This is a genomic window from Janthinobacterium sp. SUN073 (genome assembly GCF_030397665.1).
In the GTDB taxonomy this organism is placed as follows: Bacteria; Pseudomonadota; Gammaproteobacteria; order Burkholderiales; family Burkholderiaceae_D; genus Janthinobacterium.
In genome coordinates, this window is sequence record NZ_JAPUBT010000013.1 from 57,672 (window position 1) to 115,342 (window position 57,671).

Annotated in this window: 48 protein-coding genes, 4 tRNA genes and 1 pseudogene (2 of these 53 cut by a window edge); 32 read left to right on the forward strand and 21 right to left on the reverse strand. The window is 61.6% G+C overall.

What is annotated here, in order from left to right:
• On the forward strand, positions 1-851 hold the 3' end of the coding sequence (locus O0882_RS25495; RefSeq protein ID WP_289952513.1) for a M3 family metallopeptidase. The gene continues 1,291 nt to the left of window position 1, outside the view; 851 of the gene's 2,142 nt are visible here — the last part of the coding sequence; its start codon lies off the left edge, out of view; its stop codon occupies positions 849-851.
• Positions 852-866: 15 nt separating this feature from the next.
• Here the strand turns inward: O0882_RS25495 and O0882_RS25500 are convergent, their stop codons facing one another.
• The 3 genes from O0882_RS25500 to O0882_RS25510 are packed head-to-tail and all read right to left on the reverse strand — an operon-like array spanning position 867 to position 3,545.
• Positions 867-1,745, reverse strand: a complete 879-nt coding sequence (locus O0882_RS25500) for a hypothetical protein (protein WP_289952514.1) — start codon at positions 1,743-1,745, stop codon at positions 867-869.
• Positions 1,742-3,013 (reverse strand): hypothetical protein, encoded by a 1,272-nt coding sequence (locus O0882_RS25505; protein ID WP_289952515.1) that lies wholly within the window; start codon positions 3,011-3,013, stop codon positions 1,742-1,744. Before O0882_RS25505 ends, O0882_RS25500 begins: the two co-directional genes overlap by 4 nt.
• Positions 3,006-3,545, reverse strand: a complete 540-nt coding sequence (locus tag O0882_RS25510) for a PAAR domain-containing protein (RefSeq protein WP_289952517.1) — start codon at positions 3,543-3,545, stop codon at positions 3,006-3,008. Before O0882_RS25510 ends, O0882_RS25505 begins: the two co-directional genes overlap by 8 nt.
• A gap of 150 nt (positions 3,546-3,695) precedes the next feature.
• On the opposite strand from O0882_RS25510, the gene O0882_RS25515 reads away from it, so the two are divergent.
• The 19 genes and pseudogenes from O0882_RS25515 to ahpF all read left to right on the forward strand — a co-directional run bounded on the left by O0882_RS25515 (position 3,696) and on the right by ahpF (position 24,205).
• Positions 3,696-3,905 carry a VF530 family protein gene (locus O0882_RS25515; protein ID WP_071075021.1) on the forward strand — a complete coding sequence of 70 codons (210 nt, stop codon included), beginning with the start codon at positions 3,696-3,698 and terminating at the stop codon, positions 3,903-3,905.
• A gap of 12 nt (positions 3,906-3,917) precedes the next feature.
• The gene (locus O0882_RS25520; protein WP_071075022.1) at positions 3,918-4,196 is read left to right on the forward strand and encodes a DUF4404 family protein; all 279 of its coding nucleotides are present in this window, start codon (positions 3,918-3,920) and stop codon (positions 4,194-4,196) included.
• Positions 4,197-4,433: 237 nt separating this feature from the next.
• Positions 4,434-6,695 carry a YgiQ family radical SAM protein gene (locus O0882_RS25525; RefSeq protein WP_289952678.1) on the forward strand — a complete coding sequence of 754 codons (2,262 nt, stop codon included), beginning with the start codon at positions 4,434-4,436 and terminating at the stop codon, positions 6,693-6,695.
• Positions 6,696-6,977: 282 nt separating this feature from the next.
• Positions 6,978-7,085: pseudogene (locus O0882_RS29140) on the forward strand (zinc-ribbon domain-containing protein); the annotation flags it as partial.
• Positions 7,086-7,160: 75 nt separating this feature from the next.
• Complete coding sequence (locus O0882_RS25535; RefSeq protein WP_289952526.1) at positions 7,161-7,964, forward strand: hypothetical protein; 804 nt, start codon at positions 7,161-7,163, stop codon at positions 7,962-7,964.
• 47 nt (positions 7,965-8,011) lie between these two features.
• Positions 8,012-8,734 carry a hypothetical protein gene (locus O0882_RS25540; RefSeq protein ID WP_289952528.1) on the forward strand — a complete coding sequence of 241 codons (723 nt, stop codon included), beginning with the start codon at positions 8,012-8,014 and terminating at the stop codon, positions 8,732-8,734.
• Between the two features lie 58 nt (positions 8,735-8,792).
• The gene (locus tag O0882_RS25545) at positions 8,793-9,905 is read left to right on the forward strand and encodes a zinc ribbon domain-containing protein (protein WP_289952530.1); all 1,113 of its coding nucleotides are present in this window, start codon (positions 8,793-8,795) and stop codon (positions 9,903-9,905) included.
• An 8-nt stretch (positions 9,906-9,913) separates the two neighbouring features.
• Entirely contained in the window at positions 9,914-11,014 is a 1,101-nt protein-coding gene (locus O0882_RS25550; protein ID WP_289952531.1) for a zinc ribbon domain-containing protein, read from the forward strand.
• A gap of 166 nt (positions 11,015-11,180) precedes the next feature.
• Positions 11,181-12,062 carry an EamA family transporter gene (locus O0882_RS25555; RefSeq protein ID WP_289952533.1) on the forward strand — a complete coding sequence of 294 codons (882 nt, stop codon included), beginning with the start codon at positions 11,181-11,183 and terminating at the stop codon, positions 12,060-12,062.
• 232 nt (positions 12,063-12,294) lie between these two features.
• Entirely contained in the window at positions 12,295-13,230 is a 936-nt protein-coding gene (locus tag O0882_RS25560; RefSeq protein ID WP_289952679.1) for a sugar ABC transporter substrate-binding protein, read from the forward strand.
• Between the two features lie 91 nt (positions 13,231-13,321).
• Positions 13,322-14,872: a sugar ABC transporter ATP-binding protein gene (locus tag O0882_RS25565; protein ID WP_289952534.1), complete on the forward strand. Its 1,551-nt coding sequence runs from the start codon at positions 13,322-13,324 to the stop codon at positions 14,870-14,872.
• Positions 14,873-14,890: 18 nt separating this feature from the next.
• Positions 14,891-15,862, forward strand: coding sequence for an ABC transporter permease (locus tag O0882_RS25570; RefSeq protein WP_071075031.1), 972 nt, complete (start codon positions 14,891-14,893; stop codon positions 15,860-15,862).
• Between the two features lie 21 nt (positions 15,863-15,883).
• Positions 15,884-16,942, forward strand: a complete 1,059-nt coding sequence (locus O0882_RS25575; protein ID WP_289952538.1) for a LacI family DNA-binding transcriptional regulator — start codon at positions 15,884-15,886, stop codon at positions 16,940-16,942.
• Positions 16,939-17,850 carry a ribokinase gene (gene rbsK / locus O0882_RS25580; protein WP_289952540.1) on the forward strand — a complete coding sequence of 304 codons (912 nt, stop codon included), beginning with the start codon at positions 16,939-16,941 and terminating at the stop codon, positions 17,848-17,850. Before O0882_RS25575 ends, rbsK begins: the two co-directional genes overlap by 4 nt.
• Entirely contained in the window at positions 17,850-18,242 is a 393-nt protein-coding gene (gene rbsD / locus O0882_RS25585; RefSeq protein ID WP_289952543.1) for a D-ribose pyranase, read from the forward strand. Before rbsK ends, rbsD begins: the two co-directional genes overlap by 1 nt.
• 134 nt (positions 18,243-18,376) lie before the next feature.
• A complete protein-coding gene (locus O0882_RS25590; protein WP_289952545.1) occupies positions 18,377-21,184 on the forward strand; it encodes an EAL domain-containing protein in 2,808 nt (935 codons plus the stop codon).
• A 176-nt stretch (positions 21,185-21,360) separates the two neighbouring features.
• Complete coding sequence (locus tag O0882_RS25595; RefSeq protein ID WP_289952546.1) at positions 21,361-21,759, forward strand: DUF3597 domain-containing protein; 399 nt, start codon at positions 21,361-21,363, stop codon at positions 21,757-21,759.
• Positions 21,760-21,947: 188 nt separating this feature from the next.
• Positions 21,948-22,511 (forward strand): alkyl hydroperoxide reductase subunit C, encoded by a 564-nt coding sequence (gene ahpC / locus O0882_RS25600; protein ID WP_289952548.1) that lies wholly within the window; start codon positions 21,948-21,950, stop codon positions 22,509-22,511.
• 98 nt (positions 22,512-22,609) lie between these two features.
• Positions 22,610-24,205, forward strand: a complete 1,596-nt coding sequence (gene ahpF / locus O0882_RS25605) for an alkyl hydroperoxide reductase subunit F (RefSeq protein WP_289952549.1) — start codon at positions 22,610-22,612, stop codon at positions 24,203-24,205.
• A 69-nt stretch (positions 24,206-24,274) separates the two neighbouring features.
• On the opposite strand, the gene O0882_RS25610 is transcribed toward ahpF, so the two are convergent.
• The 8 genes from O0882_RS25610 to O0882_RS25645 all read right to left on the reverse strand — a co-directional run bounded on the left by O0882_RS25610 (position 24,275) and on the right by O0882_RS25645 (position 29,542).
• On the reverse strand, positions 24,275-24,622 hold the full coding sequence (locus O0882_RS25610; RefSeq protein WP_289952551.1) for a CzcE family metal-binding protein: 348 nt from the start codon (positions 24,620-24,622) through the stop codon (positions 24,275-24,277).
• A 135-nt stretch (positions 24,623-24,757) separates the two neighbouring features.
• On the reverse strand, positions 24,758-25,384 hold the full coding sequence (locus O0882_RS25615) for an ATP-binding cassette domain-containing protein (protein WP_289952555.1): 627 nt from the start codon (positions 25,382-25,384) through the stop codon (positions 24,758-24,760).
• Positions 25,375-26,478 (reverse strand): hypothetical protein, encoded by a 1,104-nt coding sequence (locus O0882_RS25620; protein WP_289952558.1) that lies wholly within the window; start codon positions 26,476-26,478, stop codon positions 25,375-25,377. The genes O0882_RS25615 and O0882_RS25620 overlap by 10 nt, the downstream gene beginning before the upstream one ends.
• Positions 26,479-26,637: 159 nt before the next feature.
• Positions 26,638-26,714, reverse strand: a tRNA-Asp gene (locus O0882_RS25625).
• Between the two features lie 57 nt (positions 26,715-26,771).
• Positions 26,772-26,847 (reverse strand) — tRNA-Val (locus tag O0882_RS25630).
• A 217-nt stretch (positions 26,848-27,064) separates the two neighbouring features.
• Positions 27,065-27,141: transfer RNA gene (locus O0882_RS25635), tRNA-Asp, on the reverse strand.
• A 54-nt stretch (positions 27,142-27,195) separates the two neighbouring features.
• Positions 27,196-27,271 (reverse strand) — tRNA-Val (locus tag O0882_RS25640).
• Positions 27,272-27,370: 99 nt separating this feature from the next.
• Entirely contained in the window at positions 27,371-29,542 is a 2,172-nt protein-coding gene (locus tag O0882_RS25645; RefSeq protein WP_289952559.1) for a S9 family peptidase, read from the reverse strand.
• 151 nt (positions 29,543-29,693) lie between these two features.
• Here O0882_RS25645 and dinB point away from each other — a divergent pair, with 151 nt between their 5' ends.
• Together dinB and O0882_RS25655 are read left to right on the forward strand one after the other, a co-directional pair.
• Positions 29,694-30,875, forward strand: a complete 1,182-nt coding sequence (gene dinB, locus O0882_RS25650) for a DNA polymerase IV (RefSeq protein WP_289952562.1) — start codon at positions 29,694-29,696, stop codon at positions 30,873-30,875.
• Between the two features lie 116 nt (positions 30,876-30,991).
• Positions 30,992-31,888: a recombination-associated protein RdgC gene (locus O0882_RS25655; RefSeq protein ID WP_100874868.1), complete on the forward strand. Its 897-nt coding sequence runs from the start codon at positions 30,992-30,994 to the stop codon at positions 31,886-31,888.
• Between the two features lie 78 nt (positions 31,889-31,966).
• On the opposite strand, the gene O0882_RS25660 is transcribed toward O0882_RS25655, so the two are convergent.
• Positions 31,967-32,452, reverse strand: coding sequence for an asparaginase domain-containing protein (locus O0882_RS25660; RefSeq protein WP_034781194.1), 486 nt, complete (start codon positions 32,450-32,452; stop codon positions 31,967-31,969).
• A gap of 152 nt (positions 32,453-32,604) precedes the next feature.
• On the opposite strand from O0882_RS25660, the gene O0882_RS25665 reads away from it, so the two are divergent.
• Positions 32,605-33,378, forward strand: a complete 774-nt coding sequence (locus O0882_RS25665) for an L-asparaginase (protein WP_289952565.1) — start codon at positions 32,605-32,607, stop codon at positions 33,376-33,378.
• Here the strand turns inward: O0882_RS25665 and O0882_RS25670 are convergent.
• Positions 33,366-34,379, reverse strand: coding sequence for a D-2-hydroxyacid dehydrogenase family protein (locus tag O0882_RS25670; RefSeq protein ID WP_289952567.1), 1,014 nt, complete (start codon positions 34,377-34,379; stop codon positions 33,366-33,368). The genes O0882_RS25665 and O0882_RS25670 overlap by 13 nt on opposite strands.
• A gap of 328 nt (positions 34,380-34,707) precedes the next feature.
• On the opposite strand from O0882_RS25670, the gene O0882_RS25675 reads away from it, so the two are divergent.
• Both O0882_RS25675 and O0882_RS25680 read left to right on the forward strand, forming a co-directional pair.
• Entirely contained in the window at positions 34,708-36,579 is a 1,872-nt protein-coding gene (locus O0882_RS25675; protein WP_289952569.1) for a phosphoenolpyruvate carboxykinase (GTP), read from the forward strand.
• A 183-nt stretch (positions 36,580-36,762) separates the two neighbouring features.
• Positions 36,763-37,284 (forward strand): hypothetical protein, encoded by a 522-nt coding sequence (locus O0882_RS25680; protein ID WP_289952571.1) that lies wholly within the window; start codon positions 36,763-36,765, stop codon positions 37,282-37,284.
• Between the two features lie 70 nt (positions 37,285-37,354).
• Here O0882_RS25680 and uvrA read toward each other — a convergent pair whose 3' ends face one another.
• Positions 37,355-40,204, reverse strand: coding sequence for an excinuclease ABC subunit UvrA (gene uvrA, locus O0882_RS25685; protein WP_289952574.1), 2,850 nt, complete (start codon positions 40,202-40,204; stop codon positions 37,355-37,357).
• 381 nt (positions 40,205-40,585) lie between these two features.
• On the opposite strand from uvrA, the gene ssb reads away from it, so the two are divergent.
• The 5 genes from ssb (at position 40,586) to O0882_RS25710 (ending at position 45,299) form a co-directional block, all read left to right on the forward strand.
• Complete coding sequence (gene ssb, locus O0882_RS25690) at positions 40,586-41,098, forward strand: single-stranded DNA-binding protein (RefSeq protein ID WP_058050329.1); 513 nt, start codon at positions 40,586-40,588, stop codon at positions 41,096-41,098.
• A gap of 222 nt (positions 41,099-41,320) precedes the next feature.
• Positions 41,321-42,772, forward strand: coding sequence for a UbiA family prenyltransferase (locus tag O0882_RS25695; protein ID WP_289952579.1), 1,452 nt, complete (start codon positions 41,321-41,323; stop codon positions 42,770-42,772).
• On the forward strand, positions 42,769-43,134 hold the full coding sequence (locus O0882_RS25700) for an EamA family transporter (RefSeq protein WP_289952581.1): 366 nt from the start codon (positions 42,769-42,771) through the stop codon (positions 43,132-43,134). Before O0882_RS25695 ends, O0882_RS25700 begins: the two co-directional genes overlap by 4 nt.
• Complete coding sequence (locus O0882_RS25705; protein ID WP_289952583.1) at positions 43,134-44,375, forward strand: glycosyltransferase family 39 protein; 1,242 nt, start codon at positions 43,134-43,136, stop codon at positions 44,373-44,375. The genes O0882_RS25700 and O0882_RS25705 overlap by 1 nt, the downstream gene beginning before the upstream one ends.
• 453 nt (positions 44,376-44,828) lie before the next feature.
• Positions 44,829-45,299: a hypothetical protein gene (locus O0882_RS25710; RefSeq protein ID WP_289952584.1), complete on the forward strand. Its 471-nt coding sequence runs from the start codon at positions 44,829-44,831 to the stop codon at positions 45,297-45,299.
• Positions 45,300-45,385: 86 nt separating this feature from the next.
• On the opposite strand, the gene O0882_RS25715 is transcribed toward O0882_RS25710, so the two are convergent.
• Both O0882_RS25715 and O0882_RS25720 read right to left on the reverse strand, forming a co-directional pair.
• On the reverse strand, positions 45,386-48,967 hold the full coding sequence (locus tag O0882_RS25715) for a M1 family aminopeptidase (protein WP_289952585.1): 3,582 nt from the start codon (positions 48,965-48,967) through the stop codon (positions 45,386-45,388).
• A 9-nt stretch (positions 48,968-48,976) separates the two neighbouring features.
• Positions 48,977-49,903, reverse strand: coding sequence for an ABC transporter ATP-binding protein (locus tag O0882_RS25720; RefSeq protein WP_289952586.1), 927 nt, complete (start codon positions 49,901-49,903; stop codon positions 48,977-48,979).
• 256 nt (positions 49,904-50,159) lie between these two features.
• Between O0882_RS25720 and O0882_RS25725 the strand changes: the two genes are divergently transcribed.
• Positions 50,160-50,669, forward strand: coding sequence for a hypothetical protein (locus tag O0882_RS25725; protein ID WP_289952588.1), 510 nt, complete (start codon positions 50,160-50,162; stop codon positions 50,667-50,669).
• Positions 50,670-50,675: 6 nt separating this feature from the next.
• On the opposite strand, the gene O0882_RS25730 is transcribed toward O0882_RS25725, so the two are convergent.
• On the reverse strand, positions 50,676-51,524 hold the full coding sequence (locus tag O0882_RS25730) for a hypothetical protein (RefSeq protein WP_289952590.1): 849 nt from the start codon (positions 51,522-51,524) through the stop codon (positions 50,676-50,678).
• A 208-nt stretch (positions 51,525-51,732) separates the two neighbouring features.
• Here O0882_RS25730 and O0882_RS25735 point away from each other — a divergent pair, with 208 nt between their 5' ends.
• Positions 51,733-52,479 carry a metallophosphoesterase family protein gene (locus tag O0882_RS25735; protein WP_289952593.1) on the forward strand — a complete coding sequence of 249 codons (747 nt, stop codon included), beginning with the start codon at positions 51,733-51,735 and terminating at the stop codon, positions 52,477-52,479.
• Here O0882_RS25735 and O0882_RS25740 read toward each other — a convergent pair.
• The 4 genes from O0882_RS25740 to O0882_RS25755 form a co-directional block, all read right to left on the reverse strand.
• Entirely contained in the window at positions 52,472-53,815 is a 1,344-nt protein-coding gene (locus O0882_RS25740; RefSeq protein ID WP_219135818.1) for a sigma-54 dependent transcriptional regulator, read from the reverse strand. The two genes, O0882_RS25735 and O0882_RS25740, sit on opposite strands and share 8 nt — an antisense overlap.
• A complete protein-coding gene (locus tag O0882_RS25745) occupies positions 53,808-55,715 on the reverse strand; it encodes an ATP-binding protein (RefSeq protein WP_289952598.1) in 1,908 nt (635 codons plus the stop codon). The genes O0882_RS25740 and O0882_RS25745 overlap by 8 nt, the downstream gene beginning before the upstream one ends.
• Positions 55,716-55,836: 121 nt before the next feature.
• Positions 55,837-56,829 carry a porin gene (locus tag O0882_RS25750; RefSeq protein ID WP_289952600.1) on the reverse strand — a complete coding sequence of 331 codons (993 nt, stop codon included), beginning with the start codon at positions 56,827-56,829 and terminating at the stop codon, positions 55,837-55,839.
• Between the two features lie 108 nt (positions 56,830-56,937).
• Positions 56,938-57,671: the 3' portion of a dicarboxylate/amino acid:cation symporter gene (locus O0882_RS25755; protein WP_219135815.1), read on the reverse strand. The gene runs 580 nt beyond the window's last position; 734 of the gene's 1,314 nt are visible here — the last part of the coding sequence; its start codon lies beyond the right edge, outside the window; its stop codon occupies positions 56,938-56,940.

Sequence of the window (57,671 nt, forward strand, 5' to 3'; positions counted from 1 at the left end):
TGCTCGATGCCAACGGCAAGCCGCTGGCCCTGTTCATCGCCGACTTCTATGCGCGCGGCAACAAGCATGGCGGCGCGTGGATGAATGAATACGTGTCGCAGTCAATGTTGATGGGCACGCATCCCGTCGTCGCCAACCAGTTGAATATTCCGAAGCCACCGGCCGGCCAGCCGACGCTCTTGACCTTCGATGAAGTGACGACCATGTTCCACGAATTCGGCCATGCGCTGCACGGCATGTTTTCGAACGTGAAATACCCGCGCTTTGCCGGCACCAGCGTGCCGAGCGACTTCGTCGAATATCCGTCGCAAGTCAATGAAATGTGGGCCGTCTGGCCGGAAGTGCTGCAAAACTACGCCAAGCACTACCAGAGCGGCGCGGCCATGCCGCAGGAACTGCTCGACAAGGTCACGGCGGCGAAGAAATTCAACCAGGGCTTCATGACCACGGAATACCTGTCGGCGGCCCTGCTGGACCAGCGCTGGCACCAGCTGGCGCCGGGCCAGATCCCGACGGACGTGCTGGCCTTTGAAGCGGCATCGTTGAAAGACGCTGGTGTCGACTACGCGCCCGTGCCGCCGCGCTACCGCACCAGCTACTTCTCGCACAGCTTCTCGGGCGGCTACTCGGCGGCATACTATGCCTACCTGTGGTCGGAAAAGCTGGACGCGGAATCGGTCAACTGGTTCAAGGAAAACGGCGGCCTGACGCGCAAGAATGGCGACTGGTTCCGCAGCAAATTGCTGTCGCGCGGCGGCAGCGTCGATGCGCTGCAACTGTTCCGTGACTTCCGTGGCCGCGACGCCACCGTGGAACCGCTGCTGGAACGCCGCGGCTTGAACGCGCAGTAAAAAAGTGCGTGCGCCTCAATGATTCCAGAATTCATTGAGGTCATCCTGATACTCCGAATCAGGATAGAGCGGCTGGCGCGGCGGGCGTTCGGGCATGGGATAGCCGTGCTTGCGCGTCCAGGCGCGCAGGTCGGCAATCACGCCGGGCCGTTCGCCGCCCGGGCATTCGTGCAGGCATAGCCACTGCTTGCCCTGCATGCCGATGACGGGTTTGGGCGGGTCTTCAAAGCGCGACCAGCCCACCAGCTCGCCAATGAAGTTGCCGCGCTTGCTGTAGGTGGTGACGTCGATATACGGTTGCCCGGGGTCGTACAGCTGGGCGGTCCATTCGCGGCAGCCGACATGGCCGCTAGGGTCGTCCTTTTTCCAGTTAATCTCATAGCGAAAGGCATCGAGAGTGCTACAGACGGCAGGTGAAAAGGATGAGGCGCCGGGAATGCCCTGATCCCAATTTGCAATCTTGTAAGGCTTCTCATACGGTTCGTTGTTGCGGGTAAGGACGAGGCTGCGGATGAGCGATATCTTGCCGGTATATTGCGACAATACAGGATCGTTGTTTATAACGCGGCCATTGCGATCAAACGAGATCAGCACGGTGGCAGTATGCGCGGTCTTCGAAGTGATAACTTGCGTCGATTGCGTAAAGAGCTCTTTGGCGTTCAGGTAAACATAGGGTTCTGATTGTTTACCGTCCAAGGCATTACGTTTTTTTGCAAATTGAATACTCCGCCTCATGTAATTTTGCGCATCCATGAACAAGACATAGCGGATTTCCCAGCGGTTATCGAGCCACTCTCTGGAAGGATCACGTTTTTTTTCCGGGGATGCTGCGTGAGTGGCGCTGGCCCCGAAGATCAGTGTTGCAAGCACGCGGAAAAAGAAAGTGACTTTCATAAAATATTAGGCTCTTTCACAGTGATGTGCAGATGATGGGAGTGTATTTTCTCGTTGCCGTTGCGCTGCTCGTTTGCTACCGGGGGGGGTAGGTCGCCAGTATCTGGCTCCATGTACCATGGATCGAAAATCTGTGATACCAAAGTGTGCTTGCCCAGTCGACTACGCAATACATTCATCAAGACTGGTTCGCTTTCATTCCTTGCCTTATTCCATTGATCTTTCGCTTCATCTCTTCTACCAATTTTCTGCTCCCTTTCGCTTTGTGTTTGTGCAGTACCATTGTTATTCAAATTTACTTGTTTGCTCGCTTCCATATACTCTTCATAACGCTGCTTTTCCTGCGTAGTGACATTCGGATTCCTGCCCCCCGCGCCAGTCAGTCCGACGCGGTTGATGTGCACTGTTTGACTGGCGTTGGCGATGTAGACGATATCGAGCCCCAGGCCGGCGCGGTGGGCGATCGAACCGAGCATGGGCCGCCAGCACGAGGTCACATGCACTTCGGTGACGCCGGCCTTGTACGCTTCGCTCAGCAGGGCGGCGAAGGCGGCCGGGTGGGTGCGCGGCAGCACGTCCTTGAGCAGGGAGTAGTAGGTGATGTTGGCGCGTGCATTCTCGGAATCGGCGAAGGCGACGCGCAAGGCATGCGCCAGCGCCACGTCGCTGGCGGGAAACTGGACCAGCAGTTGCGCGGCGGGCAGGCCGCTGTAGATGGCGCGCACGGCGACGCGCACGGGGGGCGGGGTTTCTGGCGGCAGGATGGCGTCGGCTTGCGCCGCCGTATACAGATGCGAAATCTGCATCCAGATGTCACCCGTCAGCAGGGCCTTGTAGCAATCGACGGCGCGCTCGCCGGGCTGGTCCGCCTGGCGCGTGACCGAGGTGCCCACCTCGGCGCGCGCATGGCTGATGCGGCCTTGCTTTTCCGTGATGACGACCTCGACGTCATGCTCGCCCACTTGCAGCGCATACACGGGTTCACGCCGGAAATCGGGGTGCACATCGCTGTTGAGAAACAAGGCGACGCGCGCGCCCGGTGCCACCAGCAACTCGATGCTGCGCTTGCTGCCGCTCAGCTTGCGCAGATTGGGGGCGGCTTCCTGTACCTTGCCATCGATCGATACGCGATACGGCAGCGCCAGGTCGCGTTTCGTCGCGCTCGTATCGAAGACGTAGCGCACCTTGCGCCGGGCGCTGACATTGACCGTCGTCAGCGAAGTGCTTGCCGTCAGCGTGCCTGTCGCGGCAGGCGCTGCTTCAGTCATGCTCGCCGCCAGGCTCCGTCGCCGGTGTCTGTGCGCTGGTTTCCCAGAATAACTGGACGCTGGCCGGGTCGTGGCCGCTGACCGTCTCGGTGCGGCCGTCGCTGTCGGTCACGCCGCGTACCGTGCGTCCATCGGGCAACAGCATGCGGTACGGCAGGCCCGCCACCGGTGCGCCCGACTCTTCATCGAGCGCGCGGAAGGCCGCGCTGTAGTTGCCAGCGGCGGCAGCGGGCGCCAGGGTAGCCATTGCCGGCGCTGCCGCCGGCGCATCGTCGATCTGCATCGTATGCTGGGTCGCCATCAGCTTGGCGCCGCATGCCGTGCGCATGCCATCCACGGCGGTGCCGATGCCGGCATACGTATGAAAATCCAGGCCTTCGGCGATAGGAAAGTTGCCCTTGCATTTAGGGCAGAAGGTCATGTGACCCCGCTGCGCCACTTGGCGCCCGTTGGTGGTCACGTTGGCATTGCCTTCCAGTACTTTACCGCCGTGGCTGGTGGGATCGCCCTTGCAGATGACTGCGCGCATCATTTGCTTCTCCTGCAGAAACAAAAGTTTCAATGTAACGGGCTGGGAAATTGGCAAGCTGATCTGGCGCAAGTGAGTGCCTTGCGGGAGCGGATGGGCAAGAGGATTTATGGCAGAATCGTGCCTGCCAACTTTTACGAGTAAGATAAAGCCATGAGCAAGGAACTGCAGGGCCTCACGCTGGAAACCATCCTGACGCGTCTACAATGCCACTACGGCTGGGATGGTCTGAGCAAGCACATCGATATCAATTGCTTTATCAGCGATCCCAGCATCAAGTCGAGCCTGAAGTTTTTGCGCAAGACCCCGTGGGCCAGGAGCAAGGTGGAACAATTGTTCCTGGACACGCAATTTACTGACTGACAGGAAAAAGATATGGATAGCAAACTCAAGGAATCGCTGCAACAGCTGCAATCGACCATCGCATCTGGCGATCCTGTGGATGAAGAAACGCATGGTTTGCTGCAAAAGCTCAATGGTGATATTCAGCAACTGCTGGAAAAGCGCGCCGCGCAGGAACAGGACGAAGAGTCGACCACCTATGGCCTGGCCGAGCGCAGCCAGGAATTATCGGCCAAGTTCGCCGTCAAGCATCCGAAACTGGAGCCGGCGTTGCGGGAATTAGGTGAGATTTTAGCGAATATGGGGATCTGATGTAACCCGGGGAAAAGCTGGGGTCAGACCCCTGAAGGGTCTGACCCCAAGGGCCACATTTCCCCAAGTGATTGAAAAATAAACGTTTTTCATACAAAAATCCAACAGTAAAAAACAGGCCGTCAGGTTGGAAATGGCCAATTCCGGTACAATCCGTACCCTATGAGCTCCCCTACCAATTTATTTGCGACCGTTCCCAAGCGGTCTGCCCGCGCTGCCGTGGCGCCTTTCCTGCCGATGTCGCGTGCCGAGATGGACGCGCTGGGCTGGGACCAGTGCGACGTCATCCTCGTCACGGGCGACGCCTACATCGACCATCCGAGTTTCGGCATGGCCCTCGTTGGCCGCCTGCTCGAAGCGCAAGGCTACCGCGTCGGCATCATCAGCCAGCCGGACTGGCTGTCGGCCGACGCCTTCCGCATCCTCGGCAAGCCGCGTTTGTACTACGGCATTACCGCCGGCAACATGGATTCCATGGTCAACCAGTACACGGCCGACCGCAAGATCCGCTCCGACGACGCCTATACGGCGAATGCCGAACCGAATAAACGCCCGGACCGCGCCGTCACCGTGTACGCCCAGCGCGCGCGCGAAGCGTATCCCGACGTGCCGGTGGTCATCGGCAGCATCGAAGCGTCGCTGCGCCGCATCGCCCATTACGATTACTGGTCGGACAAGGTCCGCCGTTCCGTCTTGCCCGATTCCAAGGCTGATTTGTTGATCTTTGGCAATGCCGAACGGGCGCTGGTCGACCTGACGCACCGCCTCGCTGCCGGCGAAAACATCAAGGATATCCGCGACTTGCGCGGCACGGCCTTCATGGTGCCGGCCGGCTGGTTGCCCGGCGACGACTGGGGCGTGCACAATTCCACCCGCGTCGATGTACCCGGCAAGGTCGATCCGCACTACAGCCCGTACGAGATGGTGCAGGAAGACAAGACCGCCTGCGCCACGGAAAATGCCTCGAAATCGGCCGAAGTCATCAAGCCGATCCGCATCATGAGCCGCGAAGAGCGCCTGGCCATGGCCAAGGAAAAGCACGACAAGACCGTCGTGCGCCTGCCTGCGTATGACGTCGTCAAGGATGACCCCGTCATGTATGCGCACGCCTCGCGCGTGTTCCACCTGGAATCGAATCCCGGCAACGCGCGCGCCATGGTGCAGGCGCACGGCGAACGCGATGTGTGGCTCAATCCGCCGCCGCTGCCGCTGGCCATGGACGAGATGGATGGCGTGTACGACATGAACTACGCGCGCGCGCCGCACCCGAGCTATGGCAAGGCGCATATCCCGGCCTGGGAAATGATCCGCTTCTCCGTCAACATCATGCGCGGCTGTTTCGGCGGCTGCACCTTCTGCTCGATCACGGAGCATGAAGGCCGCATCATCCAGAGCCGTTCGGAGCCGTCCATCCTGCGCGAAATCGAGCATATCCGAGATAAAACCAAAGGCTTTACGGGCACCATTTCCGATATGGGTGGTCCGACGGCGAATATGTATCGCCTCGCTTGCAAGGACAAAGAGATCGAAGTGTCGTGCCGCCGCCTGTCCTGCGTGTACCCCTCCATCTGCGTCAACCTGGGCACGGATCACAGCAAGCTCATTTCCCTGTACCGCAAGGCGCGCGCCATTCCCGGCATCAAGAAAGTGCTGATCAGCTCGGGCTTGCGCTACGACCTGGCCGTGCGTTCGCCAGAGTACGTGAAGGAACTGGTGACGCACCACGTCGGCGGTTTGCTGAAGATTGCGCCCGAGCACACGGAAGAGGGCACTTTGTCGAAGATGATGAAGCCCGGCATCGGCGCGTATGACGAGTTCAAGGAAATGTTCGACCGTTTCTCGCTGGAAGCGGGCAAGAAGCAATACCTGATCCCGTACTTCATCGCGGCCCATCCGGGCACGACGGACCTGGACATGCTGAACCTGGCCCTGTGGCTGAAGAAAAACAATTTCAAGCTGGACCAGGTGCAAACCTTCATGCCCACGCCGATGGCCATGGCGACGACCATGTATCACACACGCAAGAATCCCCTGCGCAAGGTCACGGCAGATTCGGAAGTGGTGGAAACGGCGCGCAGCGGCAAGATCCGCCGCACGCATAAAGCTTTCCTGCGCTACCAGGACCCGGCCAACTGGCCGATTTTGCGCGAAGCGCTGGTCAACATGGGCCGTGGCGACTTGATCGGCAATGGCGACAAGCACTTGATTCCTGCCTGGACCTCGTCCGAGTCGGGTGGCCTGGCCGCAGGCGAACGCAGCCGCCAGACGCATGGCGCCGGCACGCCGGACAAGTTCAAGGTCACGCCAGGCAAGAACCGCATCGCCCTGGGCGGCACGGCAGCGGCACCCAAAGCATCGGCTGCGGAATCGAAAGTGCGGCCGTCGATCTTATCGACCATCAAAACGAAGGCCAAGCCGGCCGCCGTACCGATGGGCCGTGGCAGCAAGCCGCCCGCCAAGGGCGGCCATGCCGCGCCGGCACGGGGCGGGCGCAAGTAAACTGCCCTCGGCGCCTCGGGCATCGCCTGAAAACCCGGCAACGCGGACTGCGTTGCCGGGTTTTTTGCTCTCTGCGCACCAAGATGGTGCGCGAGATCTCCTTGGCGGCAGGATTTTTACCAATATTTAAAAATTGAATAGAGCAAAAGGCAATTTTCTCTTGTGGCAACTTGCTGTTTGAAAATATACTCGTTGCATATTTAGCCGTACGGCAACAAAGCTGCCATTCTGGCAAGCGATACAGGCGTACGGCGTCAGCGTTGATATGAAAAGAGATGCCAATTGAAATGCCTTTCCTGCCAGGCCGAGAATAAACCGGGTGCAAAATTCTGTTCTTCCTGCGGCACGACGTTTGCCGTTGCCGCCACCGATGCCGCCCCGGTAGCAGGCAAATCCTGTGGCCAGTGCGGCCATGATTGCAAGCCCGACGCCAAGTTCTGCCCCAAATGCGCGTTCAGCTTTGCCGTGGCGCCGGTGGCGGTGCCGCTGCCGGTCGCCGTACCAGTGGAAGACGTGGTTGCCGAAGCTGTCCCGGAACCCGTTCCCGTTCCCGTTTTCATCCCGGAACCGGTCGCGCCGCCACCGCCACCGCCACCGCCCGTGCTGGAAAAGCGCCGTGCCGATCCTGTCCCTGCGCCCGCGCCCGCAGCAGTGACAGACAGCGTTCCCGATACGCCAGCTGACAGCCCACCGGCTGGCAAGCGCATGAAACTGATCGCCGCGGCGGTCGCCGTGGTGGCGGTGCTGCTGGGCGGTGCGGGCGCTTACTATTTCTTGTCAGGCAAGCCGCCTGTCGTCGTGCCTGAACCGGAGCCAACCTTGCCGGCGCTGGAAGGCCCTGCGTCTGCCGCCGAGCAGCCGCTGGCCATCGATGACGCTGCGCTCGATGGCGGCACGGCGGGCGACCTTGCCGCGACACCTGCTGCCGAGCCTGAGCCTGAGCCAGCGGCAGCGGCAGCGGCAGCGCCTGCTCCGGCACCCGAGCCGGCTCCAGCCCCGGCCCCGGCCCCCGTCGTGGAAAAACCGGCCAAGCCCGTCAAGGCAGCACCGCCGGCCGCGCCTGTCAACAAGGCTGCCGGGCTGGAAAGCGTGATCACGGAGAGCCTGTCGGAAGCGAGCCACTGCATGAGCCAGCGCAAATACGACTGTGCCATTGCCAACGCGAATGCCGTGTTGCGCATGGACAAGGGCAACCGCTACGCGCTCGACATCAAGCGCAAGGCGAAAGACGCGCAAGACAAGGCGCTGTCGCAAATCCAGATCGAGTAAGCCGCGCTGCTTGCTTTCCCCCTATTTTGTTCCTCCCGGAGAATAACGTGAAAAACTTGAAACAAATTGCCAAGCCCATGGTAGCGCTGCTGGTCGTGTCCTCGATGCTGGCCGGTTGCGCCGCGCCGGGTGGCCCTGGCGCCACCGGCACCTCCACCGCAGGCACGGAAGCGGCCAGCGGTGAATGCAATACGGCCATGCTGGCCGGCATCGGCGCTGTCGTGGGCGGCTTGCTGGGCGGTGGCACGAATACCGTGCGCGGCGCGGCTCTGGGCGCCAGCCTGGGCGCACTCGCCTGCGTGGCCTTGAATTATCAAAGCCAGCAAGTCAAGACGGCGCAGCAAGTGCAGGCCGACTACAAGGTGGCCAACAAGGGCAAGCTGCCCGAGCAGTCGACACTGGTGAAGTATGAGACGGCCTTTACGCCGTCCTCCGTCCGTCCGGGCCAGAAGGCGCAGACCAATTCGTATATCGAAGTGGCCGCCGGCACGCGCGATCCGAACCCGCTGGTGGAAGAAGAATTGAGCCTGTACAAGCCAAATGGCGACCTGATCAAAACTGTGCGCAAGGTCGTCAGCAGCAACAACGGCAGCGGCGCTTACAAGGGCGGCTTCTCGATTCCCATGCCCGAAGGCGTACCGCAGGGCATTTACCCCGTGCGTACCGCCTTGTACCTGAATAGCAAGCGTGTCGGCGGCCAGGACGTCAAGCTGCAGATCGTCCAGCGCCAGGCGCCTGCGAGCGAGTTGCAACTGGCGCTAGCCTACTAAATACCACGGGACGGCCAGGCAGGCCGTCCCATCCCGATTTCCCCCTTCCAGGCTAGACATGACCATTTCCACAGAAGCACATAAACCGTTTCCCTTTTCCTCCGCCGTGGGCTCGCTGATCGAAGCGACCGACGCCATCAAGAATTTCCGCGCGATTGCCCTGCTGGCCCTCACCTTCATCGGTGCCGTGCTCGTCGGTGGCGTGCTGATCATGCTCGCCGGCAGCATGAGCAGCACGCTGCTGGTCTTCCTGGGCGGCCTGATGGCCTTCCTGGTGATGTTTTACGGTTCCAACGCCGTGGGCATCCTGCTGATGCGCGATGCGCAGGGCCAGCCTGGCATGAGCCTGGTTGATGCCGTGCTCGTCTCGCTGTACACCAGCCACCGCCTGATCGCCGTCGTCTTTCTGGAATTTTTGATCGTGCTGGCGGCCATGATCGCCATCGCCATCATCTTGTTCGTCTGCAAAATCCCCGTGCTGGGCCCCGTGCTGTATGCGGTGGTCTTCCCCTTGTCGGCCATCGTGCTGGGCGTGCTGGTGTTTGCGCTGTTCTACGTGATGCTGCCGCTGGCCGGCCCTGCCGCCTGGTCGGGCGCCAGCGTGTTCCAGATCATTGCCCGCCTGAACCTGATCGTGCGCACCAAACTGGTGTCGGTGATCTTGCTGGAAGTGCTGCTGTTCCTGATCACGTCGTTTACCGCGCTGCTGATCTTTGGCGTGCTGGGCACGGGCGTGTCGCTGACCACGGGCATGTCGGCTGGCATCCTGGGCCTGGGCGGCGGTCAGATGAATATGTACGCGCTGGCCTCGGGCCTGGGTGGCGGCAGCGGTTCCGGCTATATCATCGCTGCCGGCCTCGGCGGCGGCTTGCTGATGGCGGCCGCGGCCGTTGTGCCTGGCCTGATCTTTACCAAGGGCGTGTGCATCATTTACCTGAACGCCACGCGCAATGTCGATTTCAGCGCCTCGGAAGCGAGCCTGAACGACGGCCTGGCCGTGGTCAAGAAAAAGGCCGAGGAAGCGCGTGAACGTGCGCGCGCCCTGGCCGAGCAGGCGACGGCTCCAGCCGCTCCAGCAGCGCCAGCTGCTGCGCCGGCTTGCCCGAATTGCAAGGCACCGGTCGCGTCCGATGACGTGTTCTGCGGTGAATGCGCGCATAAACTCAAGTAAGGCACACCATGGCTCACTTCTGCACCAAATGCGGCACCGCCCACACGCCTGACGCGCGCTTTTGCGATGAATGCGGCAAGGCCGTCAACGCTGCACCGGCGCCAGCGCCCGCACCTGTACCGGCATCTGCAGCAGCCGCGACGCCGGTGCTGTCCGGCGTGAAGCGGCGCCACGTCATGATTGCCGGCGGCGTGCTGGCGGTGGTCATCGTGGGCGGTGGCGCCCTGGCGTGGTTGCTGGCACCCGAAGCGGCCTCGGCCGGCAGTTTCAGCCGCGCCATCGATGCCCATCTGGCGGCCGATGAGGCGGCGCGCGACAAGTTGCTATGCCTCACCAACTTGCCATACCAGAAGGAAGAAATCCGCGTGGCCTCGTACGACAGTTCGACCCGGCAATGGCTCGATATCCTCGTGCGTAGCGGGCTGTATGCCGCTCCCGTCGAGCAAAGCAGCGGTGGTTGGGTTGCGCAATCGCAATTTGTCTACGCGCTGGCCGCTCCGGGCAAGGCTGCCTTGCGCGGCGACAAGCTGTGCGTGGCCAAGGGCGTGAAAGTGGCCAAGGTCAGCGGCTACGATCAGGTGCGCGACCTGGGCGCACAGCACGTGGCGATGGCCAAGGCCACGCTGGTATTGACCGATGAGGCGGCGTGGGTCGCCAAGTCGGCGGACCGGGCGCTGATCCTGCAACGCTTGCCGGACGGCGACCTGGAAGTGCGGTTGCCGCTGGCGCTGGTCGACAAGCAATGGCAAGTCATCGACGAAGCGCAGATGAGCCAGGCGGCCATGACCGGTGTAATAGGTAAAGCGCCGGCCGTGCAGGGTGCGGGCATGCTGGACAAGCTGAAGAGCGCGTTCCGCTTTGGCGGCCACCCGGCGGTGGGGAAATGGCAGGCGGCGATGGGCAATGTCCTGGAATTTACAAGTGACAGCGTGATCAATAACGGGACCTCGACCAAGGCCACCTTCACCACCAAAGGCAATACCGTGACGATCACGCCGGAAGGCGCGGGCGATGCGGCCATGGACATTATCGTCAGTGACGATGGCAGCACGGCGCAGATCAGCATGGGCGGCATGCGGGTGACAACCCTGCGGCGCATGCGCGATTAAGCGGCGAGCCAGGCGGCGCAGCTTGCCGCTTGGCACCGTTCCGGAACCCGGCCATGCCGGGTTTTTTTTCGCCCGCCCGCAGGCAGCGGCGCACACGCCAATTTATCTTGACATCAAGATAGTTCGCGCCCACACTGGACTTTTATCTTAATGTCGAGATAGTTGCATGACCTCTTCTTCTGCCCGTCCCGCCTGGGGCGACATTCTGCTCACGGCGCTGGCGCCCCTGATCTGGGGTTCCACGTATATCGTCACGTCCGAACTGCTGCCGCCCGACCGTCCCTTCACGGCGGCCCTGATCCGCGTGCTGCCGGCCGGCCTGCTGTTGCTGCTGCTGATGCGGCGCCTGCCCGCGCGGCATGACTGGGGCCGCGTGCTGATTCTTTCCGCGCTCAATATCGGCGTGTTCCAGGCCCTGCTGTTCGTCGCCGCCTACCGCTTGCCGGGCGGCCTGGCGGCCGTGGTGGGCGCCATCCAGCCGCTGCTGGTGATGGGCCTGGCCTGGGGCGTGGAAGGGCGCCGTCCGGCCCGCCTGGCCTTGCTTGCCAGCGTGCTGGGCGTGGCCGGCATGGGCGTTTTATTGTTGTCGCCGCGCACCGTGTGGGAACCCGTCGGCATCGCCGCCGCGCTGGGCGGCACGGCGTGCATGGCGGCCGGCACCTATCTGACACGGCGCTGGAAGCCGGACTTGCCCGTGCTGGCGCTGACGGGCTGGCAATTGCTGCTCGGTGGCCTGATGCTGGCGCCCGTCGCCTGGTTGGCCGACGCCCCGCTGCCCACTTTATCGCTGCAGCAAGTGCTGGCCTACGCCTACCTGTGCCTGGCTGGCGCCCTGCTGGCGTATGCCTTGTGGTTCCGCGGTATCAGCCGCCTGTCGCCCGTGGCCGTGTCCTCGCTGGGCTTGCTCAGCCCCCTGATGGCCGTCGTGCTGGGCTGGGCCTTGCTGGGCCAGGCCATGACGGGCTGGTCGATGCTGGGTTTGCTGCTGGTGCTGGCCAGCGTGCTGGCGGTGCAGTGGGCCAGCGCCCGGCCTGCAACAAACGCCTGACTTCTGCGCATTTCCCCTCGGCAGGCCGATCGCATCGGCCTGCCTGTTTCCCTCTGGGCGCTCCCTTTTTGCTGCACCGCACATACTGTTTTGCTTGCACTGATGTGTGGCATTGAGGCACTATTCGCTTCGCGCAAACGTTTGCGCGCAATGAAATTCCATAAAAGCATGCTCTACACGTGCTTGACCAACAACTCTGGAGACGCTCATGACATCCCGTATTCGCCTGAAAATGATTGCCGCCGCTGTCCTGGTGTGTGCCTTGCCCGCCGTGCCGGCGATGGCGCAGACACCTGCCAAACCGAAGGTGGCGCTGGTGATGAAGTCGCTTGCCAATGAATTTTTCCTGACCATGGAAAATGGCGCCAAGGCGCATCAGAAGGCGAATGCCGCCAAGTACGACTTGCTGTCGAACGGCATCAAGGATGAAACGGATACGTCGAGCCAGATCAAGCTGGTCGAGCAAATGATCGTCTCGCGCGTCAACGCGCTGGTGATCGCTCCGGCCGACTCGAAGGCGCTGGTGCCGGTGCTGAAAAAGGCCATCGACGCGGGCATCATCGTCGTCAATATCGACAACAAGCTCGACGAGAGCGCCCTGAAAGAGAAGGGCATCACCGTGCCGTTCGTCGGTCCGGACAACCGCAAGGGCGCCAAGGTCGTCGGCGACTATCTGGCCAAGCAGATCAAGAAGGGCGACCCGGTCGGCATCATCGAAGGCGTGTCGACCACCTACAACGCGCAGCAGCGCACCCTGGGTTTCCAGGACGCCATGAACGCGGCCGGTGCGAAAGTCGTCAGCGTGCAGTCGGGCCAGTGGGAAATCGCCCCTGCCAACACGGTGGCGGCCGCCATGCTGAACGCCAACCCGAATATCAAGGCTTTGCTGTGCGGTAACGACAACATGGCCATCGGCGCCATTTCCGCCATCAAGGCGGCCGGCAAGACGGGCAAAGTGCTGGTCGTCGGCTATGACAACATCAACGCCATCAAGCCGATGCTGGCCGATGGCCGCGTGCTGGCCACCGCAGACCAGTTCGGTTCGCAGCAAGCCGTGTTCGGCATCGAGACCGTGCTGAAAGCGCTGGCGCAGAAAAAGAAACAGGCCGAGCTCGGTGGCGTCATCGAAACCAAGGTCGAACTGGTCGCCAAGGGCGCCAAGTCCTGATCGCCTGATCGTTTGATCCCGCCGGGGCCGACGGCGCTTGCTCACCGAGCAGGCGGCGCCGGCCCCGCCGCCACTACCGCGGAGTTTTATCATGCCCATCGACATCCCCCCGGCGTCAGCCGCCATTCCCCTGTTAACGCTCGATAACATCGGCAAGTCCTATGTCGGCCCCGTGCTGGGCGGCGTGGGCCTGCGCTTCGCCGCTGGCCAGGTGCTGGCGCTGACGGGCGAGAACGGTGCCGGTAAAAGCACGCTGTCGAAGATCATCTGCGGCCTGGAGCAAGCCACGACGGGCACCATGCTGCTCGACGGCAAGCCTTACCAGCCCGCCTCGCGCGGCGCCGCCGAGGCGCTGGGCATCCGCATGGTGATGCAGGAACTTAATCTGATTCCCACGCTGTCGATCGCGGAAAACCTGTACCTGAAGAATCTGCCGCAGCGTTTCGGCTTCATCGACCGTACGCGCCTCGAACGCGATGCGCGCGAACAGATGGAGCAAGTGGGCCTGGGTGGCCTCGACCCGTGGACCCTGGTGGGCGAGCTGGGCATCGGCCACCAGCAAATGATCGAGATCGCGCGCAATTTAATTGGTTCTTGCCGTTTGCTGGTGCTCGATGAACCGACGGCCATGCTGACGCACCGCGAAGTGGAATTGCTGTTTCTGCAAATCGAGCGCCTGAAGGCCGAAGGCGTGTGCATCATCTATATTTCGCACCGCCTGGAAGAACTCAAGCGCGTGGCCGACCGGATCGCCGTGCTGCGCGACGGCCAGCTCGTGTGCGACGACGCTATCGCGGGACACTCCGCCGCCGACCTGGTCAGCCTGATGGTGGGCCGCTCGGCCGACGATGCGGTCGACTTGAGCGGCCGCAGCATCGGCGCGCCGCTGCTGCGCGTGCGGGGCTTGGCGCGCGGCAAGGTGGTCAACCCGACTTCGTTCGACTTGCGCGCCGGCGAAATCCTCGGCATTGCCGGCTTGATCGGCTCGGGCCGCACGGAATTGCTGCGCCTGATCTTTGGCGCCGACCGCGCCGACGCCGGTGACGTGTTCCTCGGCGACAGCGAGGTGCCCGCCGCCTTGCACTCGCCGCAGGCGGCCGTGAAAGCCGGTATCGCCATGATCACGGAAGACCGCAAGGGACAAGGTTTATTGTTGCGCCAGTCCATCGCCGTCAACACGACCCTGGCCTCGCTCGATACCGTCAGTGGTGCCGGTTGGCTCAACGATGCGGCCGAAGCGACGGTGGCCGACGATTACATTCAGCGCCTGGGCATCCGCTCGCGCAACAGCGCGCAAACGGTGGCCGAGCTCTCTGGCGGCAACCAGCAAAAGGTGGTGATCGCCCGCTGGCTGTACCGCGACTGCCCCGTGATGCTGTTCGACGAGCCCACGCGCGGCATCGATATCGGCGCCAAGTTTGATATTTATCAGGTGCTGGCCGAACAGGCGCGCCAGGGCAAGGGCCTCGTCATCGTGTCCTCCGACTTGCGCGAACTGATGCTGATCTGCGACCGCATCGCCGTCATGAGCGCCGGCAGCATCGTCGACACCTTCGAGCGCGGTGCCTGGAGCCAGGACGCGCTGCTATCGGCCGCCTTCTCCGGCTATTTGACCCCCACTTCCACTCCAGCTGCGGCCTGATCCGCCGGAAAGATTCCCATGACCACCCATTCCTCTCCTTCGTATCTGCAGCGCAGCCTGGCCGACCTGAAAAACTATGCGGGCCTGATCGGCGCTTTGCTCGCCATGTGCGTGCTGTTTTCGTTTGCCAGCGAAAACTTCTTTACCTTAGCTACCCTCAGCACCCTGTCGAACAATATCCCGACACTCGTCGTGATGGCCGTCGGCATGACGTTCGTGTTGATCATCGGCGGCATCGACCTGTCCGTCGGTTCCGTGATGGCGCTGGCCGCTTCCGTGCTGTCGCTGGCCGTCGTGCACTGGGGCTGGCCCGTGTGGAGCGCGGCCCTGCTGGGCATGTTCGTCGCCGCCCTGTGCGGCGCGACGACCGGCCTGATTTCCGTCGGCTGGCGCATTCCCTCGTTCATCGTGTCGCTGGGCGTGCTGGAAATGGCGCGCGGCCTGGCCTATCAGGTGACGAACTCGCGCACGGAATACATCGGCAGCGCCGTCGACGGCATCAGCTCGCCGATCGCCTTTGGCCTGTCGCCGGCCTTCATCGCCGCCATCGCCATCGTTGTGATCGGCCACCTGGTGCTGACGCGCACGGTGCTGGGACGCCACTGGATCGGCATCGGCACGAATGAAGAAGCCGTGCGTTTGTCCGGCATCAATACGAAACCGTCGAAAGTGCTGGTGTTTGCCTTGATGGGCTTTCTTGCCGGCGTGGGTGCCCTGTTCCAGGTGTCGCGCCTGGAAGCGGCCGACCCGAACGGCGGCGTGGGCATGGAATTGCAAGTGATCGCCGCCGTCGTGATCGGCGGCACGAGCCTGATGGGCGGGCGCGGTTCCGTCATCAGCACGTTTATCGGCGTGTTGATCATTTCCGTGCTGGAAGCGGGCCTGGCGCAGGTGGGCGTGTCGGAACCCGTGAAACGCATCGTCACGGGCCTGGTGATCGTCGCCGCCGTGGTGCTCGATACTTACCGCCGCCGCGGCGAGCGCGCATAATCGCAAGAGAAAGCGCGTCCCATGGCAACCATCAAACAAGTGGCGCAGGCGGCGGGGGTGTCGTTTACCACCGTGTCGCACGTCCTCAACAATACCCGCCCCGTCAGCGACGCGGCGCGTCGCGCCGTGCTGGCGGCGGCGGAGCAATTGCATTACGTGCCCAGCGCGCTGGCGCGTTCCCTGCGCAGCCGCAGTACGGGCACCATCGGCTTGATCATTCCGAACAATACGAATCCGTATTTTTCGGAAGTGGCGCGCGGCATCGAGGATAGCTGCTACGCGGCCGGCTACAGCGTCATTTTGTGCAATTCCGATGACGACCCCGTCAAGCAGCGCGATTACCTGAACGTGCTGCTGACCAAGCGCTGTGACGGCTTGATCCTGTCCGCGCTGGCCGACAGCGATGGCGAACTGCTGCGCAAGATGAAGGTGCCGGCCGTGCTGCTCGACCGCGCGCCCAGCGACCTGGCCATCGATGCCGTGGCCGTCGACAACCGCGCCGGCGGTGCCCTGGCCGCGTGCCATCTGCTGGGGCTGGGACGCCGGCGCCTCGCTTGCATCGCCGGCCCGCGCGAAGTGAGCATTTCCAACGAGCGCATCGCCGGCGCGCGCAGCGCCATGGCGGACGCGGGCGTGGTCCTGGCCGACGCCCTGTGCCGCCATAGCGATTTCACGAGCGCTGGCGGCTATGCGGCGGCGCTGGACTTGCTGGCGCTGCCGCCAGGCCAGCGCCCCGACGCCTTGTTCTGCTGCAATGATTTGATGGCGTTTGGCGCCCTGCGCGCCGCCGCCGAGCGCGGCATTGCCGTGCCTGCGGACCTGGCCGTGGTCGGCTTCGACGATATCGACCTGGCCAGCTTCGTGCATCCGGCCTTGAGCAGCGTGGCGCAAAACACGCGCGAGCTGGGCCACATCACGGCCGCCTGCCTGCTGGCGCGCATCGCCGACCCCGCCTTGCCGCGCCAGCAGCGCAGCATCGCACCCGAGCTGCACGTGCGCGGCTCCAGCGTGGCCGCCACTGTAGCTTCTTCTTCACCTACTTCTTCACCTGCAACTGAACTGATGGGAATGACATCATGATCGTGGTTATCGGCAGCATCAATATGGACCTGGTCTTGCGCGTGCCGCGCATGCCCCTCCCCGGTGAAACCCTGACGGGCGGCGCCTTTTGCACCATTCCTGGCGGCAAGGGCGCCAACCAGGCCGTGGCCTGCGCGCGCCTGAGCGGCAACGTGGCCGCCGGTGGCCAGCAAGTGGCCATGGTCGGCTGCGTGGGCGATGACGCCTTCGGTGTGACCCTGCGCGCGGCCCTCGTGGGCGACGGCATCATCGACAGCCACATCACCACCTTGCCCGGTGTCGCGTCCGGCATCGCCTCCATCCTGGTCGATGACAACGGCCAGAACAGCATCGTGATTGCGGGCGGCGCCAACGATCTGTTGAGCCCCGCGCATATCGACGCGGCAAAAGAGCTGATCGAGCAGGCCGATATTGTCGTGCTGCAGCTGGAAACGCCGATGGCCACCGTCGTGCACGCCATTAAACTGGCCCGCTCGCTGGGCAAGACGGTGGTGCTGAACCCGGCCCCGGCCGCCAGCCTGCCGCAAGGCGTGCTGGAACTGGTCGACTACCTGATTCCGAATGAAATCGAAGCGGCCATGCTGGCCGGCGTCAGCCCGGACGGCGCGGATGCCAAAGCGCTGGCGGCCGCGCTGCAAAAGCTGGGCAGCGACAACGTCATCATTACGCTCGGCTCCAAGGGCGTGCATGCGGCCCTGTATGGTGGCGATTTCACGTTCCCGGCCGAGGTGGTGCAAGCCGTCGACACGACGGCCGCCGGCGACACCTTCATCGGCGGCTTTGTGGCGGGCCTGGCGTCCGGCATGGACGAGGCAGAATCCATCCAGCAAGGCCAGCGCGCGGCCGCCTGGAGCGTCACCAAGCCCGGTGCGCAAACCTCGATTCCCCACTTGCACGAGCTGTTCTGATGAAAAAAACACCGCTGCTTAATATTGCGCTGTCGCAACTGATCGCGTCGCTCGGTCATGGCGACATGCTCGTCATCGGCGACGCGGGCTTGCCCTCGCAGCCGGGCGTGCCCCTGATCGACCTGGCCTTGACGCGCGGCATTCCCGGCTTCATCGATACCGTCAACACGGTATTGACTGAAATGCAAGTGGAATACCATTTGCTCGCCAGCGAGTTACCGCAGCACAACCCGGCCATGGCGGCGCAGGTGGCGGCCCTGGCCTTGCCCGATGCGCGCCAGGTGACGCACGAGGAGTTCAAGCAATTGAGCAAGGGCGCGCGCGCCATCGTGCGTACGGGTGAGTGCAGTCCGTATGCCAACATCATTTTGGTGGCAGGCGTCGTGTTCTAGCGCAAACAAACGCGACATTGTTTGCCAAAAACATCAACGTACTTGTTCTCACTGAAATAATTATCCATCGGCAAAAGGGGCGGCTACAATAGCCTTACCCCTGCCAGCTCGGCAGCTTCCTGTGGTGTCCTGCCATGCCGATGAAAGCATTCGACGCTTTCCGCTGCTGTTTCATTCTGCTGCTGTGCCTGGCCACACAAGCCCGCGCGCTGGAACCTATCGCGCTGCAGCTCAATTTCACGCACCAGTTCCAGTTTGCCGGCTATTACGCGGCCATCGAGCAGGGTTATTACCGCGAGGCGGGGTTGGAAGTGACATTGGTCGAAGGCAGCGGCGTGCCGCTTGCCGAGGCGGCCGTGCTGACGGGCCAGGCCGACTATGGCGTGGGCAACAGTACCTTGCTGCTCAGCCGCATGGCGGGCAAGCCCCTGGTGGTGCTGGCCGTGGTGTTCCAGCATTCGCCCAGCGTGCTGCTGATGCGCCAGCATGGCGGCGCGCCGGACGTGCGCAAGCTGGTGGGGGCGCCCGTGATGATCGGTGCGGCCAACGACGTGGCAGCCGCATCCGATGAAGTCTCGCTGTACCTGCAGAAAATGGGTGTCGCGCCGCCGCAGATGCGCCACTTGCCGCCCAGCTACCGGATCGAGGATTTGATCAATGGTAAGGTCGACGCCATTGCCGCGTATTCCACCAACGAACCGGATTACCTGGACCGGGCGGGCTTTCCCTACTACCAGTTTACGCCGCGCACGGCCGGCATCGATTTCTACGGCGACAACCTGTTTACCAGCGAGTACGAACTGCGCCGCCATCCCGAGCGCGTGAAAGCGTTCCGCGCGGCCAGCCTGCGCGGCTGGCAATATGCGATGGCGCACCGCGAGGAAATGGTGCGTCTGATCCATGCCAAATACAGCCAGCGCCACGACCAGGCGCACCTGCTGTACGAGGCGCAGCAGATGGAATTGCTGCTGCAGCCCGTGCTGGTGGAACTCGGCTATATGAATCCCCAGCGCTGGCAGCATATCGCCGACACCTATGCCGCCATGGGCGTGCTGCCGCGCAATGCCACGGACAGCCGCGCTTACCAGGGTTTTTTGTACCACCCCGTGCCGGGCGCCGACTTGGGCTGGCTGTACCTGTCGCTGGGCGTGGCGGGCAGCTTGCTGGCCGTGTCGGGCGCCTTTCACTTCAGCAACCTGGCGCGTGAGCGCCGCCGCACGCAGGAAACCATCCGCCAGGGGGAATTGCGCTTTCGCACCATGTTCGAGGAAGCACCGATGGGCATCGCCCTGATCGATACCGTGAGCGGACAGTTTCTGGATATCAATCCGCGCTATCTGGCCATCGCCGGGCGCAGCCTGGAGCATATGAAGCGGTCGAGCTGGATGGAGATCAGCCATCCCGACGACGTGGCCGGTGAGCAGGCACACGTGGCGCAGCTGCTGGCGCGGCGCATGCCGGGTTTCCGCCACGCCAAGCGTATCGTGCGTCCCGACGGTGACGTGGTGTGGGTCGATGCCTCCGTGACGGCCATCGCCACGGCGCATCACGGCGGCCCGCACCACCTGTGCATGCTGGAAGATGTGACGGACAAGCGGCAAACGGAAGCGCTGATCTGGCAGCAAGCCAATTTCGATACCCTGACGCAACTGCCGAACCGCCGCATGTTCCACGAGCGTTTGCGCCTGGCGCTGGCCCAGGGCCGACGCGATACGAGCCGCGTGGCCATCCTGTTCATCGACCTCGACCATTTCAAGGAAGTCAACGACACCCTGGGCCACCACCAGGGCGATATCTTGTTGATCGAAGCGGCGCGGCGCATCCGCGTGGGCGTGCGCGAGACGGATACGGTGGCGCGCCTGGGCGGCGATGAATTCACGGTGATCCTGTCCGACCTCGATGACTTGCAGCAAGTCGACCGCATCGCGCGGCAGATACTCGACGGCTTGCTGGCGCCGTTCCTGCTGGGGCAGGAGCAGGCGTTCGTCTCGGCCTCGATCGGCATCACCCTGTATCCCGATGACGCGGGCACGATCGAGGACTTGCTCAAGCATGCGGACCAGGCCATGTATGTGTCGAAAGGCGCGGGACGCAACCGCTACAGTTATTTCACGCCCGCGATGCAGGTGGCGGCCGTCAACCGCATGCGCCTGGGGGCGGACTTGCGCACGGCCCTGCGCGAACAGCAGATGCAGCTGTATTACCAGCCCATCGTCGAACTGCATGGCTGCACCATTGTCAAAGTGGAGGCCTTGCTGCGCTGGCAGCATCCGCAGCGGGGTGTGGTATGCCCGCCGGATTTTCTGGCGCTGGCCGAGAGCAGCGGCTTGATCGTCGACATCGGCGACTGGGTGCTGCGCACGGCGGCCGCGCAACTGCTGCGCTGGCGCGCGCAGGGCCAGGCCATCGGCTTGCCGGGGCTGCAACTGTGCCTGAACCAGTCGCCGCTGGAGCTGCAGCGCGAAGTCGAGGCGCCCGGCACCTGGCTGCGCCAGCTGATGGCGCTCGATGTGCCGGCTTCGGCCATCGTGCTCGACGTGCGCGAAGATGCGCTGCTGGGAAGCGGCGCCGACAGCGGCATGGCGCAGCGGCTGCAGCACTTGCGCGAGGCAGGCTTGCAGATCGCCCTCGACGACTTCGGCAGCGGCCCCGCCTCGCTGACGCAATTGCAGCAGTGCGGCATCGATTACCTGAAGCTCGACGGCGTGCTGGTGCGCAAGCTGGCGCCCGGTGCCAGCGAACTGGTGTTGTGCGAAGCCATCGTCACCATGGCGCACAAGCTGGGTTTGCAAGTCATCGCCGAAGGGGTGGAGACCGAAGAGCAGCGCGCGCGGCTGCTGGAAATCGGCTGCGATTTTGCGCAAGGCGAGCTGTTTGCGCCGCCGCTGGCCATCGAAGCGTTTGATGCGCTGCTGCACGCCCGGCGGCCCTTGCACCCTTGAAACCGGCGCGCCCTGCCACCAGATGTCCACTGGCCCTGCGGGACAGGGCTTCCGGCCTGAACGGGCTTATACTCGACAGGCTGGCGCCTGCGCCCGGCTCCAGCTGTCACCGGTTCGCGTCATGAACCGGGCGCGCAGGCAAACCTTCTTCCATTCACTCAACTCGAGGTGACCTCATGGGCATTTTCAGCAATATCTATAACAAAATCTTCCACCATGCGTCCGACGCTGCCCCGGCAGCCACGCCAGCGGCCGCTACCGACGCGCCAGCGGCGGCCGCACCGGCAGCCGCCGCTGCACCAGCGGTTGCCGTGCCGGTGGTGGACGTGGAAGTGGTGCTGGTCGACCTGGCCAGCAAGAACGCGGAAACACTCAATTGGCGCACGTCCATCGTTGACCTGATGAAATTGCTTCAACTCGACAGCAGCCTGGCTTCGCGCAAGGAACTGGCGCAAGAACTGCACTTCACGGGCGACACCAACGATTCGGCCAGCATGAATATCTGGCTGCACCGCCAGGTGATGATCAAGCTGGCGGAAAACGGCGGCAAGGTACCGGAAGAACTCAAGAACTAAACACCTGGCGGCAGCAGGGGTATCCACTGTCACCGCTATCCAATCCCGTGGGAACTGCCTATCATGGAGTTCCCATGGTGTCGCGATAGCTAAAACTAATTGAAACTATTGTGACAATCAATTTTGCATATGGGTTAAAACCCCTTACACTAGAGTCTTACTGATTCACCACACGAGAGGAAATGATTATGTCGCTCATCAATACCCAAGTTAAACCATTCAAGGCAACCGCATTCCACAATGGCAAATTCGTCGACCTGACGGAAGCGTCGCTGAAAGGCAAGTGGTCGGTATTCGTGTTCTACCCAGCCGATTTCACCTTCGTTTGCCCAACCGAACTGGAAGACCTGGCCGATCACCACGCCGAGTTCCAGAAGCTGGGCGTCGATGTCTACGGCATCTCGACCGACTCGCATTTCGCGCACAAAGCATGGCACGACACCTCGGACGCGATCAAGAAAGTGCAATACGCACTGATCGGCGACCCGACCGGCACCCTGTCGCGCAATTTCGAAGTCATGATCGAAGAAGAAGGCATGGCACTGCGCGGTACCTTCGTCATCAATCCAGACGGCTACATCAAAGTGCTGGAAGTGCATGACAACGGCATCGGCCGTGACGCATCGGAACTGTTGCGCAAAGTCAAGGCAGCTCAATACGTTGCCGCTCACCCAGGCGAAGTGTGCCCAGCCAAATGGACGGAAGGCGCAGCAACGCTGACCCCATCGCTGGACCTGGTTGGCAAGATCTAAGTTTCGATGCACCACGTAGCAAACAAGTAGTTACCGCGATGCCGGACCGGGCGTCCGGCCCGGCATTCGCCTAAATATTTGTAAAGGAAGAAAAAATCATGTTAGATGCAACCCTCAAAACCCAACTGAAATCCTACCTGGAAAAAGTGGTGTATCCGCTTGAGCTGGTCGCTTCTCTCGATGACAGCGCAAAAGCCCGCGAGATGAAGGAATTGCTCCAGGAGATAGTCCTGTTGAGCGACAAGATCACGCTGGTCGAGCGCCTTGACGCTGGCGTACGGGTCCCGTCGTTCAGCATCAACCGTACCGGCTCCGATATCGGCGTGCGTTTCGCCGGTGTGCCGCTGGGCCACGAATTTACCTCGCTGGTGCTGGCGCTGCTGCAAGTGGGCGGCCACACCATCAAGTTCGACGATGCCGTGATCGAGCAGATCCGCAACCTCGACGGCGATTACGAGTTTGAAACGTTTATTTCGCTTTCCTGCCATAACTGCCCGGAAGTGGTGCAGGCCTTGAATGCCATGGCGGTGATCAACCCGCGCATCAAGGTCACCACCATCGATGGCGGCGTGTTCCCGAAAGAAGTGGAAGAGCGCCAGATCATGGCCGTGCCGATGATGTTCCTGAATGGCCAGCATTTTGGCCAGGGACGCACGAATGTCGAGGAAATCCTCGCCAAGCTCGACACGAACGCCGGCGCCCGCCAGGCGGAAGCTTTGAGCAAGAAAGATGTCTTTGATGTACTGATCGTCGGCGGCGGTCCTGCCGGCGCGGCAGCGGCCATCTACGCGGCCCGCAAAGGCATCAAGACGGGCGTGCTGGCCGAGCGTTTCGGCGGCCAGACCCTCGACACCATGGCCATCGAGAATTTTATTTCCGTCAAGGAAACTGATGGTCCGAAGTTCGCCATGGCGCTGGAACAGCACGTCAAGACCTATGACGTCGACATCATGAACACCCAGCGTGCCAGCAAGCTGACACCAGGCAAGTTGATCGAGATTGAAACGGCGAATGGCGCCATCCTGAAAGCCAAGACCGTCATCCTGGCCACCGGCGCCCGCTGGCGCGAAATCAACGTGCCGGGCGAGAAGGAATACCGCAACCACGGTGTCGCCTACTGCCCGCACTGCGATGGCCCCTTGTTCAAGGGCAAGCGCGTGGCCGTGATCGGCGGCGGCAACTCGGGCGTGGAAGCGGCGATCGACCTGGCCGGCCTGGTAAAACACGTGACCCTGATCGAGTTCGGCGCGGAATTGCGTGCCGATGCGGTGCTGCAACGCAAGCTGCACAGCCTGCCTAACGTGACCGTGATCACCTCGGCGCAAACCACCGAGATCCACGGCGACGGCAAGATCGTCAATGGCCTGAGCTACACGGACCGGGTCAGCGGCGAGTCGAAAAAGGTCGAGCTGGAAGGCGTCTTCGTGCAAATCGGCCTGGTGCCGAACACGGAGTGGCTGAAGGGTACAGTGGCACTGTCGCGCCACGGTGAAATCGAAGTCGATGCCCGTGGCCAGACCTCGATCCCCGGCGTGTTTGCGGCCGGCGACGTCACCACGGTGCCGTACAAGCAGATCATCATCGCCACCGGCGAAGGCGCCAAGGCAGCCCTGTCCGCCTTTGACCACCTGATCCGCTCGGACGACGAGGAAGTGGTTGAAGAAGCCGCAGTCAAGGAAGCGCTGACGGCATAAGCTGTCCAGCCGCAAAAAAAAACCGGAAGCACCGCAAGGCGCTTCCGGTTTTTTACGTGTAGAGGAAACTTAGCTGCCCGTGTACAGCGGGTTGGCGGCGACATACACCTGCACGCCATCGACGGGCATGTCCTTCGGCGCGATCTCGCTCAGGGCGAAGACGGTCCTGTTGCTGAAAGTTTGCACGTGCCACGTAAAACGCTGGCCGGCGCGCACGATGGTGACGGTTTCGCCGCGCGTGACGTTGAGGTGGCGCGTGTCGGCCTGCAGCTCGATGCTGCGCTGGGCGGCGGCGTGCGGGGCGCTGCTGCCATAGTCGGCGGCCGTGCCCGTGGGGCCGGCTGCAATGGCCGAGGTGGCAAGGGTGGCAAGGGCGGCGCACAGAATTGCCAGGGCGCTGCGGTGGGTGTTCAACATAGTCATCTCCAAGAATAAGCCCGGCGCAGTGAGTAGCCGCGCCGTGTTGTCGTTGTGGCTGCACCGGGATCGCCGGTTTTTGCACCACGGCATCCTAAGCGTTTCTTGGCCGATCTGCAAAGCTGTATTTCCTGTCTATATTTCCACTGTGGCCGCCAGCGGCACGTCCGGCGCCAGGTGGCTGGTCAGCACGATGCACTGGCGCGCCAGGCGGGACGGGTCGGCCAGGCGCTGGCGCAAGTACGCCATGGCGGATATGTCGAGGCCATTGAACGGTTCATCGATCAGCAGCAAGCGCACGGGCAAGGCCAGGGCCAGGGCCAGTTGCAGTTTTTTGTGCTGGCCCAGCGAGAGGGCGGTGATGCTTTGCTGCAAGGTTGGCAGCAGGGAAAACGCGCTCAGCTCGTCGTTCAGCAGGGCCTGGTCGCTGCCAGGGTACAGGGCCAGGTGCAGGTCGAGAAACTCGTGCACTTGCAGCCAGGGCAGGGCGGGTAGGTCGCCGCCGCAATAGAAGGTTTGCGCACGGTAGGCCAGCGGCATGAAGCCGCTGTCGACGTCATTGAGGCGGATGGCGCCGCGCGCGGGCAGCAGGGCGCCGCCCGCCAGTTTCAGCAAGGTCGTCTTGCCGGCCCCGTTCGCACCGCGCAGCCAGGTGATGCCGGGGCCGAATTGCAGATTGCAGCCCTGGAAGACGCTGTGCGTGGGGAAGTGAAAATCGAGGTGCTCGATATACAGCACGGGAGAAGGCAGGTTCAATTCCATAATTCGCTTCCGATGGCGCTCAAGGCAAGGATGGAGAGGACGACGAGGACGACGCGTCCCCGCGCCGTGAGGCGGGGCAGGCCGACGATGGCCAGCAGGGCCGTGCTGGCCGTGAGAGCGTAGACCGTGGTCACGCGCTGCTGCAAGGCGGCGGGGTTCATGTTGTACAGCAAGACAGCGCCCGCCAGCAGCACGGCAAACGGCGGCAGCAGGCTGGCGGCGCAGGCCAGGCGCAGCAAGGTGGCGCTGGCCAGGGGCCAGGCGTTCAGCGAAGGGCGCAGCACGGCGATCTGTTCGCGCACGGCCTTGTCGCCGCGGTCCGTCACAATGATCAGGCTGGCGCTGGCCAGCAAACCCAGCAGCGGCGCGGGTACCAGGGGCACGCGCAGCAGCCAGGCCAGCATGCTGGTGCCAGCCGTGACCAGCAGCACGCTTTGCTGGATGCCGATCCTGTTTTCATTGCGCCAGAACGGCAGCCAGAACAGCTGGCGCCACAGGAACACGCTGCGCCAGCGGGGAGGCTGCGGCACATAGGCCGTCATCGTGGGCGGGCGCGCCCTTTGTGTGGGACGCGGTGCGCGCAGGCGCTGCGCCACGATGAGTGTCGTCAGCAGCCAGGCCAGCAGCCAGGCGGCGATGGTGGCGGCAATGCCGGGTGCGACAATCGGGCGCAGCCAGGGCGGCGACTGCAGCAGCCAGATGCTGGCCGAGACGGCATAGGCGAGGCCCAGCGGCAGCATCAGCACACCGGCCACGGCCACGTCGGCTTGCCAGCGCAAGCGCGTCGGCAAGGGCAGCTGGCGCAGCCAGGCGGCGGTATTCGCCGGTAGCAGGCGCTTGCGCAGCAGCCAGGCGGGCAAGCAGGTCAGCAGGATTTGCGCGCTGATCACGCCCAGGGCGGCGGACCAGGGCAGGCTCACGGCAAGAAAGCCGGGCAGGGCGATGACGCTGAGTAAACCCAGCAAGACAGGACCGGCCAGGAATACGAGGATTTCCATGGAACTGGCCAGGCTGGCGGCAAATTGCAGCAGGGCGTGATGGGCCAGGCGCAAGCGCAGGACGAGGTAGGGGGAAAGACTGTGTGGCAGGCGCATCAGGCAGGAGCTGCAGAGTCAGGAGGAGCGCTGATTCTAACAGCAGGGGGCAGACCCCCGGATAAGTTAGCGTTGAGCTTGACGTTGGTGGTGTTGAGGATCTGACCCCAGAATGGGAAAAGCCCTTCGGTTCAGAGAACCAAAGGGCTTTTCTTTTATTGGCGGAGCGGACGGGACTCGAACCCGCGACCCCCGACGTGACAGGCCGGTATTCTAACCAACTGAACTACCACTCCAAGCTCGTATGATCTGTGTTGCTGATCCATGAAGCACTGAATAATTTTCTGTATTGGTGGTGGGTGCTGAGAGGCTCGAACTCCCGACCTACGCCTTGTAAGGGCGCCGCTCTACCAACTGAGCTAAGCACCCGCATACCCAGAAAACTATCCCGACGTTTGTCACCACGTCTGGAAGAGGCACTATTATAGGGGGCGCTTTCCCGCTTGTGCAACTATTCTTGAGGGGGAAAAGCAGTTTTTTTGCTGAAAAGCGCAAAAAATTTCAAGGGAAGGAGGACTGACGTGTTTTTTGCTGCTGAAATGGGAAAAGCCCTTCGGTTCTGGGAACCAAAGGGCTTTTCTTTTATTGGCGGAGCGGACGGGACTCGAACCCGCGACCCCCGACGTGACAGGCCGGTATTCTAACCAACTGAACTACCACTCCAAGCTCGTATGATCTGTATTGCTGATCCATGAAGCACTGGACAGTTTTCTGATTTGGTGGGTGCTGAGAGGCTCGAACTCCCGACCTACGCCTTGTAAGGGCGCCGCTCTACCAACTGAGCTAAGCACCCGTTGCTTGTCTCAGAAAACCATCCCGACGTTTGTCACCACGTCTGGAAGAGGCGCTATTATAGGATGGCTAAAATCCTTCTGCAAGCGCTTTTTTCACTTTACTCTGTAATCCCCCACTGCGACAGCATCCACGCCATATTGAACGCATTCTCGGCGATGGCGTTGTAGCGGCCCGAAGCACCGCCGTGGCCGGCGCCCATATTTGTTTTCAGCAGCAATGGATTGCCATCCGTTTTATGCGCGCGCAGCTTGGCCACATACTTGGCCGGCTCCCAGTACATGACCTGGCTGTCGTTCAGGCCCGTCGTCACCAGCATGGCGGGATAATTCTTACGGGCAATGTTGTCGTAGGGCGAGTAGCTGAGCATGTAGTCGTAAGCCGCTTTCTGGTTCGGGTCGCCCCATTCCAGGTATTCGCCCGTCGTCAGGGGCAGGCTGGCGTCCATCATGGTGTTCATCACGTCGACGAACGGTACGGCCGCGTGCACGGCGTGGAACAGCTCGGGACGCATGTTGACGACGGCGCCCATCAGGAGGCCGCCGGCGCTGCCACCCTGGATGATCAGGCGGTTCGGGCTGGTCCATTTTTCGCGCACCAGGTAGTCGGCGCTGTCGATGAAGTCATTGAAGGTGTTTTTCTTCTTCATCAGCATGCCGTCCTCATGCCAGGCTTCGCCCATATCCGTGCCGCCGCGGATATGCGCCTGCGCATAGATGACGCCCCGTTCCAGCAGGCTGATGCGGCTGATGGCGAAGCTGGCTTCCGTGGAAATGCCATACGAGCCGTACGAGTACAGCAGCAGCGGCGCGGAACCGTCGAGCTTGACGCCTTTCTTGTAGACGATCCACAGCGGTACTTGCACGCCATCGCGCGCTGTCACCCACAAGCGCTGCGTGGTGTAGCGGCTGCCATCAAAGCCGCCGACGATTTCCTGCTGTTTCAGCACCGTGCGCTTGCCGTCTTGCATATTGACGTCGATGACCGTGGGCGGCGTGACGGGCGATTGGTAGGACATGCGAAATTGCTTGGCGGTAAATTCAGGCGTGCCGGCCGCGTTGGCCAGGTAGACGGGGTCGTCGAACTGCACCGTCTTCCAGTTCTTGTGCGCGAAATCATAGATGCGCGCGCGGTTCAGGGCGCGCGCCTTTTCCATCACCACCAGGTAGCCCTGGAAGACGTCGATGGACTGGATCACGGCGTCCTTGTTGTGCGGCACGACGGGTTTCCAGTGTTTCGGCTGCGGCGCGGACAATGGCGCGCTGACGACACGGAAATTCTTCGCCTCCTTGTTGGTCATAATATACAGCTGGCCGTCGCGGTGCTCGATGCCGTAGCGGTGACCCTTTTCGCGTTTCAGCACGCTCTGGAAACTGCCATCCGGCTTGCTCGTTGGCAGCAGCAGCACTTCGCTCGTATCCGTGCTGCGCGCGGTGAGCACGAAATAACGATGGTCGCGCGTGCGGCTCACGCCGATGGCGAATTGTTCCACCGGCTCGTGATAAACCTGCTGCAAGGTGCCGCCCAGGGCCAGGCGGAACAAACGGTCCGAACGCTTGGTGGTCGCGTCTTCCTGCGTCAGCATCAGGGTGGCATTGTCCGCCGCCCACGCCAGGGACGTGACTCTAGGCATGGTATCTTCCAGCAACTTGCCCGTCTTCAAATCCTTGACATGCAGTTCGTACTGGCGGAAACCCGTCGTGTCGGTGGTGTAGGCCAGCAACTGTTCATTCGGGCTGATGCTAAACGCGCGCACGGCAAAAAATTTGTGGCCTTCGGCCAATTGATTCTGGTCCAGCAGGATTTCCTCAGCCGCCTGCGCATCGTAGGCGCCGCCAGCGCCGACAGGGCGGCGGCAATGCAGTGGGTATTGCTTGCCCGCTTCCGTACGCGTGTAATAGTAGAAATTGCCCTGGCGGGCAGGCACGGACAGGTCTACTTCCTGCATGCGGCCCTTGATCTCCGCAGTCACCTTGTCGGCCAGCGACTGGATCGGGGCCGTGACGGCCGCCGTGTAGGCGTTTTCCGCATTCAGGTAATCGATCACGGCAGGATCGGTTTTCTTTTGCAGCCAGCGGTAGTCATCCGTGACGACGGTGCCGTGGCGCGTTTCCTGCCAGGCTGTCTTGGCGGCAACCGGCGCGGTGGGCGTGGCAACGGTGGTGGTGGTGGTGTCGGCCAGCGCGGATGGCGCCAGGGTGGACAACAGCAGGGCCGGCAGGATGGATAACCAGGCGGACCGGCGGCGCGCAGCATGATGGGTAATGGACAAGGCGACTCCTTTGAATAGTTGTGTCAGGATTGTAATCTTGCCATTGAGAAAAGCAACTGCCAGGCACCACCAATGCATGCGTTTCAACTTGCATCCACGGGCATTTCCAGCGATACTGTATATAACTACAGTATTCTGCCGCGAGGTGTCCTTGACCACATCTGCCTCCCCACTTCCCGAGCCACCCGCCCGCCGCTGGATAGCCCACCTGGACATGGATGCCTTCTTTGCCTCCGTGGAACTGTTGAAATATCCCGAATTACGCGGCGAAGCCGTCGTCATCGGCGGCGGGCGCCTGCAGCAACCGGTGCTGCAGAGTGACGGCACGCGGCAGTTTGCGCGCATGCGCGACTACGTGGGACGCGGCGTCGTCACCACCTCCACCTACGCGGCGCGCAAGTTTGGCGTGTTTTCCGCCATGGGCATCATGAAGGCGGCGAAACTGGCGCCCGACAGCATCTTGCTGCCCGCCGATTTCGAGGCCTACCGCGAATACTCCGCCCGCTTCAAGCAAGCCGTGGCCCATCTGTGTCCCATCATCCAGAACGTGGGCATCGATGAAATCTATGTCGACCTCACCGAACATGGCGAGCAGGCGCCGGCCATGGCGGCGCGCCTGAAGGCGGCCGTGTTCGAGGCGACGGGCCTGTCGTGCTCGGTTGGCCTGGCGCCCAACAAATTGTTGGCAAAAATCTGTTCCGACCTGGAAAAGCCCGACGGGCTCACCATTTTGTCGCCCGAGGATGTCGAAACCAGGGTCTGGCCCTTGCCGGCAAAAAAGATCAATGGCATCGGCCCGAAAGCCACGGCCAAGCTGGAAGCGCTGGGTGTCAATAGCATCGGCGAGCTGGCGCGCGCCGATCTGACCATGCTGCGCACGCAGTTCGGCGACCTGTACACGGGCTGGCTGCGCCAGGCGGCGCTGGGCATCGACGAGCGGCCCGTGCAGACGAGCCGGGAAACCAAGTCCGTCAGCCGCGAAACGACGTTCGAGCGCGACTTGCAGGTGGTGCGCGACCGTGCCACCCTGTCGGAAAAGCTGGAAAGCCTGTGCACGCGCGTGGCGGGCGACCTGGATAAACAATCGCTGGCGGGGCGCACGGTGGGCATCAAGCTGCGCTTCGAGGATTTCAGCACCGTCACGCGCGACATCACCTTGCCCAGCGCCACGGCGGACGCCGCCGCCATCCTGCGCGCCAGCCGCGATTGCTTGCGGCGCGTGCCATTTGAAAAGAAAATCCGCCTGCTGGGCGTGCGCATCTCGACCTTGTCCGATCCGGCCGTCGTGACGCGGCAGGTGCCGGCCCAGGCGGAGCTGTTTCCCAGGCTCTAGCGGCGTTTCCTACAAGATACATACCGCGCCGGACCGCGCTTTTGACGGCATTTTCACGTCGAAAGTGTAGAATGGCGTTCCCCTGGCACTACTGAAACAAACGGAAGACAAAAACTATGTGGTTCAAGAATCTTCAGATTTACCGCCTGCCCGCACCATGGGCTTACACGCCAGAACAACTGGAAGAGGCCTTGTCCTCGAACAAATTTACGCCGGCGACCAGCATGGATCTGATGCGCCAGGGCTGGGATACGCCGCGCCCGAACGGTGGTCTGGTGCACGTGGTCAACAAGCAAATGTTGATCTTGCTGGGCACGGAAAAGAAACTGTTGCCAGCGACCGTCATCAATCAGGTGGCCAAGGCCCGCGCTGCCGAGATGGAAGAAGCGCAAGGCTTTGCGCCGGGTAAAAAGGCCATGAAGGAATTGAAGGAACGCGTGGCCGACGAGCTGCTGCCGCGCGCCTTCAGCATCCGCAGCAACGTCTGGACGTGGATCGACCCCGTCAATGGTTGGCTGGTGGTCGATGCGGCCAGCCCGGCAAAAGCCGATGAAGTCATCAAGCTGCTGCTCAAAGCCGTCGATAAACTGCCGCTGGAAAGCTTGCGCGTGCAGCGCTCGCCTGTGGCGGTGATGACGGAATGGCTGCAGGCCGACGATGCGCCTGCCGGCTTCACGGTGGACATGGACACGGAATTGCGCGCCACGGGCGAAAGCAAGGCCACCGTGCGCTACGTGCGCCACACGCTGGAAGCGGACGATGTGCGCCGCCACATCGCGGCAGGCAAGCAGTGCACGCGCCTGGCCATGACGTGGAACGACAAGATCTCGTTCGTGCTGACGGAGTCCCTGGCCATCAAGAGCGTCAAGCCGCTGGATGTGATCAAGGAAACGGAATCGAGCACGAAGAACGACGACGAGCGTTTCGACGGCGACGTGATGCTGATGACGGGCGAGCTCTCCAAGCTGATGGCCGACGTGGTCGAAGCATTGGGTGGCGAAGCGACTGCATAAGCGCAGTCATATCGGTACGAAAAAGGAGCTTCGGCTCCTTTTTTTCGCCTGTGCTTTTAGCCCTGTCCTGCCATCGGCTTACAAGGGCTGGAACACCCCGGCGGCGCGGTTCTTTTGCACATTGTCCCAGGCGAAGATCTGGCCATTCATGGCCACGTACACGCCGGCTGGCAAGGTTTGCGCCACGCCGCAGGCAAAGCCCAGGTTGAACAGGGCATCGGAGTTGTCGATTTCGTAGGGAATCATGGCGCCCGTCAAAATCACCGTTTGCTGCAGGTTCGCCGCGCCCAGCACTTGCGCCGTCTCGCGCATGGTGTCGGTGCCGTGGATGATGACGATGGCTTTCTCCTGTGCCGCGCGGCACGAGGCCAGCACGCGCTGGCGGTCCGCATCCTGCATGTCGAGCGAATCGAGCAGGGGCAGTTGCTCCAGGGCCACGGGCGCCGTCATGCGCGCGCGGGCAATCGCTGCCGGCAAATGACTGTCGGAAAAGCCCAGGGTACCGTTCAATTCGTTGTAGTGTTTGTCGAAAGTGCCGCCAGTGGCGAGTATGCGCAAAGTCATGATGTGGTCACGATGTCAGTGGAGAATGACGCGCATGATAGCGTGGATTGTGTGCCTTGCGTGAATGGCGGGCCCGTTGTGGATCGCAACTGGAAAATTTGGCCATCTGTGAGTACACTGGTTTCTTTGTTTGCCTGCCACCCTGACTCCGTATGAAAGCGCTCGCTCCCGGCACCGTCATTTTTCACCGCCACCGCGGCTATGGCGTCATCACGTCCGTCAATTTGCTGACGGGCTGGATCGCCGCCCGTTTCGGCAGCGAAGCGCGCACCCTGGACCTGAACCTGTCGACCGACGACGTGCAGTTTGCCGATGGCGAAGCGATCCTGTTTCGCCGCGCGCCGCCCGACCGCATGCCGCATGCGCGCCTGATGACCATGGTGCGCGAGCTGCACCAGGCCGGTTATCAAAAACTGTATCTGTATTCCTGGCCCAAGCCGTCCGGCCTGCATTGGCGCTGGCATTTGTTTACGGGGCCGCGCGACTGGATGCAACGGCCCTGGCGCGAAGGCTGGTACGGTTCGGGCGCCGACTACAACGTCAACCCCGTGATGGGCTGGGGCGATACGCCCGGTGCCACCACCGGCGAGCTGATCGATGCCCTGGCCCGTTTCGATCCGCAAGGCCTGGCGCAGGCGCTGGGGCGCGACGACGACCATAGCGCGTGGTTTGGCCGCGTCTGCGACGCTCTATTACCCAACTATATGTACAGCCTGGACATGCAGCGTACCCCCGGCGAGCCCTTGCAGGACATGCCACCCGTGCCGGTCGTGGCCGTGCGCGCCGGCGTGGCGCCGTATGCCGGGCCGGACATCGCCTGGCCACCCGGCTGGGCCGGCCTGTGGCGCGGCCGGCACGCGCTGGCCGCGCCCGCCATCCGCATCACGGGCGAGCCTGACCTCATCAAGGGGTTTCAGCGCTCCTGAGGGGCTTGCCGCGCATGCTGCAACACCTCGGGATTGAGCAGGCGCGTGCATTGACCCTGCGTAAAATCGACGATGTTTTGCAGGGCGTAGCGGAAGTACAGCTCATAGCTGTCACGCTCGACGTAGCCCAGGTGTGGCGTGGCCAGCACGTTCGGCAGCAGCAGCAATGGCGCGCCTGGCGGCAGCGGCTCGTCCGTAAACACGTCCAGCGCGGCGGCGCCCGGGCACCCCTGCTGCAGCGCCGCTTCCAGCGCGCCCTCGGCCACCAGCTCGGCGCGGCTGGTGTTGACGAACAGGGACGTCGGCTTCATGCGCGCCAGGTCGTCGCTTGTTACCAGGCCGCGCGTGGCGTCGGACAGGCGCAGGTGCAAGCTCAATACGTCGGCTTGTTCAAAGAAGGCTGCGCGTGAAACCGCCGCCGTATCGCCGGCCGCCACGGCCGCCGCGCGGCTCGCTTCGCTGCCCCACACGAGGATAGTCATGCCGAAGGCGCGGCCATAGCCGGCGATCAGTTGACCGATCTTGCCGTAGCCCCAGATCGCCAGGGTGCGCCCTTTTAATACCGTGCCCAGCGTGTTGCGCGCCGGCTCGATGGATGACGTTTGCCACAGCCCTTCCTGTAAATGTTGCGCGTATGGCACGATCTTGCGCTGCGCCGCCATGATCAGCGCCCACGTCAGTTCGGCCGGCGCCGTGGGCGAGCCGATGCCTTCGGCGATGGCGATGCCCAGTTCCGTGGCGGCCGCCACATCGATGTGTCCGCTGACCTTGCCCGTTTGCGAAATCAGTTTCAGGTTCGGCAGTTTCGACAGCAAGGCGCGGTTGAAACTGCTGCGTTCCCGGATCAGCACCAGTGCGTCGAACGGCGCCAGGCGGATGGCCAGCTGACCCAGTCCCCGCGCCGTATTGCTGAACACTTTGACCTCGTGGCCATCGAGCAATTTGAAGCAATCGAGGCTGCGCACGGCATCCTGGTAATCATCGAGTATGGCAATTTTCATGGTGGATGGCCGATTTTAGTAAGGATTTGGTAGGGAAATAACAGGATACGGGAAATGCTGAATAGCCTACTACATTAGTCAAGCTATTCTCCTACATTTTTGCGAGAATAGCTGATTGGCGGGTGTACAATCGCCGGCACTTTTGAAGCTTCCTGATTATAGTTATAGCGCAAACTGTTCCCGCAGCCTGGGTGCATGATCCAGGTAAACGACACCAGAGCCCTGCCCGCGTGAAGACGCCGCCCGCAGTGAGCCGCAGCCACCTCTCAACGATGCTGCCTGTCTTGCCGGAATGACCAGAATTTCTTTTATTGGTATTGGAGGTAATATGAATCAGCCCGTCATGGGTGGCGTCGCCGCACTCAACGTCCCAGCTTATATTAAACAACAGAAACTGATCAACTGGGTGGCCGACATTGCCGCGCTGACCAAGCCGGAGCGTATTTACTGGTGCGATGGTTCGCAGGAAGAGTACGAGCGCCTGTGTGCCGAAATGGTTGCCAGCGGCACCATGAAAAAACTGAATGCCGAAAAGCGCCCGAATTCCTACCTGGCCTGCTCGGATCCGAGCGACGTGGCCCGCGTCGAAGACCGCACGTATATCTGCTCGGCAACGAAAGAGGCGGCCGGCCCGACGAATAACTGGACCGAGCCTGGCGAAATGCGCCACACCCTGAACGGCCTGTTCGATGGCTGCATGCGCGGCCGTACCATGTACGTCGTGCCATTCTCGATGGGCCCGCTGGGTTCGCCCATCGCGCACATCGGCGTGGAACTGTCCGATTCACCGTATGTCGCCGTGAACATGAAGGTCATGACCCGCATGGGCCGCGCCGTGTACGACGTGCTGGGCACCGATGGCGAATTCGTGCCGTGCGTGCACAGCGTGGGTGCACCGCTGGCAGCCGGCCAGCAAGACGTGAAATGGCCGTGCAACAGCACCAAGTACATCGTGCATTTCCCGGAAACGCGTGAAATCTGGTCCTTCGGTTCGGGCTATGGCGGCAACGCCTTGCTGGGCAAGAAATGTTTCGCCCTGCGCATCGCCTCGAACATGGGCTACCAGGAAGCGCAAGCGTCCGACAACAACCCGGGCTGGCTGGCCGAACACATGCTGATCCTCGGTGTGGAATCGCCGGAAGGCAAGAAGCATTACGTCGCGGCAGCGTTTCCATCGGCTTGCGGCAAGACCAACTTCGCCATGCTGATCCCGCCGGCAAGTTTTAATGGCTGGAAAGTGACCACCATCGGCGACGATATCGCCTGGATCAAGCCCGGTGCCGATGGCCGCCTGTACGCGATCAACCCGGAAGCCGGTTACTTCGGCGTGGCGCCGGGCACCAACGAAAAAACCAATTACAACTGCATGGCGTCCATGCGCGACAACACGATCTTCACCAACGTGGCGCTGACGGACGATGGCGATGTCTGGTGGGAAGGTTTGACGAAAGAAGCTCCAAGCCACCTGATCGACTGGCAGGGCAAGGACTGGACGCCGGCGTCCGGCACCAAGGCGGCGCACCCGAATGCGCGCTTCACTGTTGCTGCCACGCAAAATCCGGTGATCGACGCAGCCTGGGACGATCCGGCCGGCGTGCCGATCTCGGCCTTCATTTTCGGTGGCCGCCGCTCCACCACCGTGCCGCTGGTCACCGAAGCGCGCAACTGGGTCGAAGGCGTCTACATGGCCGCCACCATGGGTTCCGAAACGACGGCCGCTGCCGTGGGCCAGATGGGCGTCGTGCGCCGCGATCCATTTGCCATGTTGCCGTTTATCGGCTATAACATGAGCGATTACTTCCAGCATTGGCTGGACATGGGTGTCAAGGTGGGCAAGGTCAATCCGGCGGCCCTGCCGAAGATCTACTGCGTCAACTGGTTCCGCACGGACGAGGCAGGCAAGTTCGTTTGGCCTGGCTTTGGCGACAATATGCGCGTGCTGAAGTGGATGCTGGAGCGTATCGAAGGCACGGCGGGCGGCGTGGAAAACCTGTTCGGCACGACGCCGCAGTATGGCGACCTGAACTGGGATGGCTTGCCATTCACGCAGCAACAGTTCGATACCATCACTTCGATCGACAAGGCGGCGTGGCGGGACGAATTGAAATTGCATACGGAGTTGTTTGAAAAACTCGCGTATCATCTGCCGCAAGAATTGGCAGATCACAAGGCTGCGCTGGAAAAGCGGCTGAGTGCATAAAGTTTAGTAGTGGGGGAGAAACACGTCGGCGAAGACTGGCGTGCGATAAATGACACGCCGGCAATGACTGGGGTGCTAGCAAAAAGAGAAACGGCGCGGATTGCATGAGCATTCCGCGCCGTTTTTTATTGTAGGTATAATAATTGTCCTGTGGAAATTATTTGCTGTCATGCCTGCTCAAAAATGAAAAAAACGATCATCATCAGCAGCACCGTGGCCGCCTGCCTGCTCGGTGGCGGCGCCCATGCCGAGCACCGCCAGGATTGCGAGAGCATCGAATATGCCCGGCAGTATGGCGTCACGCTGGAAGCAGGGCTGAAGAGCAACGTCGAGCGCATGCGCCAGCAGCAGGCGCGCTATCACAAGACACTCGATGGCATGCTTGCAGAAATGAAGCAAGGCGGTATCTGGTCCGATGAGGACGCCGGCCGTTTCTTCCAGACCGTGTGGACGGATGAGGAGGGCAAGGCGGTCGACGCGCAACGCCAGAAGGCTGGCGAGCGCTACAAAGTCCAGGCGATGGCGGCGCAAGCCTGGAATGGCCAACGCGGCCAGTCGCCGGAAATGCTGCGGGGCATGTGCCTGCTTGGGCCGCGCCTGCTGGAAGACGGTGCGGCGCTGTATGAGGCGCTTGAGTACTCCTGGGCCTATATGCAGACGAAACTGGAACGCGTTGCCAAAGCAAGCAAGGTGAGCAAACCCTGACGTTTGTGCGGAAACAAAAAATGGCGCGAATTGTCTGGACAATCCGCGCCATTTTTTCAAGTGCTGCAGCTTATTGCTTCAGCAGCGGCCCCAGGTATTTACCCGTCACGCTGGCCGGGTTCAGCGCCACATCTTCCGGCGTGCCCGTGGCAATGATCTGCCCGCCACCGGCGCCGCCTTCCGGGCCCAGGTCGACCAGCCAGTCGGCCGTCTTGATGACGTCCAGGTTGTGCTCGATGATGACGAGGGTGTTGCCCTGGTCGCGCAGGCGGTGGATGACTTTCAGCAGCAAATCGATGTCGTGGAAGTGCAAGCCCGTCGTCGGTTCATCGAGGATGTACAGGGTGCGGCCCGTGTCGCGCTTCGATAATTCCAGCGACAGTTTGACGCGCTGCGCCTCGCCGCCGGACAGGGTGGTGGCGCTCTGGCCCAGCTTGATGTAGCCCAGGCCCACGTCGAGCAGCGTTTGCAGCTTGCGCGCGATCAAGGGCACTGGCTTGAAGAATTCATGCGCCTCTTCCACCGTCATGCCCAGCACTTCCGTGATGCTCTTGCCCTTGTAGTGCACTTCCAGGGTTTCGCGGTTGTAGCGCTTGCCATGGCACACGTCGCACGGCACGTAGACGTCGGGCAGGAAGTGCATCTCGACCTTGATCACGCCATCGCCCTGGCACGCTTCACAGCGTCCGCCCTTCACGTTGAACGAGAAGCGGCCTGCGCTGTAGCCGCGTTCCTTGGCCGTCGGCACGGTGGAGAACAAGTCGCGGATCGGGGTAAACAAGCCCGTGTAGGTGGCGGGGTTCGAGCGCGGCGTGCGGCCGATCGGCGCCTGGTCGACGGAAATGACTTTGTCGAAATGTTCCAGGCCGCTGATCGATTCGTGCGGCGCCGGTTCCGTCTGCGAACCGTACAGATGGCGCGACAGCGCCGGATACAGGGTATCGTTGACGAGCGACGATTTGCCCGAGCCGGAGACGCCCGTCACGCACGTCATCAATCCCACCGGCAAGCTCAGCGACACTTTTTTCAGGTTGTTGCCCGTCGCGCCAGTAATGACCAATTGCTTTTCCGGATTGCTGACATGGCGCTTGTTTGGTACGGCGATTTTCAGCTTGCCGTTCAGGTATTGCGCCGTCAGCGATTTCTTGTTTTTGAGAATGTCTTGCAGGGTGCCTTCGGCGATGATTTCGCCGCCGTGTACGCCCGCGCCGATGCCCATGTCGACGATGTAGTCGGCCGTGCGGATGGCGTCTTCATCGTGCTCGACCACCAGCACGCTGTTGCCGATGTCGCGCAAGTGTTTCAGCGTTTCGATCAGGCGGTCATTATCGCGCTGATGCAAGCCGATCGACGGTTCGTCGAGCACATACATGACGCCCGTCAAACCGGAGCCGATTTGCGACGCGAGGCGGATGCGCTGTGCTTCACCGCCCGACAGCGTGTCGGCGCTGCGGTCCAGCGACAGGTAATCGAGGCCCACATTGTTGAGGAACTTCAGGCGCGAAATGATTTCTTTCACGACGCGATCGGCGATTTCCTTCTTGGCGCCCGTCAGTTTCAGTTTTTCAAAGAATTCCAGCGTCTCGCGCAGCGGTTTTCCCGCCACTTCATAGATGGCGCGCTGCTGCTTGCCCGTGCCGACCTTGACGAAGCGCGCTTCCACGCGCAGGCGCGCGCCATCGCATGAGGGGCAGCATTTCTCATTGATGAACTTGGCCAGTTCTTCCTTGACGGCCATCGAATCCGTCTCGCGGTAGCGGCGCTGCAGATTGTTGACCACGCCTTCGAACGTGTGTTCCTTGATGACGGTGCGGCCCCGTTCGTTCACATAGGTAAACGGAATCACTTGCTTGCCGGAACCGTACAACACGGCCTGCTGGGCATTCAGTGCCAGTTGCTCGAACGGCATGTCCAGGTCGAATTCATAATACGCGGCCAGGTTCGACAGCATCTGGAAGTAAAACTGGTTGCGGCGGTCCCAGCCCTTGACGGCGCCGGAGGCCAGCGACAGATTCGGGAACGCGACGATGCGTTTCGGGTCAAAGAATTCGATGTGCCCCAGGCCGTCGCATTCCGGGCAGGCACCCATCGGGTTGTTGAACGAGAACAAACGCGGTTCCAGTTCCTGCAGGGAATAGCCACACACATTGCAGGCGAACTTGTTGGAGTACACGTGTTCCTGCGCGGTATCCATTTCGTAGGCAATGGCGCGGCCATCGGCCAGGCGCAGGGCCGTCTCGAAACTTTCCGCCAGGCGCTGCTTGATGTCCTGGTTCACCTTGACCCGGTCGATGACGACGTCGATCGTGTGTTTTTCCGTTTTCTTCAATTTCGGCAGGTCATCGACTTCATAGATCTTGGCCGCATGCGTGCCGCTCTGTACGCGAAAGCGCACGAAGCCCTGCGCCTGCATCTGCTCGAACAGGTCGACGTGTTCGCCCTTGCGGTTGGCGACGACGGGCGCGAGTATCATCAGCTTGGTGTCTTCCGGCATGGCCAGCACGGCATCGACCATTTGCGACACGGATTGCGCGGCCAGCGCATTTTCCGGGTGGTCGGGGCAGTACGGCGTGCCCACGCGCGCGTACAGCAGGCGCAGATAATCGTGGATTTCCGTCACGGTGCCCACCGTTGAGCGCGGGTTGTGCGACGTTGCCTTCTGTTCGATGGAGATGGCGGGCGATAAGCCCTCGATCAGGTCGACATCCGGCTTTTCCATCAATTGCAGGAACTGGCGCGCGTACGCCGACAGCGATTCGACATAGCGGCGCTGGCCCTCCGCGTACAAGGTGTCGAAGGCCAGCGAGGACTTGCCGGAGCCGGACAGGCCGGTAATCACGATCAGCTTATTGCGCGGCAAATCGAGATTGATATTCTTGAGGTTATGCGTGCGAGCGCCGCGAATGCGGATCTGTTCCATGTGATTGCCTTGCTTTCAGTGAGTGGTGCGGCCGGCGCATTGTGCCTGGGTGCGGATGAGGAGCCACAACGGGTCAACCTGTAACTATAGCCGGGTTTTGCTCTGCATGCCTGAGGTGTCCATGGGCGGATTGCGCCGCCAGGCGAACGTGCCCCGACAAAGTTTGATACAGATGCGTGCAGACGTTTAAACACTGTATATAATACCAGTATTCAAGTTTCTTGTTTTCACCTGCCATGAAAAAAACGTGCTGCCGCACGGGAGAGGGCGTCCGCCAGAAAGCGTGTGCTTTGCGCCGCGTGGTCGCTTATAATCCTCGTTTAGTACACTAAACTACCGCGCGGGACACCGGCTCCCGCTGCAGTTCATCAGGAGTTATTCATGGCATCAGTCAACAAAGTCATCATCGTCGGCAATCTGGGCCGTGACCCGGAAATCCGCTACATGCCTAGCGGCGACGCGATCGCCAACATCGCCGTGGCCACTTCGTACAAATCGAAGGACCGCAATACGGGCGAACAAAAAGAATTGACAGAGTGGCACCGTATCTCGTTTTTCGGCCGCCTGGCGGAAATCGTCGGCCAATACCTGAAAAAAGGCTCGTCCGTCTACGTCGAAGGCCGTCTGCAAACGCGTAAATACACGGACAAGGACGGCGTCGAGAAGTACGCAACCGACATCATCGCGGAACAGATGCAAATGCTGGGCGGTCGCTCCGGCATGGGCGGCGATGCCGGCGGTGGCGATGATAGCTACGGCGGTGGTGGCGGCGGCTACGACGCCCCGGCCCCGCGCCAGGCACCCGCTCCGCGTCCAGCCCCGGCACCGGCACCACGCCCGGCACCGAAGCCAGCACCGAACTTCTCGGATATGGATGACGATATTCCGTTCTAAGACGCAATACGACTCATCTGTAAACAACGCCTCGCACATCCTTGATTTGCGAGGCGTTTTTATTGGATGTTTGGGTCTCTTTTCGGTGCTGCCGGCTTCAGTTCAAGCGGATAAGCGCTCTCTTCCTTGATCTATGTTGGTGATCGCCATCATGGCCCCCCCTATAATTTAAGGACTGCTCTTGGCACTTCATCCGCAGTGCCACACCAGAATAGGGAGACCATGGTGGCTATTTCGACCAAAGCGCCCCTGGTTGTCGATCTTGACGGCACGCTGACGCCAACCGATACCCTGCTTGAATCCATCGTCAAAGTGGTGAAGCAATCCCCGCTCAGTTTGCTCCGCATGCCGTTCTGGCTCATGCGAGGGCGGGCAGGCTTCAAGGAAGCCATTGCGGCGCATGCCAGCATCTCGGGCGAACACCTCCCTTACCGTGCGTCCCTGCTGGATTACCTGCGCGAGGAAAAGCGCAAGGGCCGCATGATTGTCCTGGCGACGGCGGCCCACCATTCGATTGCCGGCAACGTGGCCAGGCACCTGGGCCTGTTTGACAAGGTGCTGGCGACGCAAGCCGGTCACAACCTCAAGGGCAGGGCCAAGCTGCAAGCCATTCAGGAGCAGGTCGGGCCATGCTTTGTGTATGCTGGCGACAGCAAGGCAGATATCCCCATCTGGCAAGCCGCCAAGGCGGCGGTGCTGGTGGATGTCGGCTGGCGTACGGGCCAAACCGTCCGACGGCATGTACCGATCGAACGCGAGTTTCCGGGTGAGCGCGGCGGGCTGGGCGTGTGGATGAAAGCCCTGCGTGTCCATCAGTGGTTAAAGAATCTGTTGCTGTTCGTCCCCCTGCTGACGGCATTCTCCTTCCTCGACCTGGGCAAGATGATCACCATGGCCGTGGCCTTCATGGCTTTCTCCTTGGCGGCCTCCGCCACCTACATGGTCAACGACCTGTGGGACCTGGACAGCGACAGGGCGCACCCCCGCAAGCGGCTGCGCCCTTTTGCCAGTGGCCGCCTGCCGATTCTGAAGGGCCTGGCCGTGGCGGCGGCGGTGTTGCTCCTGGCCCTGGTTCTGGCCTTCTGCGTGTCCCATGCCTTCCTCCTGATGCTCCTGCTTTACCTCGTGCTGACCAGCGCGTATAGCTGGGTGCTCAAGGAATACGTGCTGATTGACGTGCTCATGCTATCCCTGCTGTATACCTTGCGCATCCTGGCAGGTTCGGTTGCTATTGGTACCGCCACCAGTTCCTGGTTGCTGGCTTTCTCGGTCTTCATGTTCCTCAGCCTCGCCCTGGTGAAGCGCTGTGCGGAGCTGCTCACCCTGGAAGAGAATGGCAAGGCAGCCACGCGTGGACGGGATTACCGGGTGACCGACCTGGCGGTGTTGTGGCCCTTGGGGGGCGGGGCAGCCCTCTCTGCCGTGGTGGTGTTCGGGCTGTTCATCAGTGCGCCGGAAACGCAGGGGCGTTATGGCACCCCGCAGATGCTGTGGCTAGTCGCCCTGGGATTGATTTACTGGCTTGCGCGCCTGTGGGTGAAAACATCGCGGGGTGAAATGCACGATGACCCGGTGATTTACGCCCTCAAGGACCACGCTAGCCGCATGACCGTATGCGCCATGGTAGCGATCATGCTGGGAGCGCATTTCCTCGTATTGGGTAGCTACCCATGAAAACGCTCTGCATTGCCATCCTGAGCATCGCGCTATCCGTCATGGCGCAGTTCTCATTGAAGACTGGCATGTCCGGTGCAGGCGTGAAGGCAATGATGGCAGAGCCCAGGTCCTTCATGACCCTCATCAATATTCTTACGGACAAGTATGTCCTGGGGGGCTTCCTCCTCTATGGCTTGGGAGCGGTGGCCTGGCTTGGCGTGCTGTCGCAATGGGATGTGAGCAAGGCCTATCCCCTGGTAGGCCTGGGATTCGTGCTCACCCTGCCCATCGCTTACCTGCTAGGCGAGCAGGTAAGCCTGCCCCGTGTGATTGGCGTGGCGCTGATTTGTGCAGGGGTGTGGTTGGTGGGGAGGAGTTGATGAATGACAAACATGATACCCAACAACAGCAAGATTGGCTGTGGCTGGTAATCATCGCAGGCATCGGCTGTGCCCTGAGGGTTGCGGCGATGGCCGGCTTCCAGCATGTGCCAGAAAGCGATGAACTTGCCTACAGGAGTATGGCGCTCAACTTGCTTGGCGGAAACGGCATTGTCGACAGCATGGGCAACCATGCGATGTATAACGTGGGCTATTCCCTGTTTATTCTCGCCCCTGTCTTTTTCCTCTTTGGCGAAGACCTCCTGGCGGTTCGCTTGGTGAACATGTTCCTGGGAGGGGCGGCAATCATCCTGTGCTATCTGGTGGCCAAGGAAGCGGGCGCAGGCAGGTTGGGGCGTCTCATCGCCGCACTCGCCTGGGCGCTATACCTTCCGAACGGCATCTATGGGATGTATCTGGCCAAGGAAAACTTGATGATTCCCCTGATGCTGGGGGTCATGTGGTGCGCACTGAGATTGGCGCGTCAGCCCTCGAATACAGTGGCAATCGGCTGCGGGGCACTCTTGGGTCTGCTGGCATTGACTGGCAATGCTGCCTTGTCATTGCTGGCGGTCCTTGCCTTGGCGTTGCTGCTGTCTCCCGCATCGGTGGTTCAGCGGGCAAGCATGGCCATGCTCGCGCTGTCAGTTGCGTTGGTGATGTCTGGCCCATGGCTGCTCAGGAACATGCAAGTGATAGGCGCACCTGTCTTGAACACCAATGGCGGCTTCAATCTGTATGTGGGTAACAACCCGGCTGCGACAGGCATGTTTGTTTCCATCTCGGAGACACCACGTGGCCCTACCTGGGATGCCCTTCGGAAAACGGGAGAAGTCCAGGCCTCCGAGACCTTGAAACAGGAAGCTATTTCTTGGGTGCAGGCCCATCCAACTGCGTTCCTGACGTTGGCCGTGAAGAAAGCGGCTTACTTCTGGACGCCCCCCTTCCATGAGGGAAAAGGAGATCAGTCGTCGGCAGAAAAGCTGGTGCGTCTCGTGTGGGCGATACAGTTCCTGGTCCTGCTTGCCGCTGCGATTGGGACGCTGCTGATTCCAAGGCTGAGAAATCGGCAGGTCGCCCTGCTCTGGCTGGCGCTCGCGTGTTACACCGGCGTTCACATGGTGTTTTACGTGATATTGCGATACCGTGAACCCATCATGCCGGTCCTGGCAGTGATGGCGGGCCTGGTGCTGGAATCACTCGTGGCCGCCCGTCCCCGGGCCGCGCATCGGGCCAGATAAGATGGGGGCAGTGCTCAGGGGGCCGGAGACTCAATTGCGCAGCCACATCTCCAGGCGGTAGCTGGCTAGCGCATTCCTGCGCGCCGCATTGCGCATCAAATATGCCTGCACCGTGTACTGGCCGTCTGCCGGCAGGCGACGATGCGGCATATGGAATTCCTCTCGAACGTGATGCCAGCGCACTCGCCGACGATGCCGTCCATCTTGCGCCAGGCCTCGCGTTTGCCTGTACCGCAGTGCCATCTCATGGTACGGATTGCGCTTCTCTGCATGCCGCGGTTTGAATAAAGCCACATTCGAATATTGTTATGATATTTCCGCATAAGGAGAATAATTGCTTTGCAATTGTTTATTTCGCCAATAAAGTTATTTTGGCGATTGTTTATGCGATGGTATATTGTTTGCAATATTTCTTTGGATAAATTTTATCGGAGAGCTTCGCGGGCGTGATGTATGCCTGCAATTCCTATTGCGGCCATTGGTGCGCAGAAAATGTCACGGTCTGAATTGAAGAAAAATCTTGCAATGCATATAGCTGTCGATTCCTCAGGTTCACAATGGTTGGTTCTGGAGCGTATATTCGGGAAAAAGAAAGGCTGGCAGCTTGCATCGCTGGCGGATTTTCAAAAAAGAAAATATCTATTTCTCTTGTGCGATCTACTTGCATTGATTTCCGTCCTGATCGGACTGGCGTGGACTTTATATCCGGGACGTATTTTCCTGCAGTCGTTTCCAGTCAGTATGGTGTTATTGCTACTGGCCGGAAAAGGCCTGCGTTTTAAAACGGCCGCCGTGCTGCCCGTGGCCAGTCGGGAACGATTGGATATCTTTTTAAAAATCCATCTGGGGCTATTGCTCCTTGCCATGGTGCTCTGTCTGGTACAGGTGGGATGTGCGCTGCGGCAGATCTATTTGCTGGCCTGAAAAAGTACCCCGTCCGCCACAAAAACAGGCCGCGCTATCACTGATAGGGCGGCCTGTTTGCGTTGTCTCAAGGTTGCATTGACGCCTTAATTCACGCTGACCTCCTTGCGGTTATCGCGCGGGACGCGGTCGATCATCTTGTTGTACGGATCAACACCCACTTCGAACGGTTTGTCCTTCACGGTGATGGTGATCACCGGGTCGCTGCCCGACACCCTGCGCTTGTCCGTGAACAGGACTTTTTCGTCTTTTTCCTTGGCGCCAGGGGCGCGTGCGAAGATGGCGATTTCCACCGGCTCGTCATAGGCGCGCGCGCTTTCCTTGCCCTTGCCGTCGGACTCCAGCTTGGCCAGGTGCAACTGCATGGTGACATCCCACTGGCCATCCTTGCGCTGCACGGCCGACGCTTGCGTCACGCGGTTGTCGTAGAAGACGATCTTCTCGAACAGGTCCGTGATCAGCGCCTGCTTGTCCTGCGGCGCTTCGGCGCGGATGTAGGCCAGCAGTTCCAGGGTGGTGGTGAACGGCGCCTGCTGGTAGCCCTTGTCCTGCAGATAGCGTTTCAGGGCACGGTTCAGGGCTTCCTCGCCGAGCTCGTCGCGCAGGCGGTAGAACACCAGGCTGCCTTTGTTGTAGTGGATGTATTGCTGTCCTTCCACGCGCGCCAGTGGCAGTTCCTCGATGGCTTCACCGCCGCGCCCGCTCAGGTAGCGGTCCAGTTCATAGCGCAGGAAGCGGCGCATTTTTTCGCGGCCATATTCCTTTTCCATCACCATCAGCGCCGAGTACTGCGACAGCGATTCCATCAGCATGGTGGCGCCCTGCACGTTGGCGCCGATCACCTGGTGGCCCCACCACTGGTGCGCCATTTCATGCGCCGTGACGTAAAACACGTAGTCGATGTCATCCTTGTCGCGCAGGTCGGCGATGAAGCCGATGCCTTCCGAATACGGAATCGTATTGGCAAACGACTGCGCGAAGCTCTGGTAGCCGGGGAATTCCAGGATGCGCACCTGCTTGTGCTGGTAGGGCGTGAACTGGGTGGTGTAATAGTCGAGCGACTTTTGCACGGAGGTAATCATGCGGTCCGTGTTGTAGCCATGCTTTTTATCGAAATAAATTTCGATCGGCAAGCCTTGCCATTCGCCTTTTTTGACTTCCCAGCGCGCCGACAGGTAGGCAAAGAACGGCATCATCGGCTGGTCCATCTTGTAGCGGTAGTAGCGGCGGCCATCCTTTTCCCAGCTTGCCTGCAGGTAACCAGGCGCCAGCGCGATCTGCTCGCCGCTGGTGGAAACCGTCGTGTCGAAATGGATCCAGTCGGCATCGCCGCCCAGCACCGTATTGCCATACGCGGAGGTGTCTTCCAGCTTGGCCATGCGCTGCGGTTCGCCCAGGCCCCGTTTGCGGCGCTCATTGCGATCGGTCAACTCCATTTCCTTCGCGTAGCCGAAGTGGGGGAAGAAGGCCTGGTTGTTGAAGAAGCTGCCGTTCAGGTTGACCTGGTCCGGCGCGCCGCTGTTGGTGAAACCCTGGTGCGTGATGGCCACCGTGAAGTCCAGCGGCAGGGTGGCGCCCGGCGCCAGGGGCCGGGCCAGCTTGAGGATGCTGAAGCCGAGTTCCTTGTCATCGAGCGCGACCTTGTGCTCAGGCAAGTTCAACCAGTGCGTTTCCAGGTCCGGGTTGAGCTGGACGCGCAGGGTGTCGAGCGGCTGCTGCGTCTTGTTTTGCAGCACGTAGTGGCCCTTGATCAGCACCTTGCGTTGCTCAGGATAGATATCCACATCGGCCTGGATATCTGTGATCTTCAGCTGCGGCAAGCCCTTGTATTGCTTGTACAATTTCTCGTAGCGTGCCTGCTTGTCCATGCCGATGTCCGACGTCTCGTACTTGTTCAGCACGTTCGTGTTGTAGAAGATCCAGCCGCCCGTGCCTGCCCAGCACAGCACGACTACGGCCAGGGCGGCGCCGGCGCGGCCTTGCAGGCGCTGGCGGGCCAGGCGCACGCGCGCGCGCCAGTCGGCGGACAGGCCGCGCACCCAGAACGCACGGGCCAGCATGATGAGCGCCACGGTAAACAGGCTCCAGTACAGAGAGAACCAGGCCCAGCCGGTCAGGAAGTGGCCATAGCCATTCATGTCCGAATACTTGATGGCCGGCGTGCCGCCGAAGGCGTACAGATTGTGTTCCAGATGCAGCATGCCCAGCACGGCTTGCGCCACCATCAGCAGGATCACCAGCAGGTAGCCGATGAACTTGTTATTCGACAGCACTTGCAGGGTGAGGGCGCACAAGCCCATCAGCACGAAGAAGAGGGAACCGAGCAGGGTGCCTTTCAGGTACAGGCCCAGCTCCACGGGCGCGCCGCCCTTGACGAGCTGGAAACCGATGGCGGTGATGACGCCCACCAGCAGGTAGCCGGCGATGACGCCGACCAGGGCCGTGCATTTGGCCAGCAGGGGCACCCAGCCGGGTACGGGCATGGCATCGCTGACGTCGGCGATCTTGACCTGGCGCTCCTTGAAGATCAGCTCACCCGCATAAAAGGTGACGATGATGATCAACAGGAAGCTGAAGCTGTTGTTGATGCTTTGCAGCATCAAATGGGTCATCGGATACACGGCCGTGCCGTACATGTTCTTGCCCACGCTGGAGCCGGCGATCAGGTTGATGACGCCGAACAGCAGCATGACGAGAAAGGGCACGCTCTTGAAGATGCCGGCGGCATCGAAGCGCAGGATCTGCCACCACTGGCGCCAGGCCGTTGCCGGGGTAAAGGTGGGAATGCTGCGCGGCAGGTGCGGCGGCGCGGTGACGGCCGGCGCGGCCGCTGGCGCCTTGTGCTTGCCGAACAGGCGCTTGCCCGTGCCCGTGCGCTGCGGCTTGAACAGGATCACGGTGGCGGCAAACAGCACGACGGTGATACCCAGCCACAGCAGGCGGTTGGCCAGCAGGAAACCGGACAGTGGCGGCAGGCTGGCATTCGACTCGGCGGCCGTGAAGTAGCGCGTCATGCGGCCAAAGGCGCGCACGCCGAAGGGGTCGAGCAGCACGGCATACCATTCATTGTTGATGTCGCGCGTAAACACGCCGGCCATGGCCCACAGCACGAAAAAGCCCAGCACGCCCACGTACACGAGCATCATCGAACGCGTGGTGGCTGCCAGCAGCATCAGCAGGGCGCCGATGAAGAGCAGGTTGGGGATGACGATGACGGCGAAGCTCCAGGCATAGGTGTGCAGCGAGAACGCGCCCACGCGTTGCGCATCGACCCAGGGCATGACGGGGCCGAGCATGGTGGCCAGGGCAATGGCGACGAAGATCACCAGGCAGGCGGCAAAGCCGGCGGCGAAGCGGCCAAACAGGTAGTCCCACTTGCGCATGGGCGTGGCGAACAGCATGTCGGCCATGCCCACTTCGCTGTCGCGCAGCACGGCGCCGGCGATGAAGACGGTGACGAGAAACATCGCCAGCAGGCTGAAGATGCCCAGCATCTGCGCCACCACGGTGGGAGCGTTGCGGTTGATGTTGCCGATGGCGCCACCGATCTGCACCGAGTCGCTGGTGGTGGCGCCAAAGGCCATCAGGGCCATGATGACGGCAAAGACCCACAGCAGTGGCTGTTTCAGCTGGTAGACGAGGTCAAACTTGAAAAATTCCTTCCACATGGCGGCCCCTTACGCTGCCACGGCGGCCGAGGTGGCCGGTGCGGCAGCGGGAGCGGCGGCGCCGTGGCGGGCAGCGTTGCGCACGTGCAGGAAGTACACGTCTTCCAGATCCGCGGCGATCTGCACGAAGCCGCTGTCTGGCTGGCTGTCGGCATACACATTGATTTGCGGCTTGCCGCCCACCAGGCGCGTCGACAGCACGTTCAAGGTTTGCTGGTACTGCGCCAGTTCTTCCGTCGTGACACTGCGGCGCCACACCTTGTTGTGCAAGGTGTCGATGGCCGCCTGCGGTTCGCCCTGCACCAGCACCTGTCCCTTGACGATCATGGCCATGCGCGGGCACAAGTCCGTCACATCGTCGACGATGTGCGTCGACAGAATCACCACCACTTGCTCGCCGATCTTCGCCAGCAGGTTCAGGAAGCGGTTGCGTTCGTCCGGGTCCAGGCCGGCAGTAGGCTCATCGACGATCACCAGGCGCGGTGCGCCCAGCAGCGCCTGGGCGATGCCGAAGCGCTGGCGCATGCCGCCCGAATACGTTCCCAGGTTGCGCTTGCGCGCTTCCCACAGATTGGTTTGCTGCAGCAAGGCTTCCACGGCTTCCTTGCGCGGGCCCTTTTCCGTCAAACCTTTCAAGACGGCAAAGTGGTTGAGCAAGGTTTCCGCGCTGACCTTCGGATACACGCCGAAATCCTGCGGCAAATAGCCCAGCTGGCGGCGCAGGCTGGCCTTGTCCTTGAGCACATCGAGACCATCGAAATGGATGCTGCCGCTGTCGGGATCTTGCAAGGTGGCAATGGTACGCATCAGCGAGGACTTTCCTGCGCCATTCGGTCCCAGCAAGCCGAACATTCCGTTGGGAATCTCCAGGCTGACATCATTGATGGCCTTGACGCCATTGGCATACGTTTTGTTCAGCTGTTTGATCGATAGCATGTGCAGCACTCTCCAGAGCTTGGGTCTAAAAGCCGGCAGATACCTGTCTGCCGGTCTGTGCAAGGGGATCGCCCTTGTTTTCTGTCAACCGCGATGGCGGATGTTACTTAAGGGAAATAATATATAAGCAATTGGAAAAAAAGTAATCTTTTTGCGACCGGAGGTGGAAAAACGGGCATGAAATGCCCCAGGCGGGGATGAGTGACGGTGATAAGATCGCGCACTGGATCGACACGACCGTGGAGGAAAGCTTTTCATGCATGCCATAGACAAGATCATCGCCTTGCGCGCCATTGCCCCGGGCGAAGAGGAGGCACTGGCGCGGCTGTTTCAACTGTACTGTTATGACAATGCCGCCTGGAGCGGTGAGGCGTTGCTGGCCGATGGCCGCTACGACGTGTGCGATGCGGGGCTGGCGTCGTATGTGCATGCAGCCGGCCACACGGCCAGCTGGATCGAGGTCGATGGCGAACTGGCCGGCTTTTTCCTCACGGAGCCTGGTATGGCGGGCGGGCTGGCCGTGCAGGAGTTCAGCGATTTTTTTATTCTGAAGCAATACCGGCGCCGGGGCGTGGCGCTGGAAGTGGTGCGCAGGGTGCTGCTGGACAGCGGGCGAACGTGGCTGGTGGCGATGTTCCACGCCGATGCCGCTGCCTGCGCGTTCTGGCGGCACGCGTTTGCGCGCCTGCCGTTTGCCAGGGTCGAGGCGTACGACGATCCGGACTTGCCGCAGTTCCAGCTGACCTTGCTGAAACCGGCGGCCTGAGCGCGTTTAGAAGCGCACTTTCACATACGCTGACGGTCCCGTCAGGCGAATGTTCAGGTCCGCATCGCGTTCGCTGTCGCGGTGCAGCTTGATTTTCGAGATGCCATAATCGGCCACGAAACCGATATTCTTGAACGGAAACCATTCCACGCCGATATTGCCGCCGTAGATGTGACCGTTGATGCGTCCGCCGTTTTTCTTGATGCCCGACGCTTCCGCATACATGCGCAAGTCCGGCGTGAAGGCGTGGCGCCAGCCCACTTCCAGCAGCGGCGCAAACGCATGCTCGCCGATGGAATCGCGCGCCGTGGCCGTTTCGCCATTGACGACACCGGTGGCCGTGCCGTTCAGGTTGGCATGGTAGTAGGCGGCGCCCAGGCCGATGCCGAAGGTGTCGTTGCCACTGCCCAGCCACCATTTATAGGCCAGCTTGGCCAGGTCCAGCTTGAGATCCGCATTCGCGGTGGCCGTGCCCGTGACGGGCTGGCCATTGATGATGGTCTCGCCCGTCAGGCTTGGCGTATAGGATTTGTCGTAGCGGTAGTAGTCGAATGCCAGGCCGTGGCGGTCGCCGATCAGCAAATCCGCCTTCACGCGCGGGATGGTGGTATGGCTGGGCTTTGATTCGGGTGCGTCGATGCGGCCAAACTGCGTGTCGGCGCCGATATTGATGCGCGGATCGGCGGAAAACGCCCCGATCGAGATGCTGACACGGTCCAGCGTGGGCGATGGCTCGGCCCGCACCGTGGCGGCCGCCGTGGCCATGCCCAGCACGCCCAGCATCATGGTGCCGCGCAAGGCGAGGTGGTGCGGACGTGGTGGGGACAGGCGGGCGGGGACGGACGTAACAACCATGGGACAACTCCTCAGAATAAAGTGAAACTATCGCGATGCTTTGGGCGACAGTGCAATGAGGAAATGGTAGCAATGGTTACTTTTAAATGACGTAGCCGCACGGCGCAAGTGGCCGTCGGATTTGTCCTACCGTGTGTAACAGCTGGTACTCACACCGGTATTGCCTGCAACGCAGGACGCGGGCAGAATGGTGTGCACAGGAGGGAACATGAGAATCGCCGCCATTTCCGATATCCACGGCAACCTCGATGCGCTTGAAGCCGTGCTGGCCGACATCGCCCGGCGTGGCGTGGACGTCACCGTCAACCTGGGCGATATCGTCTCGGGCCATCTGCAGCCGCGCGCTACGGCGACGCGCCTGATGGGGCTCGGCTTGCCCACCATCCGCGGCAACCACGAGCGCCAGTTGCTGGGCAACCCGGTCCGCATGGGCGTGTCCGACGCTTTTGCGCGCGCGCAACTGCTGCCCGAGCAACTCGCGTGGATCAATGCGCTGCCCGCCACCTTGCGCTTGCGCAAAGACGTACTGCTCGTGCATGGCACGCCCGCCAGCGACCTCGTGTATTTTCTCGACAGCGTCACGCCGCAGGGCAGCCGCGCGGCCACGTCGCAGGAGGTGGCCGAACGCGCGGGCGAGGCTGACGCGGCCCTGATCCTGTGTGGCCACACGCACATGCCGCGCCAGGTGCGCCTGGCCGATGGGCGGCTGATCGTCAACCCGGGCAGCGTCGGCTTGCAAGCCTACGACGACGATCATGCTTATCCGCACGTGATGGAAAACGGCACACCGCATGCGCGCTATGCGATCGCCGAACAAGGGATGGACGGGGCCTGGACGGCGCAGTTGCATGCCGTGGAATATGACTGGGAGCAGGCGGCGCGGCTGGCGCTGGCGAATGGCCGGCCCGACTGGGTCGTGCCACTGCGCACGGGCCGTGTCGGCGTGCTTACCTGAACTCTTCGGCCACCAGGTTGTACTTTTGCATCTTGTGATACAAGGTCTGTTTCGGTAAGCCCAGCACCGTGCTCACTTCGCTGACGTTGCCGGAATATGCGCGTAGTTCCTGTTCGATCAGTGCGCGTTCGAAGCCGTTCACCTGCTCCGCCAGCGACAGGGGGCTGGCCTGATTGCCCGCCAGCAGGCTCGATGCACCGCCGGCGATGCCCAGCACGAAGCGGTCGGCGATATTGCGCAGTTCGCGCACATTGCCGGGCCAGGAATGGGCCATCAGGTTGCGCATCTGTGCGCTCGACACCACGGGCGCGGCGCGGTTGTAGCGGGTGGCGGCGGCCAGCACGAAGTGCTCGAACAGGATGGGAATGTCTTCACGCCGTTCGCGCAAGGGCGGCAAATGCAGCACGATCAGATTCAGGCGGTAGTACAGGTCGCTGCGGAATTTCTGCTGCTGCGACAAGTCTTCCAGGTCCAGCTTGGCCGCCGCGATGACGCGTACATCGACGGGCGTGGGCACGTTGGAACCGAGGCGTTCGATATAGCGTTCCTGCAACACGCGCAGCAATTTTACTTGCAAGGACAGGGGCAGGCTTTCGATTTCGTCGAGGAAAAAAGTGCCGTGGTCCGCGTGCTCGATCTTGCCCACCTGCCGCTTGGCCGCGCCCGTGAATGCGCCCGGTTCGTGGCCGAAGACTTCGCTTTCAAATATGCTTTCGGGAATCGCGCCGCAGTTGACGGCGACAAAGTTGTGCTTGCGCCGATGGCTGAAGTCGTGCAGGCAGCGGGCCACCATTTCCTTGCCCGTGCCCGTGTCGCCATAGATCAGTACGTCGGCTGGTTCGTCGGCAACGTCGAGTATCAAGCGCCGTATGTCGCGCATCGCCACGGAATTGCCCAGTAAGCGCGCTTCGATGCCACCGCCGTCCTCGAGCTGGCGGCGCAGGCTGTGTACTTCCAGCGTGAGTCGCCGCGTTTCCAGCGCGCGCAGGATGACATCGACCAGTTGCTCGGACGAGTAGGGCTTTTCGATGAAATCGTAGGCGCCCGTGCGCATGGCGTGCACGGCCATGGTGATGTCGCCGTGGCCCGTGACGAGGATCACAGGCAGGTTGGCATCGAGCGTCTTGACTGCTTGCAGCAATTCCAGGCCGCTCATGCCGGGCAGGCGTACGTCGCTGACCACGATGCCGGGGAAATCCGGTGTCAGCAGTTTATAGGCCAGCTCGGCCGAGTGAAACGCCAGCACGTCCAGGCCGGCCAACTGCAGTGCCTGCTCGCTGCCTTCGCGTACGGTGGGGTCGTCCTCGACCAGCAAGACCTTCAAGCCGTCAAACATGTTTTTCCTCCTGCGTTGCAATCTGTAGTTCGATGGTGAAGATGGCGCCGCCGCCGGGGGCGTTTTCGGCGCGCAGCACGCCGCCGAACTGGCGCGTGATCTGTTCGGAAATGGCCAGACCCAGGCCCAGTCCCAGTCCTTGCGGTTTTGTTGTGAAGAACGGTTCGAACAGGTGTTCATACACTTCCGTCGACAGGCCGGGCCCTGTGTCGGCCACATGGATCAGCACGTGCTCGGGCGTGCATTCGACGGACACGCGCAGGCTGCGCACGTCGCTGCCGTTCATGGCGTCGAGCGCATTCGCGTACAGGTTCACCAGCACTTGCTCCAGGCGGTTGCTTTCGCACATGGCAAAGATGTCTTCAGGCGGCAGTTGCAGGGTGAAACGCACATTTTCCACCTGCAGCCGGCGCTCGACCAGGAACAGCGCATTGCTGATCGCCGTGGGGATCGACACGGAGGTCAGGCTGGTGGTCGATTTGCGCGCAAAAATCTTCAATTGACCGGTAATAGTCCCCATCCTGGCCGCAATTTGCGAGATCTTTGCCAGGTTGCGCCGCGCGTCGTCGAGCCGTCCACGCTCGAGCAGGATGACGGCATTGTCGGACATGGTGCGCAGCGCCGTCAGCGGTTGGTTGAGTTCATGCGTGATGCTGGCCGACATTTGCCCCAGCACGGCCATCTTGCCTGCTTGAAACAGTTCATTTTGCGTGATGTGGAGTTTTTGCTCGGCCTTGCTGCGCACCTCGATTTCCTGGCTCAGGCTTTGCGTCATGGCATTGAGTTCCGAGGTGCGTTCCTCGACCATGGCTTCCAGGTTGTCGTAGGCATGTTGCAAGTCTTCGCGGGCGCGCAATTTTTGCGCCACAGCCGCGCGGCGCTGGCGCAGGTAAAAGAACAGCAGCATGAAAAAGCCCAGCAGCACGCAAGAGAAGGCGGCCGCCGCGCGCGCGCTGGCTTTCGCCTGCGCCAGGTCGGACAGGTAAATAAAAGTCCAGCCTTGCGGCGACTTGAGCTTGATCTGCGTCATGACGCTGGAGCTGATCTTCGGTGGCGTATCGGCGTGTTCCTGCTCGCGCACGCTGATCACGCGCGCGCCATTGCCCAGCTGGCGGTCCGAGACGAAGGGAATGGCTTCGAGCTGCTTCGAGTAATACTGGCGCGTGCGGTTGAGTTCTTCGACGATGGCGGGCGACAGCGGCGCCAGGGTCTTGTACTTCCAGTCCGCCATGGAACTGAGAAAGATCACGCCGTGCTCATCGGCCAGCATCACCTTGTCGGCGCCTTGCACCCAGCGTTTTTCCAGGGTTTCCAGGTTCACCTTCACCGTTGCCAGGCCCAGCATGTGGCCATTCTGGTAGATGCCATGGGCAAAGAAGTAGCCGGGCTCCAGCCGCGTTGTGCCCACGCCATAGAAGCGGCCCGGCGTGCCCCGCAGGGCGTCCTGGGCATACGGGCGGAATGAGATATTGTCGCCAATGAAACTGTCCGGCCCCTGCCAGTTGCTGGCGGCCCGCGTGTTGCCGTCGAGGTTGCTGATGAAAATGGTCGACGATTTCGCCTGGGCATTCATCTGCTCCAGGTAATGGTTGACCGTATCGACCAGCACCGGGTCTTCCGGATGCTGCAGCAGGCGGATCACGTCGCGGTTCAGCTCCAGCGTCTTGGGCAGGAAGTCGTATTTTTCCAGCGCATTTTCAAGGCTGCTGACATACACCTCGAGGCGCTGCGCGCCACTCGCCTGCAGCTTGCCGATGGCGATGCGTTCGGTCCAGAAATACACGAGCCAGACGGTGGCCAGGCAGGCGGCCAGCACCACGCCCCAGGCCAGCGTTTCGCGGCCCGAGCGTTGCGACAGGCGCTGGCGCCAGGAAAGGGAAGGTTTGTTACTGCTATTCATAAAATCAGCTGCCAACTTGCAAGAATCCACAGTATCGCATTTAAATATTGCGTAAAAAGAAAAAGCCGCCGGATATGCATCCGGCGGCTCACGCTTTTATGTCACGGACAGCTCAACGTCCTTAGAACGTGTGGCGCATGCCCAGGTTAAAGCCGCTGGTGCCGGTGCCATCGTCCGTGGCATTGCCAACCTTGTAGGTAGCGCCGTTCTTGTTGCTGATGTGGCCGTAACCTGTGTACAGGTCGCTGCGCTTGGACAGCGCATAGAAGGCACCGATGGCCCACTGCTGGGCGTCACGGTTGGCAATGCTCTTGTCGTTGTGGCGGATGTACGACGCGACCAGCTTGGTGGCGCCGAACGGGGCGCTGAAGCCGACCAGGATGTCGTTGCTCTTGCTGTTGTCGAAGGCGCGGTTGTCGGCGTAGCCGAAGTTGCCTTGCAGCACGCCGAAGTCGTAGCGCGTGGCCAGCAGGGTGTTGCGCGTTTGCTGGGTCGCCAGCGCATTTTCCTGGCGGTGGTGCGTCAGGGTCACGTTCAGCGGACCGTCGATGTAGTGCACGGCGCCGCCCATGCTGCGGCTTTTCGCATTGTCTCCGGCCACTTCGCCAAAGCCATACGCCAGGTCGGCCGACAGCTTGCTCCAGGTCGGCGTGCTGTATTGCACCATGTTGTCGATGCGATAATTCGTCGCCATAATGTTCGACGCCGTGCCGGCCAGGCCGATGACGAACGGATCGGCCACGTCGCGCAGGGCCAGGTAGTACGGCGTGTATTGGCGGCCCAAGGTGACGGCGCCGGCGCTGCCAGTCAGGCCGACGTACGACTGGCGGCCGAACAGCCGGCCGCCCTGGCCCGAGGTGCCGGTATCGATGTTGAAACCACTTTCCAGCACGAAAATGGCGGCCAGGCCAGCACCCAGGTCTTCCTTGCCCTTGAAGCCGATGCGCGAGCCGGAAGCGACGCCGGAGGCGACGCGGTTCAGGCGGTCGCCTGCCGCATCCTTGTCGAACACCAGGCCGGCGTCAGCCACGCCATACATGGTCACGCTCGATTGAGCCAATGCGCCGCCGGAAGCTGCGCCAAGGGCCAGCAGGGTAAACAGGACTTTTTTCATGAAAATCTCTCTAATAAGTTGGAATGACTACTGATCGCACTACCTGACTGCTTGTTACTCAACATGGACAACAAATAAATGGCCCGCTTGTGGCGGGCCATGGCGCTATCAGGCTTTGCTAGCGTGGTCAGCTTCGCCCCAATGGCTTTCCGTGTTCTGGTTGGCGGCGTTGGCCGCAGCGGCTTCTTCCTCGGTGGCAAGGCCACCTTCCCACTTGGCGACGACGGCCGTGGCGACGGCATTGCCGACCGCGTTGGTGGCCGAGCGACCCATGTCGAGGAATTGGTCGACACCCATCAGCAGCAGCAGGCCCGCTTCCGGAATATTGAATTGGTTCAGGGTCGCGGCAATCACCACCAGCGAGGCGCGCGGCACGCCGGCCATGCCTTTCGAGGTCAGCATCAGCAGCAGCAGCATGGTGATCTGCGTGCCGATCGACAGGTCGATACCGTAGGCTTGTGCAATGAACAGCACGGCGAAGGTGCAGTACATCATCGAGCCGTCGAGGTTGAAGGAGTAGCCCATTGGCAACACAAAACTGGAAATCTTGCGGTCCACGCCGAACTGGTCGAGCGCCGTCAGCAGTTTTGGATACGCCGCTTCCGAGCTGGCCGTCGAGAATGCCAGCAGGAATGGTTCGCGGATCAGGCCGACGAGCTTGAAGATGCGCGGGCCGATGACGACAAAGCCGGCGCCGATCAGCAGTGTCCACAGGCACAGCAAGCCCAGGTAGAAACCGCCCATGAATTTGGCAAACGTGACCAGCACGCCCAGGCCGTGGGTGGTGATGACGGAGGCCATGGCGGCGAACACGGCCAGCGGGGCCAGGTTCATGATGGTGC

What these genes read in the sequence shown, in the direction of transcription:
- O0882_RS25500 (WP_289952514.1), bottom strand. Translation starts at nt 1,745, where the DNA reads ATGAAAGTCACTTTCTTTTTCCGCGTGCTTGCAACACTGATCTTCGGG.
- O0882_RS25505 (WP_289952515.1), bottom strand. Translation starts at nt 3,013, where the DNA reads ATGACTGAAGCAGCGCCTGCCGCGACAGGCACGCTGACGGCAAGCACT.
- O0882_RS25510 (WP_289952517.1), bottom strand. Translation starts at nt 3,545, where the DNA reads ATGATGCGCGCAGTCATCTGCAAGGGCGATCCCACCAGCCACGGCGGT.
- O0882_RS25515 (WP_071075021.1), top strand. Translation starts at nt 3,696, where the DNA reads ATGAGCAAGGAACTGCAGGGCCTCACGCTGGAAACCATCCTGACGCGT.
- O0882_RS25520 (WP_071075022.1), top strand. Translation starts at nt 3,918, where the DNA reads ATGGATAGCAAACTCAAGGAATCGCTGCAACAGCTGCAATCGACCATC.
- O0882_RS25525 (WP_289952678.1), top strand. Translation starts at nt 4,434, where the DNA reads ATGTCGCGTGCCGAGATGGACGCGCTGGGCTGGGACCAGTGCGACGTC.
- O0882_RS25545 (WP_289952530.1), top strand. Translation starts at nt 8,793, where the DNA reads ATGACCATTTCCACAGAAGCACATAAACCGTTTCCCTTTTCCTCCGCC.
- O0882_RS25550 (WP_289952531.1), top strand. Translation starts at nt 9,914, where the DNA reads ATGGCTCACTTCTGCACCAAATGCGGCACCGCCCACACGCCTGACGCG.
- O0882_RS25555 (WP_289952533.1), top strand. Translation starts at nt 11,181, where the DNA reads ATGACCTCTTCTTCTGCCCGTCCCGCCTGGGGCGACATTCTGCTCACG.
- O0882_RS25560 (WP_289952679.1), top strand. Translation starts at nt 12,295, where the DNA reads ATGATTGCCGCCGCTGTCCTGGTGTGTGCCTTGCCCGCCGTGCCGGCG.
- O0882_RS25565 (WP_289952534.1), top strand. Translation starts at nt 13,322, where the DNA reads ATGCCCATCGACATCCCCCCGGCGTCAGCCGCCATTCCCCTGTTAACG.
- O0882_RS25570 (WP_071075031.1), top strand. Translation starts at nt 14,891, where the DNA reads ATGACCACCCATTCCTCTCCTTCGTATCTGCAGCGCAGCCTGGCCGAC.
- O0882_RS25575 (WP_289952538.1), top strand. Translation starts at nt 15,884, where the DNA reads ATGGCAACCATCAAACAAGTGGCGCAGGCGGCGGGGGTGTCGTTTACC.
- rbsK (WP_289952540.1), top strand. Translation starts at nt 16,939, where the DNA reads ATGATCGTGGTTATCGGCAGCATCAATATGGACCTGGTCTTGCGCGTG.
- rbsD (WP_289952543.1), top strand. Translation starts at nt 17,850, where the DNA reads ATGAAAAAAACACCGCTGCTTAATATTGCGCTGTCGCAACTGATCGCG.
- O0882_RS25590 (WP_289952545.1), top strand. Translation starts at nt 18,377, where the DNA reads ATGCCGATGAAAGCATTCGACGCTTTCCGCTGCTGTTTCATTCTGCTG.
- O0882_RS25595 (WP_289952546.1), top strand. Translation starts at nt 21,361, where the DNA reads ATGGGCATTTTCAGCAATATCTATAACAAAATCTTCCACCATGCGTCC.
- ahpC (WP_289952548.1), top strand. Translation starts at nt 21,948, where the DNA reads ATGTCGCTCATCAATACCCAAGTTAAACCATTCAAGGCAACCGCATTC.
- ahpF (WP_289952549.1), top strand. Translation starts at nt 22,610, where the DNA reads ATGTTAGATGCAACCCTCAAAACCCAACTGAAATCCTACCTGGAAAAA.
- O0882_RS25610 (WP_289952551.1), bottom strand. Translation starts at nt 24,622, where the DNA reads ATGTTGAACACCCACCGCAGCGCCCTGGCAATTCTGTGCGCCGCCCTT.
- O0882_RS25615 (WP_289952555.1), bottom strand. Translation starts at nt 25,384, where the DNA reads ATGGAATTGAACCTGCCTTCTCCCGTGCTGTATATCGAGCACCTCGAT.
- O0882_RS25620 (WP_289952558.1), bottom strand. Translation starts at nt 26,478, where the DNA reads ATGCGCCTGCCACACAGTCTTTCCCCCTACCTCGTCCTGCGCTTGCGC.
- O0882_RS25655 (WP_100874868.1), top strand. Translation starts at nt 30,992, where the DNA reads ATGTGGTTCAAGAATCTTCAGATTTACCGCCTGCCCGCACCATGGGCT.
- O0882_RS25660 (WP_034781194.1), bottom strand. Translation starts at nt 32,452, where the DNA reads ATGACTTTGCGCATACTCGCCACTGGCGGCACTTTCGACAAACACTAC.
- O0882_RS25665 (WP_289952565.1), top strand. Translation starts at nt 32,605, where the DNA reads ATGAAAGCGCTCGCTCCCGGCACCGTCATTTTTCACCGCCACCGCGGC.
- O0882_RS25670 (WP_289952567.1), bottom strand. Translation starts at nt 34,379, where the DNA reads ATGAAAATTGCCATACTCGATGATTACCAGGATGCCGTGCGCAGCCTC.
- O0882_RS25675 (WP_289952569.1), top strand. Translation starts at nt 34,708, where the DNA reads ATGAATCAGCCCGTCATGGGTGGCGTCGCCGCACTCAACGTCCCAGCT.
- O0882_RS25680 (WP_289952571.1), top strand. Translation starts at nt 36,763, where the DNA reads ATGAAAAAAACGATCATCATCAGCAGCACCGTGGCCGCCTGCCTGCTC.
- uvrA (WP_289952574.1), bottom strand. Translation starts at nt 40,204, where the DNA reads ATGGAACAGATCCGCATTCGCGGCGCTCGCACGCATAACCTCAAGAAT.
- ssb (WP_058050329.1), top strand. Translation starts at nt 40,586, where the DNA reads ATGGCATCAGTCAACAAAGTCATCATCGTCGGCAATCTGGGCCGTGAC.
- O0882_RS25695 (WP_289952579.1), top strand. Translation starts at nt 41,321, where the DNA reads ATGGTGGCTATTTCGACCAAAGCGCCCCTGGTTGTCGATCTTGACGGC.
- O0882_RS25700 (WP_289952581.1), top strand. Translation starts at nt 42,769, where the DNA reads ATGAAAACGCTCTGCATTGCCATCCTGAGCATCGCGCTATCCGTCATG.
- O0882_RS25705 (WP_289952583.1), top strand. Translation starts at nt 43,134, where the DNA reads ATGAATGACAAACATGATACCCAACAACAGCAAGATTGGCTGTGGCTG.
- O0882_RS25710 (WP_289952584.1), top strand. Translation starts at nt 44,829, where the DNA reads ATGCCTGCAATTCCTATTGCGGCCATTGGTGCGCAGAAAATGTCACGG.
- O0882_RS25715 (WP_289952585.1), bottom strand. Translation starts at nt 48,967, where the DNA reads ATGTGGAAGGAATTTTTCAAGTTTGACCTCGTCTACCAGCTGAAACAG.
- O0882_RS25720 (WP_289952586.1), bottom strand. Translation starts at nt 49,903, where the DNA reads ATGCTATCGATCAAACAGCTGAACAAAACGTATGCCAATGGCGTCAAG.
- O0882_RS25725 (WP_289952588.1), top strand. Translation starts at nt 50,160, where the DNA reads ATGCATGCCATAGACAAGATCATCGCCTTGCGCGCCATTGCCCCGGGC.
- O0882_RS25730 (WP_289952590.1), bottom strand. Translation starts at nt 51,524, where the DNA reads ATGGTTGTTACGTCCGTCCCCGCCCGCCTGTCCCCACCACGTCCGCAC.
- O0882_RS25735 (WP_289952593.1), top strand. Translation starts at nt 51,733, where the DNA reads ATGAGAATCGCCGCCATTTCCGATATCCACGGCAACCTCGATGCGCTT.
- O0882_RS25740 (WP_219135818.1), bottom strand. Translation starts at nt 53,815, where the DNA reads ATGTTTGACGGCTTGAAGGTCTTGCTGGTCGAGGACGACCCCACCGTA.
- O0882_RS25745 (WP_289952598.1), bottom strand. Translation starts at nt 55,715, where the DNA reads ATGAATAGCAGTAACAAACCTTCCCTTTCCTGGCGCCAGCGCCTGTCG.
- O0882_RS25750 (WP_289952600.1), bottom strand. Translation starts at nt 56,829, where the DNA reads ATGAAAAAAGTCCTGTTTACCCTGCTGGCCCTTGGCGCAGCTTCCGGC.